This is a genomic window from Paenibacillus sp. MAHUQ-45 (assembly GCF_058133325.1).
Genome location: NZ_JBYUPV010000008.1, coordinates 265,910 through 323,580, shown reverse-complemented (window position 1 = coordinate 323,580; position 57,671 = coordinate 265,910). Strand labels below are relative to the sequence as shown.

Annotated in this window: 53 protein-coding genes (1 of these 53 cut by a window edge); 11 read left to right on the top strand and 42 right to left on the bottom strand. The window is 49.9% G+C overall.

Features of this window, described 5'->3' with window-relative positions; all coding sequences use genetic code 11:
* Window positions 1-161: 161 nt before the first annotated feature.
* The gene (locus AC3Y23_RS19105; RefSeq protein WP_379201840.1) at window positions 162-359 is read left to right on the top strand and encodes a hypothetical protein; all 198 of its coding nucleotides are present in this window, start codon (window positions 162-164) and stop codon (window positions 357-359) included.
* Window positions 360-362: 3 nt separating this feature from the next.
* Here AC3Y23_RS19105 and AC3Y23_RS19100 read toward each other — a convergent pair whose 3' ends face one another.
* Window positions 363-854: a GNAT family N-acetyltransferase gene (locus AC3Y23_RS19100; RefSeq protein WP_379201838.1), complete on the bottom strand. Its 492-nt coding sequence runs from the start codon at window positions 852-854 to the stop codon at window positions 363-365.
* Between the two features lie 72 nt (window positions 855-926).
* Window positions 927-1,376, bottom strand: a complete 450-nt coding sequence (locus AC3Y23_RS19095; protein WP_379201836.1) for a hypothetical protein — start codon at window positions 1,374-1,376, stop codon at window positions 927-929.
* A gap of 270 nt (window positions 1,377-1,646) precedes the next feature.
* Between AC3Y23_RS19095 and fsa the strand changes: the two genes are divergently transcribed.
* Entirely contained in the window at window positions 1,647-2,294 is a 648-nt protein-coding gene (gene fsa / locus AC3Y23_RS19090) for a fructose-6-phosphate aldolase (RefSeq protein ID WP_379201834.1), read from the top strand.
* 146 nt (window positions 2,295-2,440) lie between these two features.
* Here the strand turns inward: fsa and bcbE are convergent, their stop codons facing one another.
* The 3 genes from bcbE to AC3Y23_RS19075 form a co-directional block, all read right to left on the bottom strand.
* Entirely contained in the window at window positions 2,441-3,721 is a 1,281-nt protein-coding gene (gene bcbE, locus AC3Y23_RS19085) for a bacillibactin exporter BcbE (RefSeq protein WP_379201899.1), read from the bottom strand.
* Between the two features lie 174 nt (window positions 3,722-3,895).
* Complete coding sequence (helD, locus tag AC3Y23_RS19080) at window positions 3,896-6,244, bottom strand: RNA polymerase recycling motor HelD (RefSeq protein WP_379201832.1); 2,349 nt, start codon at window positions 6,242-6,244, stop codon at window positions 3,896-3,898.
* A gap of 890 nt (window positions 6,245-7,134) precedes the next feature.
* The gene (locus AC3Y23_RS19075) at window positions 7,135-8,163 is read right to left on the bottom strand and encodes an FUSC family protein (protein WP_379201830.1); all 1,029 of its coding nucleotides are present in this window, start codon (window positions 8,161-8,163) and stop codon (window positions 7,135-7,137) included.
* Window positions 8,164-8,795: 632 nt separating this feature from the next.
* On the opposite strand from AC3Y23_RS19075, the gene AC3Y23_RS19070 reads away from it, so the two are divergent.
* Window positions 8,796-9,287, top strand: a complete 492-nt coding sequence (locus AC3Y23_RS19070) for a hypothetical protein (protein ID WP_379201828.1) — start codon at window positions 8,796-8,798, stop codon at window positions 9,285-9,287.
* A 51-nt stretch (window positions 9,288-9,338) separates the two neighbouring features.
* Here the strand turns inward: AC3Y23_RS19070 and AC3Y23_RS19065 are convergent, their stop codons facing one another.
* Window positions 9,339-9,926, bottom strand: a complete 588-nt coding sequence (locus AC3Y23_RS19065; protein WP_379201825.1) for a phosphatase PAP2 family protein — start codon at window positions 9,924-9,926, stop codon at window positions 9,339-9,341.
* Between the two features lie 171 nt (window positions 9,927-10,097).
* Between AC3Y23_RS19065 and hfq the strand changes: the two genes are divergently transcribed.
* Window positions 10,098-10,319: an RNA chaperone Hfq gene (gene hfq / locus AC3Y23_RS19060; protein WP_217492827.1), complete on the top strand. Its 222-nt coding sequence runs from the start codon at window positions 10,098-10,100 to the stop codon at window positions 10,317-10,319.
* A gap of 117 nt (window positions 10,320-10,436) precedes the next feature.
* Here hfq and AC3Y23_RS19055 read toward each other — a convergent pair whose 3' ends face one another.
* Window positions 10,437-11,558: a lactonase family protein gene (locus tag AC3Y23_RS19055; protein ID WP_379201822.1), complete on the bottom strand. Its 1,122-nt coding sequence runs from the start codon at window positions 11,556-11,558 to the stop codon at window positions 10,437-10,439.
* 218 nt (window positions 11,559-11,776) lie between these two features.
* Here AC3Y23_RS19055 and AC3Y23_RS19050 point away from each other — a divergent pair, with 218 nt between their 5' ends.
* Complete coding sequence (locus tag AC3Y23_RS19050) at window positions 11,777-12,115, top strand: LytTR family transcriptional regulator DNA-binding domain-containing protein (RefSeq protein WP_379201820.1); 339 nt, start codon at window positions 11,777-11,779, stop codon at window positions 12,113-12,115.
* Between the two features lie 196 nt (window positions 12,116-12,311).
* Window positions 12,312-13,469: a peptidylprolyl isomerase gene (locus AC3Y23_RS19045; RefSeq protein ID WP_379201818.1), complete on the top strand. Its 1,158-nt coding sequence runs from the start codon at window positions 12,312-12,314 to the stop codon at window positions 13,467-13,469.
* Window positions 13,470-13,598: 129 nt separating this feature from the next.
* Here AC3Y23_RS19045 and AC3Y23_RS19040 read toward each other — a convergent pair whose 3' ends face one another.
* From AC3Y23_RS19040 to AC3Y23_RS19000, 9 genes are all read right to left on the bottom strand, one after another.
* On the bottom strand, window positions 13,599-14,198 hold the full coding sequence (locus AC3Y23_RS19040) for a nitroreductase family protein (protein WP_379201816.1): 600 nt from the start codon (window positions 14,196-14,198) through the stop codon (window positions 13,599-13,601).
* Between the two features lie 271 nt (window positions 14,199-14,469).
* Window positions 14,470-15,987: a copper amine oxidase N-terminal domain-containing protein gene (locus tag AC3Y23_RS19035; RefSeq protein WP_379201814.1), complete on the bottom strand. Its 1,518-nt coding sequence runs from the start codon at window positions 15,985-15,987 to the stop codon at window positions 14,470-14,472.
* A gap of 91 nt (window positions 15,988-16,078) precedes the next feature.
* Window positions 16,079-16,747 carry a TraX family protein gene (locus AC3Y23_RS19030; protein ID WP_379201812.1) on the bottom strand — a complete coding sequence of 223 codons (669 nt, stop codon included), beginning with the start codon at window positions 16,745-16,747 and terminating at the stop codon, window positions 16,079-16,081.
* A 337-nt stretch (window positions 16,748-17,084) separates the two neighbouring features.
* Complete coding sequence (locus tag AC3Y23_RS19025) at window positions 17,085-18,074, bottom strand: aldose 1-epimerase (RefSeq protein WP_379201810.1); 990 nt, start codon at window positions 18,072-18,074, stop codon at window positions 17,085-17,087.
* Between the two features lie 86 nt (window positions 18,075-18,160).
* Window positions 18,161-18,877, bottom strand: coding sequence for an MgtC/SapB family protein (locus AC3Y23_RS19020; protein WP_379201808.1), 717 nt, complete (start codon window positions 18,875-18,877; stop codon window positions 18,161-18,163).
* A 200-nt stretch (window positions 18,878-19,077) separates the two neighbouring features.
* Window positions 19,078-19,869, bottom strand: coding sequence for an SDR family oxidoreductase (locus AC3Y23_RS19015; RefSeq protein ID WP_379201806.1), 792 nt, complete (start codon window positions 19,867-19,869; stop codon window positions 19,078-19,080).
* A 199-nt stretch (window positions 19,870-20,068) separates the two neighbouring features.
* Window positions 20,069-20,863, bottom strand: coding sequence for an ABC transporter ATP-binding protein (locus AC3Y23_RS19010; RefSeq protein WP_379201804.1), 795 nt, complete (start codon window positions 20,861-20,863; stop codon window positions 20,069-20,071).
* Window positions 20,856-21,779: an ABC transporter permease gene (locus tag AC3Y23_RS19005; RefSeq protein WP_379201802.1), complete on the bottom strand. Its 924-nt coding sequence runs from the start codon at window positions 21,777-21,779 to the stop codon at window positions 20,856-20,858. The genes AC3Y23_RS19010 and AC3Y23_RS19005 overlap by 8 nt, the downstream gene beginning before the upstream one ends.
* A 58-nt stretch (window positions 21,780-21,837) precedes the next feature.
* On the bottom strand, window positions 21,838-22,914 hold the full coding sequence (locus AC3Y23_RS19000) for an ABC transporter substrate-binding protein (RefSeq protein WP_379201800.1): 1,077 nt from the start codon (window positions 22,912-22,914) through the stop codon (window positions 21,838-21,840).
* 330 nt (window positions 22,915-23,244) lie between these two features.
* On the opposite strand from AC3Y23_RS19000, the gene AC3Y23_RS18995 reads away from it, so the two are divergent.
* Window positions 23,245-24,171 carry a C40 family peptidase gene (locus AC3Y23_RS18995; RefSeq protein WP_379201798.1) on the top strand — a complete coding sequence of 309 codons (927 nt, stop codon included), beginning with the start codon at window positions 23,245-23,247 and terminating at the stop codon, window positions 24,169-24,171.
* Between the two features lie 101 nt (window positions 24,172-24,272).
* On the opposite strand, the gene AC3Y23_RS18990 is transcribed toward AC3Y23_RS18995, so the two are convergent.
* Window positions 24,273-24,692, bottom strand: a complete 420-nt coding sequence (locus tag AC3Y23_RS18990) for a DUF2500 domain-containing protein (RefSeq protein ID WP_379201796.1) — start codon at window positions 24,690-24,692, stop codon at window positions 24,273-24,275.
* A gap of 177 nt (window positions 24,693-24,869) precedes the next feature.
* On the opposite strand from AC3Y23_RS18990, the gene AC3Y23_RS18985 reads away from it, so the two are divergent.
* Window positions 24,870-25,247 carry a hypothetical protein gene (locus tag AC3Y23_RS18985; RefSeq protein ID WP_379201794.1) on the top strand — a complete coding sequence of 126 codons (378 nt, stop codon included), beginning with the start codon at window positions 24,870-24,872 and terminating at the stop codon, window positions 25,245-25,247.
* 46 nt (window positions 25,248-25,293) lie between these two features.
* Window positions 25,294-26,166, top strand: a complete 873-nt coding sequence (locus tag AC3Y23_RS18980) for a YitT family protein (protein WP_379201792.1) — start codon at window positions 25,294-25,296, stop codon at window positions 26,164-26,166.
* A gap of 129 nt (window positions 26,167-26,295) precedes the next feature.
* Here the strand turns inward: AC3Y23_RS18980 and AC3Y23_RS18975 are convergent, their stop codons facing one another.
* From AC3Y23_RS18975 to AC3Y23_RS18960, 4 genes are all read right to left on the bottom strand, one after another.
* Window positions 26,296-26,583, bottom strand: coding sequence for a stage VI sporulation protein F (locus tag AC3Y23_RS18975; protein WP_379201790.1), 288 nt, complete (start codon window positions 26,581-26,583; stop codon window positions 26,296-26,298).
* A 67-nt stretch (window positions 26,584-26,650) separates the two neighbouring features.
* Window positions 26,651-28,702, bottom strand: coding sequence for an ATP-dependent DNA helicase RecG (gene recG, locus AC3Y23_RS18970; RefSeq protein ID WP_379201788.1), 2,052 nt, complete (start codon window positions 28,700-28,702; stop codon window positions 26,651-26,653).
* A gap of 12 nt (window positions 28,703-28,714) precedes the next feature.
* The gene (locus AC3Y23_RS18965; RefSeq protein WP_379201786.1) at window positions 28,715-29,575 is read right to left on the bottom strand and encodes a DegV family protein; all 861 of its coding nucleotides are present in this window, start codon (window positions 29,573-29,575) and stop codon (window positions 28,715-28,717) included.
* Between the two features lie 89 nt (window positions 29,576-29,664).
* Window positions 29,665-31,440, bottom strand: coding sequence for a DAK2 domain-containing protein (locus AC3Y23_RS18960; RefSeq protein ID WP_379201784.1), 1,776 nt, complete (start codon window positions 31,438-31,440; stop codon window positions 29,665-29,667).
* A 190-nt stretch (window positions 31,441-31,630) separates the two neighbouring features.
* Between AC3Y23_RS18960 and rpmB the strand changes: the two genes are divergently transcribed.
* Complete coding sequence (rpmB, locus tag AC3Y23_RS18955) at window positions 31,631-31,819, top strand: 50S ribosomal protein L28 (RefSeq protein WP_066370676.1); 189 nt, start codon at window positions 31,631-31,633, stop codon at window positions 31,817-31,819.
* Between the two features lie 99 nt (window positions 31,820-31,918).
* On the opposite strand, the gene spoVM is transcribed toward rpmB, so the two are convergent.
* The 16 genes from spoVM to AC3Y23_RS18875 all read right to left on the bottom strand — a co-directional run bounded on the left by spoVM (window position 31,919) and on the right by AC3Y23_RS18875 (window position 50,446).
* Entirely contained in the window at window positions 31,919-31,999 is an 81-nt protein-coding gene (gene spoVM / locus AC3Y23_RS18950) for a stage V sporulation protein SpoVM (RefSeq protein ID WP_006675261.1), read from the bottom strand.
* A 242-nt stretch (window positions 32,000-32,241) separates the two neighbouring features.
* Entirely contained in the window at window positions 32,242-32,907 is a 666-nt protein-coding gene (gene rpe / locus AC3Y23_RS18945) for a ribulose-phosphate 3-epimerase (RefSeq protein WP_379201782.1), read from the bottom strand.
* A gap of 2 nt (window positions 32,908-32,909) precedes the next feature.
* On the bottom strand, window positions 32,910-33,815 hold the full coding sequence (gene rsgA / locus AC3Y23_RS18940; protein ID WP_379201779.1) for a ribosome small subunit-dependent GTPase A: 906 nt from the start codon (window positions 33,813-33,815) through the stop codon (window positions 32,910-32,912).
* A 100-nt stretch (window positions 33,816-33,915) separates the two neighbouring features.
* The gene (pknB, locus tag AC3Y23_RS18935) at window positions 33,916-36,195 is read right to left on the bottom strand and encodes a Stk1 family PASTA domain-containing Ser/Thr kinase (protein WP_379201777.1); all 2,280 of its coding nucleotides are present in this window, start codon (window positions 36,193-36,195) and stop codon (window positions 33,916-33,918) included.
* Window positions 36,192-36,968, bottom strand: coding sequence for a Stp1/IreP family PP2C-type Ser/Thr phosphatase (locus AC3Y23_RS18930; protein WP_379201775.1), 777 nt, complete (start codon window positions 36,966-36,968; stop codon window positions 36,192-36,194). Before AC3Y23_RS18930 ends, pknB begins: the two co-directional genes overlap by 4 nt.
* A 6-nt stretch (window positions 36,969-36,974) precedes the next feature.
* The gene (gene rlmN, locus AC3Y23_RS18925) at window positions 36,975-38,015 is read right to left on the bottom strand and encodes a dual-specificity RNA methyltransferase RlmN (protein ID WP_379201773.1); all 1,041 of its coding nucleotides are present in this window, start codon (window positions 38,013-38,015) and stop codon (window positions 36,975-36,977) included.
* A 181-nt stretch (window positions 38,016-38,196) separates the two neighbouring features.
* Window positions 38,197-39,726 (bottom strand): 16S rRNA (cytosine(967)-C(5))-methyltransferase RsmB, encoded by a 1,530-nt coding sequence (rsmB, locus tag AC3Y23_RS18920; protein ID WP_379201771.1) that lies wholly within the window; start codon window positions 39,724-39,726, stop codon window positions 38,197-38,199.
* Window positions 39,723-40,667: a methionyl-tRNA formyltransferase gene (gene fmt / locus AC3Y23_RS18915; protein WP_379201769.1), complete on the bottom strand. Its 945-nt coding sequence runs from the start codon at window positions 40,665-40,667 to the stop codon at window positions 39,723-39,725. Before fmt ends, rsmB begins: the two co-directional genes overlap by 4 nt.
* Window positions 40,668-40,671: 4 nt before the next feature.
* Complete coding sequence (def, locus tag AC3Y23_RS18910; protein ID WP_379201767.1) at window positions 40,672-41,157, bottom strand: peptide deformylase; 486 nt, start codon at window positions 41,155-41,157, stop codon at window positions 40,672-40,674.
* Between the two features lie 1,239 nt (window positions 41,158-42,396).
* Window positions 42,397-44,952: a primosomal protein N' gene (priA, locus tag AC3Y23_RS18905; protein WP_379201765.1), complete on the bottom strand. Its 2,556-nt coding sequence runs from the start codon at window positions 44,950-44,952 to the stop codon at window positions 42,397-42,399.
* Window positions 44,952-46,202, bottom strand: a complete 1,251-nt coding sequence (gene coaBC, locus AC3Y23_RS18900) for a bifunctional phosphopantothenoylcysteine decarboxylase/phosphopantothenate--cysteine ligase CoaBC (RefSeq protein WP_379201762.1) — start codon at window positions 46,200-46,202, stop codon at window positions 44,952-44,954. The genes priA and coaBC overlap by 1 nt, the downstream gene beginning before the upstream one ends.
* Window positions 46,203-46,485: 283 nt before the next feature.
* Complete coding sequence (gene rpoZ, locus AC3Y23_RS18895; RefSeq protein ID WP_379201760.1) at window positions 46,486-46,689, bottom strand: DNA-directed RNA polymerase subunit omega; 204 nt, start codon at window positions 46,687-46,689, stop codon at window positions 46,486-46,488.
* 39 nt (window positions 46,690-46,728) lie between these two features.
* Window positions 46,729-47,304, bottom strand: a complete 576-nt coding sequence (gene gmk, locus AC3Y23_RS18890) for a guanylate kinase (RefSeq protein WP_379201758.1) — start codon at window positions 47,302-47,304, stop codon at window positions 46,729-46,731.
* A 19-nt stretch (window positions 47,305-47,323) separates the two neighbouring features.
* The gene (gene remA / locus AC3Y23_RS18885) at window positions 47,324-47,584 is read right to left on the bottom strand and encodes an extracellular matrix/biofilm regulator RemA (RefSeq protein ID WP_006209218.1); all 261 of its coding nucleotides are present in this window, start codon (window positions 47,582-47,584) and stop codon (window positions 47,324-47,326) included.
* 55 nt (window positions 47,585-47,639) lie between these two features.
* Window positions 47,640-48,536 (bottom strand): YicC/YloC family endoribonuclease, encoded by an 897-nt coding sequence (locus tag AC3Y23_RS18880; RefSeq protein ID WP_379201896.1) that lies wholly within the window; start codon window positions 48,534-48,536, stop codon window positions 47,640-47,642.
* A gap of 38 nt (window positions 48,537-48,574) precedes the next feature.
* Window positions 48,575-50,446 carry a bifunctional homocysteine S-methyltransferase/methylenetetrahydrofolate reductase gene (locus AC3Y23_RS18875; protein ID WP_379201755.1) on the bottom strand — a complete coding sequence of 624 codons (1,872 nt, stop codon included), beginning with the start codon at window positions 50,444-50,446 and terminating at the stop codon, window positions 48,575-48,577.
* A gap of 163 nt (window positions 50,447-50,609) precedes the next feature.
* Between AC3Y23_RS18875 and AC3Y23_RS18870 the strand changes: the two genes are divergently transcribed.
* On the top strand, window positions 50,610-50,867 hold the full coding sequence (locus AC3Y23_RS18870; protein ID WP_379201753.1) for a hypothetical protein: 258 nt from the start codon (window positions 50,610-50,612) through the stop codon (window positions 50,865-50,867).
* Here the strand turns inward: AC3Y23_RS18870 and AC3Y23_RS18865 are convergent.
* From AC3Y23_RS18865 to AC3Y23_RS18845, 5 genes are all read right to left on the bottom strand, one after another.
* Window positions 50,840-51,946 carry a GerAB/ArcD/ProY family transporter gene (locus AC3Y23_RS18865; protein WP_379201751.1) on the bottom strand — a complete coding sequence of 369 codons (1,107 nt, stop codon included), beginning with the start codon at window positions 51,944-51,946 and terminating at the stop codon, window positions 50,840-50,842. The two genes, AC3Y23_RS18870 and AC3Y23_RS18865, sit on opposite strands and share 28 nt — an antisense overlap.
* A gap of 21 nt (window positions 51,947-51,967) precedes the next feature.
* Window positions 51,968-53,173 (bottom strand): Ger(x)C family spore germination protein, encoded by a 1,206-nt coding sequence (locus tag AC3Y23_RS18860; RefSeq protein WP_379201749.1) that lies wholly within the window; start codon window positions 53,171-53,173, stop codon window positions 51,968-51,970.
* Entirely contained in the window at window positions 53,166-54,827 is a 1,662-nt protein-coding gene (locus AC3Y23_RS18855) for a spore germination protein (protein WP_379201747.1), read from the bottom strand. Before AC3Y23_RS18855 ends, AC3Y23_RS18860 begins: the two co-directional genes overlap by 8 nt.
* Before the next feature lie 151 nt (window positions 54,828-54,978).
* On the bottom strand, window positions 54,979-55,815 hold the full coding sequence (gene dapF, locus AC3Y23_RS18850; protein WP_379201745.1) for a diaminopimelate epimerase: 837 nt from the start codon (window positions 55,813-55,815) through the stop codon (window positions 54,979-54,981).
* Window positions 55,816-55,946: 131 nt separating this feature from the next.
* Window positions 55,947-57,671, bottom strand: partial view of a calcium-translocating P-type ATPase, SERCA-type gene (locus tag AC3Y23_RS18845; RefSeq protein WP_379201894.1) — the 3' portion only. The gene runs 1,095 nt beyond the window's last position; only the last 1,725 of its 2,820 coding nucleotides appear in the window; its start codon lies beyond the right edge, outside the window; its stop codon occupies window positions 55,947-55,949.

The window sequence follows — 57,671 nt, the reverse complement described above, 5'->3', positions numbered from 1 at the left end:
AGCATAAGCTGTGTCCAGATTTCAACCGCTAGAAGCGGTTTATAAAAAGAAATCTGGACACAACAGCGACCGGAAGTCCAAACATTCCACCGTAGTGACGACCAAGCCTTATGTTAGGATCTTAAGTTCATCTTATATAACCAAACTCCAGGAGGAGCAAGATGAGAACAGAGAACCAAATCCAATCCAAAATCAATGAACTGACCCTGCAACGCAGATCGCTGGAATCACGCCTTGCGCCTTTGGCAGCGGATGATACCCAGCGGATTTCATTGCAGGCCCAGCTTGTACGACTCGAAGATATGATTCTAATGCTGGAATGGGTCCTTAACGCGCCAGTTGGCAAATATCACGCCTGACGCTTATTCTTCTATCAACGTTTTGCCGTAGCAAAGACTGTCGGGATCACCGACATAAGGGCCGAACAGGTCTATTGGCCGGTAGCCGTGCTTGACATACAGCCCAATGGCTTCCGGCTGCTTAATCCCGGTCTCCAGCAGGATTTCCCTGTACCCGGCGGCCAAGGCTTTACTTTCGAGGAACAACAGCATTCGCGTCGCAACCCCCATCTTGCGGCAGTTGGAATCTACATAGAATCTTTTCAATTCCATTGCCCTTCTCCCCGGATCCAGATAATCCAGCGGACGCAACCCGCCGCACCCCACCGGCTGCCCGTTCACATACGCCACAACGAAAGTCATCTCCTGAACCTTGGGATCGCTAAAATCCACGACATAAATCGTCTCGTGCGGATACCGCTCCAGCAGCTCCTCATCCAGGGAGACAATAAGCTCCCGCAATTCTTTGTTATCCGGAGCTACAACTACAAATTCCAATTCTGTACCAGGTAGCATACGTCACTTCCCCATCCCGCTTCTACAATTCTTCATGATCACCTGTATGCTATCTTAACGCTGATTTGCAAGCTAGGTTGCTCCTTTTACCGCCTGCTCCAAATTCAGGATCAGCTCCTGCTCAAGGTCACTGACTCCCTCTTCCATAAAGGCAACATATTCGATCGGCTGCCCCTGACTAGCCAACTGCCTGATCCTGTTCAGCATATAACCCTCTGCATCCGGCAATAGCATTTCTCCTTGCCCTGAATCATCCCTGCATAATGTAATCCAGACATATTCCTGCTCCTCAGTCACTGATGCGGAGGATTTCAGAGGAAACCTCAAGCTGAATAATGCTCCTCCCCCAGAGTTCCCCATCTGGGCCGGTGCAGCTTGGCTAAACACAGAATAACGCCGGGACGGTGTATGCACTGCTGCTCCGTTCACCTTGCGTCCGGCAATCAGCCGGCTGTTCTGATAAGCAAGCCATCCCGAAGCCAGCAGCAACAGAAGTGCAGCAGCCAATACCGCCAGGATCATCCATCCTCACCGTCCATCCCTGAATAACAACACTGCCTTTATCTTATCACGGCAGCAAGAGAGACGGGAATGGGGATTTTACAAACATATGATTTTGTAAGCCTCTCCTGCTGTATGTCTTACCTTTCAGTGAACCATAATAACAGAGACTACGGGAGAAATCCTATAAAGTCATTTTAAAATATTCAAAATAACAGTTGAAACTTTTCCGGTCATGTTTCATAATAAAACATGAAAGCGGCTAGCCAAAATCAAGGGAGGATATCAGCAATGAAATTTTTCTTGGACACAGGGAATATTGAAGAGATCAAACGTATCACCCGCCTCGGTTTGGTGGATGGCGTAACAACAAATCCTTCACTGATCGCCAAAGAAGGCCGACTGTTCAAAGACGTTATCAAAGAAATCGTCGAGATCGTACCAGGGCCTGTCAGCGCTGAGGTAATCGGCCTGAAGGCAGACGAAATGCTGAAGGAAGCTTATGAAATCGCTGAGTGGGCACCGAACGTTGTAATCAAGCTGCCTATGACCGAGGATGGTCTGGAAGCTTGTTATGAGCTCACGAAAAAAGGCATTAAAACCAATGTGACGCTCATCTTCTCCGCTGCCCAAGGACTGATGGCCGCTAAAGCCGGCGCCACCTACATCAGCCCATTCGTAGGACGTCTGGATGATATCGGCGTGGACGGATTGAAGCTGATCCGAGATCTCAAGACTATCCTGACCAACTACGGCCTGACTTCCGAAATTATCGCAGCCAGCATCCGTAACATTGCCCATGTGGAGCAAGCCGCCTTGGCAGGTGCGCATATCGCTACAATTCCTGGTTCACTCCTGCCTTCTCTCTGGAAGCACCCGCTGACCGATAACGGTATCGAGCGTTTCTTAAAGGACTGGGAGACGGTCCCAAAAGCTTAAAATAGTTTCACTTGACGGTAAACATCAAGCCCTTGTCGGAATGTCCGGACAAGGGCTTTTTTAGTATCATTATTGATTAGCATTCTTTCATAGGGCGCACAGCTAAGAGAACTACGTGAGGCGTATCCCAGTCTCCTTCTCATAGCTTAACGTGCCCGTGCCCGCTGAGTCCTGATCGATAAAGACTTCGTTGTCTTCTTGACTTCATCCTGTCCACCATCTTCTTTACTTGGCGTTACGGCGAATAATGTCAGTAATCCCCCTACAGCGCCCAGCGCGGCCATGGTACCGAATAACACCCAGTGTCCCTGTGGCATCAGCAGCGAAACCACCGGCGGCCCCAGCGCCACCCCGATAAACCGCATACTGCTATATAGTGAGGTGATCGTCCCCCGGTTCTCCTTTTCGAAAGCCTCGGTAATCAAGGCATCCATGCAAGGCAGTACTACGCCGATGCCGATGCCGCTCACCGTCAGGAACCCTACCATCATGTATATCCCCTTGTTGAAGCCAGTAACAATCATGGCCCCCGTCAAGAGTACCATCCCGCTAAAACCCAGCCATTTCATCAAGGTCTTGTTCTGTCCAATGATCTTACCGCTGCCATAGGAAGCAAGACAAAGCATACCTAGCGGGATCGCCAGCACCAGCCCTTTCATTGCTCCATGCATTGAATGTTTGGACTCCAGGATCTCTGACAGATAGAAAAGCACCCCGAAGGTCGCGAACATACAAATACAGCCAATGGCAAATATCGCATAGAGCCATCGCCCTCTTGTCTGCAGAATCTGCTTGATCCCGGACAGAAACTTACGAAGGGTCGGCTTCTCCTCTGCGGCCTGTTGTTCCCGTTTGGGCGGCTTGACCAGAAACAGCACCAGCACAAATGAAAGCAGGCAGAGAAACGGAATCGCAATAAAGGGCGCGTACCACAGCAGTACTCCCAGATATGCGCCCAGGATCGGGCTAAGCACTTTCCCTAAAGTATTGGAGGTTTCGATCAACCCCAGACTTTTGCTGACCTCCTTCTCATCCTTGAACAAATCCCCCACGAACGGCAGCACGATTGGAAAAGCACCAGCCGCACCGATTCCCTGCAATAATCGCCCTGAAAGGATCACCCAATACGCACTCTGCCCTTTCATAAACCAGGCTGCGATCACACACACAACCCCGCCTACGGCAGCTATCATAAGACTTGGCAGTATCACAACTTTCCGTCCATAGCGGTCGGATAAGAAACCTGCAACTGGAATCATTAAAATCGCAATCAGACCATAAACCGTGATGATCATGCTGACCTGAAAAGAACTGATCTTCAGCGCACGTTCAATCTGCGGTAAAATTGGCAGCAGCATGGAGTTGCCTAGCGTCATTATCAGCGGAATGGAAGCCAGTGCAACCAGATCCCATTTTTTCTCCTTCATGGACTGACCACCTTTTATCTTAGTTGGCATTAGTCTTTATTGTGGTTTGTTCCTCTCCCTTTATACACTATGATCCAAATAAACAGCCATTTATAGACTGTAAAAAAAAGCAAAACCGCACTTCGCTGAGAGAAGGCGGTTTTTTAAGTGTTTTAACATTTGGATTCCGATATTTTACGGGGTACCAGCCGTGATCGCTTCTGTCTTCGATGTCGGCATGAAGCGGCTGGGACGTCCTAGACAATAAATATGCAGCAAATGCATCGCCCGGGTACAAGCCGTATAGAACAGCTTGCGTTCATTCTCCCGATTGTACTGCTGGTCCGATCCATCATAAATAATGACGGCATCGAATTCCACACCTTTTGCCAAGTAAGCCGGCAGCACCAGCGTACCCTTCTGGAAGTTCGGTGTATCCTTCGTCACCAGTCTTACCGGCAGTCTGTCCTGAAGTGCAGCATGAACACGCTCGCACTCCTCAGCTGTTTTGCAGATAACTGCCACATAATGATATCCCTGAGCATGCAGCTGCAAAATATCCTGTTCCACCGCGCTCAGCAGCTCCACACCGGTTGACACCACTTGAATCTGCGGTTCTTCGCCCCGCCGGTTGAACGGCACGATCCGCTCTCCACCAGGAATCATCGACCTTGTGAACTCGACAATCTCATACGTCGAGCGGTAGCTGCGCGTCAACGAGATGACTTCCGTATTCTCTTCCCCATAAATGCTCACGAGATTGCCCAGCTCACCAAGCACCTCACCTTGGGCATAAATCGCCTGGTTGAGATCACCAAGCACCGTCATTTTCGCCCGCGGGAATAGTCGCCGCAAAAATTCCAGCTGGAACGGTGAATAATCCTGCACTTCATCAACAATCACATGCCGAATCAAGGTATTGGTCCGGAAGCCCTGACTCAGCTCCTTCAGATAAAGGAATGGCGTGGCATCCTCATAATAAAGATGATTCTCTGCAAGCGCAGATAAGGTTTGACGACTAATCTCGTCCCACTCAGCAGGCAGCGGGCTATCGTTCAAGCTTTCCATCAACTCACGGTCGCTAAACAGCTTGCTGTACAGGGCTTTAACATCCACAAAGCGCCCGCGCTTGATCCAGCCGCGAAGTGGCTTCAGCCGCTGACTGACCACATAGCGGGCAAGGACCTCTTTTTCCGTGTCAAAATCGTCAAAGCTGTTCTCTGTCGCCCGCTTCTTGCGCCGCATCATCTGGTAAGCCCGGTGATAATCGCTGGAATCCAGCAGCTCAATCTGATTTTCTACCCATTCCGAGTTTCGTTCCTCGTGGCTGTACGCCGCCAGTTTCTTGAGCAGCCATCCAATCATTAGCTCCACGCGATTGGCCAGTGTAATCGCTGAATCGTAGCTGTAGAACTGAGCCGCCATCTCTTCCTTGGTGACCACGATGCGCCCCATGAATACGACCGGCTTGAACTGAATCCCCTTCTGCTCCAGCATGGAGGCATAACGGCGAATAGCATTCAGGAAGTCTACCGAGGACTTATACTGAATACCTTCCCTGCGGATACGAGCTTCAGGGCCATCGGGTGCGTTCAGCAGACTCTCCGTCTGGCTAAAGACATCCTCCAGTTGAAACTCTTGGGCTAATCGATGTGCCAAATACATCTGGAACGTGGTTTGCTGCATGTTCTCCTCGCCCAGCTCAGGCAGGACGGTGGAGACGTAGCTGTTGAAAAGCGGGTTGGGCGAGAACAATAGCATTTGGTCAGCCTGTAGTACCGCTCTGTATTTGTAGAGCAAGTAAGCCACCCGTTGAAGCGCTGCCGATGTCTTACCGCTGCCGGCCGCTCCCTGAACCACCAGCATGCGGCTTTTATCATTACGGATGATGGCATTTTGCTCCTTCTGGATCGTAGCGACAATACTCTTCATCTTGTCATCCGCACTGTGGCTGAGCACTTGCTGCAGCAGTTCATCCCCAATGGTCATCCCAGTATCAAACATAACCTCAATAGTCCCGTTATCAATTACAAACTGGCGTTTCAGCTCCATATTACCCGAAATGATCCCGCCCGGGGTATCATAGGAAGTTGGTCCTGGTGCTCCGTCATAGTAAAGACTTGAGATCGGGGCGCGCCAGTCATAGATCAGGAAATGGCCGTCATCTTCCATAAGTGATCCAATACCTAGATAAATCTGCTCTGCTGCACCGCTTGGCGCCTCTGAGAAATCTATACGACCAAAGTAAGGGGAGACCACCAGCTTTTTATATTTTTTTAGAGCTTTGCTGGACTGCAGATGATGGCGTTCCCGTTCGTTAAGAATCTGCGCTTGCTGTCGCAAGCTGGTTGAGGTCTCACCCAAATCATCGGGACTGCTGAAGTTGACGGTTACCTCTTCCCAGAATTCTTTACGCATATCCACCACATCGGTCCGGTGCAATCCCAGCTCCTCAGATAACTGCCGAATATGCCCCGACAAAATCTGAGTTACCTGGGTTACCCGCTCCTGTTCTTCTTTCCATTCTTCTTGCTGGTTTTCCACTTCATTTCATCCCCTTTTGAAGGTTGACATTTCAAATTCTTCATGGTAAAATCATATTGAATAATTGTGTTTTTCCACAAATTCTTCTCATCTGGCGTTTTTATATTGTATCAATTCCATCTTGTTTTTTCAAGTTGAATAGTAACTTTATTCTCTTACAGAGTAACATTATAGAATATGTATATCGTCAATCCAGTCCCTTGGGACTGGATTTTTTGTTGAATGCACTCAATTCGGAAGATAGCAGAAAGCGGTTGTCCCAGAAGTGAACGGTTCCCTTCATAAAGAAAGATATAACCATAAAACCTGCTACGATCAGGAGAGCTATATCATACCAATTCAAAAATTTTCTGCCATAGAGCAAGCCCAGTTCAAACCCATACCTGAAGCTCAGGAGCTGGGACTGTAGCTAAAGCGCAGTAACGATAAACAAAATGGGACATCGCATCGCTGCGCTCATGTCACTCTGTAAAATCCATCATTAGATTTATGGATCTAGCTCGAAGCCAGTACTTACTCCTAATTCCGTATGGTAACGGACCCTAGAGACCGTATTTCCTAACCACCGACCGTTCCAGAAAATAGCGGACTCCAGAGACGTTATGAGCAGAAATCCTGTGTGAAATCCACGGTTTGGGAGGAAATAGCGTCCCCTGAGTCCGTTACATGTTCTAGAAGCTGCTTCATGGGCAAATAACGACGATAGGGTCCGTTAGCCCTCAGGCATGAGCTTCAATCTGCTGAAGCAATTGTTTTTGGCAAGCACTGATGATGAAGGGGATGTCCCAAAAGCTATGAAATAGCTGTTTAGGACACCCCCTTGGTGTTGAATAAACTGTATGTTTTAGCTTGGCTGGAAGCTCCGCGAACGAAAAATTTCCCCGGAAAAGCTATTCCTTCTCCTCCGACATCCGGTGGATCTGATCCGCTACTTTATCAAGACGCTCCAGTTGATATCCGTAATCGTAGATAGCTCCGGCCACGACAGAAAGACGCAGTTGACCGAACTTCTCGCTGTTGTACCCCTCGATGGCCGCCTCCAGGAACTTGTCGTTCTCTTCCACAAGCGTCTTGCATTCGGTAGCTCCTGGCTTCAGCTTGTCTTCGAATTTCAACAGAATATGCTCATGATATTTGATTAGCAGCTCCAGATGATGGTCAAACAACCGATCCGTCTCCTCTGTACGCTCCGCCTGAAAATAATGACGATCCACCGCCTCCAGTACCGCGTATCCCTTCAGTAGTGAAGCCAGCAGGTTCTTGTAAACGACCATTTGCCTGGTCTGGCTGTACTTGGCCCGCCTGAGCTGCTTCTGCTCCTCTTCGAACAGGCTGTATTTGTCCGACAGTGATTTGATCGAGCTTTCCAGTGCATGCTTCTCATCACGGAACACACTTTCCTTCATCTCATGCGACACACAAGTCCTTAACAATAGCGACAGACTCGCGAAGACACTCTCAATCTGCTGGATATACTGCTTGCGAGGCTTCGGTGGAAATACAGTTATATTAATTAAGAAGGCCGAGATGATCCCCGTCAGCGTAAGCAAAAAACGGGTTAGGGCGAATTCCCATTGCCCCGATGCTTCCATAACGGAAATTACAGTAACTAGCGTCAGGCCAATGGTGTCGGCCCGTTTCATTTTCATACTAATCATTATGACCAGAATACATACAAGTCCTACCGCAATCGGTTCATTCGACAGCAGCATACCGCCCAGCAAGGCCAGCACCGCCCCCATTGTACTCGTCTGAATCTGGTCCAGGAAATAGCGCCAAGATCGGTAAATGGAAGGCTGCATGGCGAAAATAGCAGCGATCGCCGCGCCGACTGGAGATGAAAATTGCAGCAGCACAGACAGATACAAGGACAGGGTAACTGCCATCCCTGTTTTAAGAATGCGGGCTCCAAAAGCCAAATCCATCCCTCCTTCATTTTGACAATCATAAGATCTGAACGTGAAGCTCGGTCGTCACTCCGTTGAATGTTTGGACTTCCGGTCGCTCTTGTCCCCAGATTTCTTCTTATAACCGCTTCTAAATCAGTTGAACTTAATATCCTAACGTAAGGCTCGGTCGTCACTACGGTGGAATGTTTGGACTTCCGGTCGCTGTTGTCGCCAGATTTCTTCTTTTATAAACCGCTTTTAGCGGTTGAAATCTGACGACAGCTTAGGCTTACGGTGCGAGCTTTCCTGCGGAAAGCTTTCAGGCAAGCGCTTCGCTCCTACAGTTCCAAACTTCCCCCTTCGCTCCTTCTCGCTTTTCGTTACTTTCTTTTGTTCATCTTATATAGCGGTTGAAATCCGGTGACAAATGCGATCGCTACGCTCTTGCTGTTCCAAACTTTCCCCTTTGTTCCTTCTCACTTTTCGTTACTTTCTTATGTTCGTCTCTTATACTTCATTCTCATTATAGTACAAACATCATTATCCCTGGAGCAAGCTGACGAAATTTAGACTCTTTTAAGCCTCTATTCAGGATCATTTCAGCTTTTGGGGGATACTAGTTCAAGAGCCTGACAATTTAAAAATCTACAAGAGGTGATTCCATGAACAAATCTGTCTCAAAAATAGCAGTGTGCGCAGCTGCACTACTGTTCACTGCAGCCTCCACACTGACGCTTCCAAGCAGCGTCCAAGCAGAGAATGCTACACCATCCCATGCCCCACAAATTCACCGTGAACCTCATCACCACCAAAGCAAGGACGGGAAATTCCGCACAGGCGGCGGCCATTTCATCATTACCGAAACAGCAAAGCTGCTGGAGATGGACCGGTCAGAGCTTGTCAAGAATCTGAAGTCGGGTAAGACACTATATGCTCTCGCTCAGGAAAAAAAGGGCTGGAACGAAGCGCAATATGTGCAAAAGCTAAGTGAAGCCGCCAGCCAGAGGCTATACAAAGCTCTTGCGGAGGGCCGGATCACCGATACCGAAGCCCAGAAGCTAAAAGTCGGCTTGCCGGCTATTCTCAAACAGCGAATCGGGCAGGCCGGACAATATCAGGACCGTTCGGTTGATCCTCACCGCAACAACATCTAACAATATCTACAGGCGGGTACCCTGTTCTCGGGGTCTCCCGCCTGTTGTCTGTCAAGCTGCAATTGTGCGCTTTCTTCTGGAACGATAGGATTCAAACCACCCGATAGACAACATCAGCCAAGCCCCGCTTGCTGCATAACCGCCAATGACATCACTGGGATAATGTACTCCGAGATAAATGCGGCTCCATCCAATACCGCCCGTCATCAATACGGCAAGAATAACCAGTATAGCCCGTTCTCGGCGTCTATTCAAGTGCCTCCACAGCAAATAGGCAATTACACCATACAAAGAGAATGCTGCCATAGAGTGTCCGCTTGGAAAGCTGTACCCTACTTCCTGAATAATTCGGTGGATGTTGGGTCGTTCTCTGTGAAACCATTGCTTCATTAACGAGTTAAGCAGCTGCGAGCCCAGGCCAACCCATATGAACAAAAGCAGCTCCATCCGATGCTTGAGCAGGAAATAGAGCAGAATTATAGTCAATACAGATATGCCAATTGCAAGTTTGGAGGAACCCACCAGAGACAGCATTTTAGCCAGCGCTGTTAATGTTGGTGATTCCACAGACTGCACGGCATGAATGATAGGATTGTCAAAATAAGAGACATCACCGAGTGTCACCCATGCGGCGATCAACCCGAAAACTAGTGCAAACCATATAAAAAAACGATACCCTCTGGGCCATTGTTGGTAATTCAGTGTGAATCCCCCTCTGTACATGAAGCAGCAAACCACATTTCCTTGGAGGTCTTCCCGTGGTATACTTGCTAGAGAAATTGAATCTAAAGAAGATGGAGTGCTGCCAAAGTGGAAAGTCTAAAACTGCAGGAACGTTTGTTGAACCAGGTGATCTCAACAAAAGTGCCGGTAACGATTTTTACAACTAACGGGGTCAAAATGCAGGGTCTTGTTACCGCATATGACGCCTACACCATTTCCTTGCAAGGCCAGGGTGATGGAAGGCAGAATATCCTCTTCAAATCGGCGATCTCCACCATTGTTCCGCTCAAGCCTGTCTCTCTTAAATAAGGTCTCCATTAAAAGTAATCTCCATCCAATGTTTCACCTTTTCAATTCAAAGGGAACACCGGTATTGTCCGGTGTTCCCTTTGTTTTTCCCTGGGATGTGAAGGGTTCAATCAAGTATTACACCCCAGCCGTCTGAGATGGAAGAAAGGCTGGCTTCACACAGACGGGCTTGGACAACTCCGCTGTGTTCCCTGTGAAGGACAACTTGCCACTGCCACTATCCACGGAGAAAACAACAAGATTGCTCGCGTCCCGGTTAGCAACAATCAGATATGCGCCGTTCGGGGTCAACGTGAAATGGCGAGGATGACCGCCTTGCGTAGAGACATGCTCTACCAGTGTCAGACCAGCTGTTGCAGCATCAACCGCAAATACTACGAGGCTATCGTGTCCACGGTTAGAACCGTACAAATAACGGCCATCCGGCGTCAGGGCGATTTCCGCGCAAGTGTTCTCTTCCGTGAAATCTGCGGGCAGCGTAGGGACTGTAACAGCCGCCTGCAGCGTGCCTGTTTCACTGTCGTATGTAAATGAAGTAATGGTAGAATCCACTTCGTTAATCACATAAGCGGATTTACCGTCTGGATGAAAGGCCAGATGACGTGGACCCGATCCAGGATGAAGCACGGTATCGCCTTGCGCTTCCAGAGTCTTCTTATCACGGTTGATGACATAGGTACGGATAAGATCAAGTCCGAGATCCGATACGAACAAGAACCGGCCATCGGGACTGAAAATAGCCGAATGCGGGTGTGGACGGTCCTGACGCTCCGGATGGGCGCCATGTCCGCTATGTACGGCTGTGTCCGTCAAGGCAACCGGAAGGCCTTGAGCATCCAGTGATACCAGTCCAACAGTTCCTCCATGGTAACTGCACACCACTAAGAATTCGTTCTGCGGCTCACGGCTAATATGGCAGGTTGTCGCCTGTTTCCCACCTGCTGCTGGCATAGTGGCGATGACGCCCAAACGAGTTAGCTCACCGGTCTGTGGATCAATCGCGAAAGTCACGATCTCCCCTTCTTTACTGCCTTTTCCGTCCGGCTGCTCGCCGATAGCGTAGAGCCGTGACCTTACCGGGTCTACATTGACAAACGTTGGGTTTGTGATACCTTGAGCCGCATCCAGCAGTTTAATAGTACCTCCAGCCCCGCCGTCAAACTCAAACACCTGAACACCGTTCTCCTCTGCACTGGCATAGGCACCTGTATACAATAAAAGTCTGTTATGTTCACTCATTTCATGTTCCTCCTCCATAGTAGTTCTCTTTAAGGCTTTTGCCCGCTGATGAACAAGCAGCTATCCTTATTAATTTACAGTTTTTCAGCGTCTATGACAAATACAACGTTAAAAATGTCGTAAATTATTTTAAAAATAAGGCTTTTCACCGGTTGTTTGTTATGATATAATGAAAGCGCTAACATCTATTTTTTAATCCTTATAAAGGGGGAACATGAATGAGTAGCATCCTGCTGGAAGCCAGAAACGTATATGAGGACTTCGAGGTGGAGACGGACATTCTGTTCTTTAAGGTCGGAGACCATGATTTGGTCATCTTTCACGGCAGAAACTACAACATTAAAAAAAGAATGACTGCCGAGCAACTTAAACGCTTGTTATCCAATCCGAATTATTACCAGGTCTATGGAGGCTGTTACGTCAATCTTAACAAGATTAGCTCCATCACTGATGATTGTATCTACTTCGGAGAAATGGGTGCATACGCCAAAAATGTCCGTGTACCTAGACGTAAACAGGAAAGCATTCGCCATTTGCTCAACAAACGGCGCGCTTAGGGAGACAACGAACCCTCTTTTCCCAAAAAGCCGGAAGCTCATGATCCCATGAGTCTTCCGGCTTTTTTCCGTATCTTAATGAAAACTTAAAAAGAAATTGTGCATTTTTATACTTTCTTAAGGTTTGGAAGCACGATTTCTGGTAAAGTTGTAGAAAGACAGGCATCACCTATATTGAAGGGAGTCATTAATTCTAATGGACAAAAAAGATTTGAATGAAAATGAACACCTGGAAAACAACGGTAAGGCGGAAGAACTGGATTCTCCCGAAGCTGTAAACGAGACAGTTATCGAGGGCAGCACCCCTTCTGAGACCGTTCAAGAGGACAAGCTTGCTGAACCGGTCATACTGGAAAATGAAGAAAGCGTTCCCGTGATGAACAAAATCGGCGAGACTGTTCCGCCAGCACCTGCAGCCCCTAAAAACGGAAAAGGCTGGATGATCGCCTCTATCGTATTGGCTGCCGCGCTCATTATTGTTCTGATCAAGCCCCCCTTCCAAAAGGGAGACGACAATACAGCAGTAGCAACGGTTAACGGTGAGAATATTACAAAGTCCCAGCTTTACGACAAGATGGTAGAAGCCGGCGGGCCATCTACTCTGCAATCCCTGATCACCACAACATTGGTCTCACAGGAAGCCAAGAAAGCCAATATCACTGTAACCGATGCTGACATTGCTGAAGAACTTTCAGACCTGAAGGCCCAATTCGGGGGCGAAGAAGCTTTCAATAGCGCGTTGGCCCAAAGCGGAATGACTCTGGATGATCTTAAGAAGCAAATGCCGCTCCAGGTAGAGCTGCGGAAAATCCTTGAGCCACAAGTGAAGATTACGGACGATGAAATTAAGAAATACTATGATGAAAATAAAGCGCACTTCGATACTGAAGAAGAAGTACGTGCCTCCCATATTCTGGTGAAAACCAAAGAAGAAGCGGATGAAGTCCTCAAAGAGTTGAAGGATGGCAAAGACTTTGCCACAGTTGCCAAGGAAAAGTCCACGGACACTGGCTCCAAGGATAACGGTGGAGATCTGAACTTCTTCAAACGCGGCGACATGGTGCCTGAGTTCTCTGATGTAGCATTTAAGCTGAAAGTCGGGGAAACGAGCGGTGCGGTGAAATCCCAATACGGATATCACATCATCAAGGTAACCGACCGCAAGGAAGCCAAGAAATATACACTGGACGAGAAAAAGGATGAGATTCGCAAAACTCTCACTTCCCAGAAGATCTCTGAACTGTCCTCTACATGGTTGAAGGATATCACAGAGAAAGCTAAAATCACCAACACATTGACTGATGCCAAGAAGGACGCTACTCCGGAAGCAACAGAAGCACCTGCGAAGCAGTAAAAATAACTGTGGGCACGTTTCTACATCGTGTCTGCACTTACAAGAAGCCTCCATCCCCTAGTATTGGGAATGGAGGCTTTTTGTTGTTAATCTTATGGACAAGAATTAGCGATTGCAACCGCCTTATTCTTATTTAACAAATTTCACGCGTTCTTCAATCGGTTGGAATTCTTTTGCTCCTGGTTCAGCTACTTTCTTGCCGAACGGCAATTGAGCAATCAACTTCCATTCTTGCGGAATGCCCCATTCTTTCTTCACTTCATCATCGATCAGCGGGTTGTAGTGCTGCAAGGATGCACCCAAACCTTCTTCCGCCAATGCAGTCCATACTACGAATTGCAGAATACCGGAAGATTGGTTAGACCAAAGCGGGAAGTTATCAGCATAGGTTGCAAATTTTTCTTGAAGTTGTTTAATAACGTTTTGATCTTCAAAGAACAACACGGAGCCGTAACCGGCTTTGAAAGCACCCAGTCTTTGTGCAGTCGCTTCGAACTGATCAGCCGGAACGATTTTGCGAAGAGCATCTTCCGCAATATTCCAAAGTTTATCATGATTTTCACCGAGCAGAACTACAGCTCTAGCGCTTTGGGAGTTGAAAGAAGATGGGCTATGTAGTACAGCCTCTTCAACAATTTCCTTGATTCTCTCGTCGGAAATCGGGGATTCTTTGCTGATGGCATATACGGAACGTCTACCTTTAACGGCTTCAAAAAAGTTCTTAGACATAAAATAACTACCTCCATTAATTTTAGTTGCTTACTTTTTTACATCATAGCACTTTTTTTCGAGGTTTGCAACAGTAATACTCTACTTTTTTTGTCGGATATGAATGCTTTTCATTGCTTATTTTCGCTGTACCCGCACTTTATTATTCACCATTAGGAAAATGGGATATAAACCGCAGCGTCAAGGTCCTCTTGAACACACAAAAAGCCGTCCTCTCCGCAAGTTCTTTGCAGTGAAGACGGCTTTTCTTACCTATACTTCATTATGTGTACTAATCGCGATTAATGTAAATCCAGCCCTCTTTGTCTCTGGTTACCTTGCCATGCAGAGCTTCGGCCAGAACACGGAGTGGCACATTGGCATCGCCGTACTCATCAATAAATACAGCCTTACCAAGATTAATCTTGAGTCCATTCAGCGTAGCTTGGGCAGAACCGACTTTAAATACCAACTGGTCACCTTGCAGATCGTCAGTAACGGTAATCGTTCTGGTTGCTCCATCCCACTTAATGGTTGCATCCAAGTCCTGTGCCAAGTAGCGCAGCGGAACATAAGTAGTGTTGTCAATCACAACCGGATAGTAATAATCATCATCCGGAGCAATCACGAGTGTCTTTTTGGTGATGCCGATTTCGTCCTTGAGCAAGCGATAAACATCTGACTCTGGTTCAAAGCTTCTCAGCGTCTCCCCTGGTGTCAAGCTTACCTTAGTAATATCCAGGGCACCATCCTTGCTGAGGTGATCAGCCGTTACTTTGCCCCCAATATTCCAGGCTTGTGACTCGGCCTTCAAAGAAATACTCTTCAACGGAATGCCATCCACTTGCGGAAGCGCGATCTTCAGATCGACGTTCTGCTTACGGATATGAAGGCTGCTGTCGACATAGAGGTCAACTTGAAGCTTAGTATCCTTACTCAGCACCGTTTTCAATTCAGGTTCGTATTCATACAGATTATCAAGCTGCTTGTCATAGACAAGTAGCAAGGAATCTACAGCTAACTTCGCCGCATCATGCAGAACGGTTACAACACCCTCTTTATCATCCAGCGGAAGATCGCCGAGACCAAGATTGAGGTAGTCATCTGCGTTAACACCCGAGGCCTTAACAATCGGATACAGGTAGTCATAGAGACCGCTGATCAAATTAGTGAAGCCCTCAGTATCCTTGGATATCGATTTCAGGAACGTTTTTAGAAGCGCAGGCAATTCTTGGCCTGTCACCTCTGCATGTAGCTTAGTCAGATTAAGCTGCTCGCCATAGACTGCCTCACTAACGTTCGAGACGTTAATTACACCCGGATTCGGGAGATTCTTAACTACAAATTCTGTAATCAGCTTGGACAGATCCTGTGCTTTGGCTGGGTCCAGACCCTCTACACCAAATTCCTTCTCATAAGAAGTAACTGGGAAGTAGAACGGCTGCTTGGCCCCCTCTACGTTGAGCACAATCGCTTCTTTATCCAAGAAGAATGCGAACGGCAAGTTCAGCTTCTTGTAGCCCACAGTTCCTTTGGCAGAGATATCACCATTATCCTGCACCTTCAGGTTGCTTACATTCAAAGATAATGAATTAATAAGATCTACAATCTGTTGATCCTCTGGGCTAATTCCGTCAGACGGTACAGCAGCCAAGGACAGCTTCGTGCTGAATTCGGACGACTTCACATCCAAATCTCCAAGCAGCGCCTTGTTAACGTCGAATCCGCCGACAGGTTGACAACCTGCCAGAACCAGTAGCAGCGCAATGAATGGTACAAACCATTTGGCTCTTGATTTGATTTTTCTCATAGCATGTCTCCTCTTCTGAATTTTGTGAAATCAATTCATTATCTCAACTGAGCCAAGATTTGTAAACGCTATTCTTGTCGATGATATACCACTACAGCTTAAGTAGTTGCGTCCAGTCTATAGGCATCCACTGACCGTTCACCAGCCCTCTCACCACAGCCAACACCGCTAGATGTACCGGATAAAAAGACCACCATACCCAGCGGGGCACACGACGATGCTGCAGTGTTGTCCATATGGCTGGTGCATATACAATAGCCAAGGTCGGAACAAGACTCGCCATTTGTATCAGCCAGCCGTAGTAGAATAGATAGAATATATTGAGTGCCAGATGTGCCAGCACCAGTCCATGCGATCTCGTATAGCGAAAAATCAGGACCAGCAACAAGCCGTAAGCGTTATAATCCAGCGGGAAATATTCCATCAACAGTACAGCAGCAGCAACAACCGGTGCAGCCAGCCAGGGACTGGGCAGCTTGTCCAGTACGATCAGCACAAGCACCGATAGCAATAATGTAAATACGACATTCCATCCACCCGGATTCAAGGCCAGATTGTATGGAATCTGGGCAAGCAGGGCGATGAGGAGCAGCCGCAGCACATATCTGGATCGGGATGAGGTATGGATGTGTCCCTGCACAAGAGCATAGCAATAGATTGGAAAAGCAATTCTACCTATATATCTCCAAGTCATTTCGCTCGGAAAAAAAATGGCGCCGATATGGTCTATCAACATGGTCACCATTGCAAGAATCTGCATCCCACTCCTCCTTCGGCTCGGTAAGGGACGGATTGATTTTCACCCTATTATCCAATGGTTTATCATCAACCGCAAGCCTGTCCCCTCTACTAATATGTAAAATTCATACTAACTAAATCTTACGTAAAGACGCAAATCTCACACGCACAATAACAGTTTAAAGCAGTGAAATATAAACGCGGCGAAGAACCCAGTATGTGTGGGAGATACAAACGTAAGAAACCGCTCTCCAAATGACACAGGGTCTCTGTGCCCATTTTCAAAAGAGCGGTTTCTATTTCACCCTAGGCCCTTAAGACCTATCTGCCAAATACTATTTATGAAGAAACACTCTACTTTATTTTACATATAAACGGCTAGTCTCTTCCCAATATTCGCCCGGCTTCAAGCTGAACAAGCCGATCTCTTCCGCCGGAAGATCCACATTCGGAGCATTAACAAGATTAATCTGCGGTTCAGGGCAGAAGAAGCCCTCTGTCGCGCCATTGTTCCAAATCATCCATTGCTTGTAGGAGGTACCCACATCATAGACAAGCGTAACGCCAGCTTGACTGTCTGTCAGTTCCATCCGGTTACGTCCATTCTGTGCTACGGCTGTGTAATGATTATCCATTGAAGCATAGAACGGATTTACCCCTTCATCACGCAATTGAATCTCTTCGGGCTGCAGCTCCTGGAATGATCCGGTAGGCAGCATCCGTTCATTCAGCTCCCAGCGTTGTCCCAGCGTGAGCTTCACCCGGTAGTCCTGTGGCGTGCTACCCGGTGCGAACGGTGCATTGATCGCTGTATGGAATGCCAACAGGCAAGGCATTTCCTCTGTGCCGTCATTATGTACCAGCAGCTGCTGGGACAAACCGCCTTCTCCGAGGCTGTAGCGCAGCTTGATTGTATAATTGAAAGGTAGATATTCATAGGAGGGATGATTCTCATCCACTTTTATTTTGACGATAACAAAACTTTCTGTCTTGCTGCTACCGAACTCCTCTACCTCCCAGGCTGCTGTATGAAGAAACCCGTGCAAGTGATTACCGGTTGCCGCTTCATTCACAGGGAACTGATACGTTTGTCCCTTCCATGGAAATTTACCATCCTCGTAGCGGTTAGGTGGAAATAGTACCGGAATACCATGAATGCCTGGACTCGCTTTGAACGCTTCCATTTCTTCCGCTCCTGGCTCATGCAGGAAACGGTAACCGTTTTCGGTATCACGGAAGCAAATCAAATTGCCACCGATCCCCGGTAGTAGAGCCGCTTCATAACGCCCGGCTTTAAGCCAAATGGCGGCTTCGCCTTCATAATGCCCTTCAAATGCTGTAATCGACATGATTGTGTACAGTCTCCCTTCAGTACCTTCAGAAATACTCTCCACTTGTTAGATTACCACAACTTCGCAAGCGTTAACATGACCTTTTATAACTGCTCCACTTCCACACTCATAACATGTTCAATCTTCTTGATATCATAATAGATTTCCGTGGCATAATCTCGATCCGGCGTAGACAGAACCATGTCAATCAGCTGTCTGCCATCATCCAAATCCTTGATTTTTATGCGACGAATGGTTCTGACATAGCCTTTCGGCCGCTTCTGTGATACAGCTTCTGGCTTCTCAATTTTCAGGATGACATCTGTCAAAACGTAATTGGGCTCCATAATGATTTTGACGGAAACCTCATGCTTGTTAAGCACCTGTGGCCCGATCGCTTTAATCAGGTGGGGAACGGCATTCACAGCAAACATCAGCAGTGCAACCGCATAAGCCGCTTCCTCGTAGAATCCTGCGCCTACTGCAATCCCGATTCCAGAAGCAGTCCAGATCAACGCCGCTGAGGTCAGTCCGGAGATCGCATCGCCTCCTCTGCGCAGAATCACGCCTGCCCCCAGAAAACCGATCCCGCTCACAATTTGCGCAGCCAGCCGCATCGGGTCCATATTAGGATGATCGGGTCCAGCGAACTTGTCGAACGCATGAATAGAAACGAGCGTAACCAAGCAGCTCGCAATGCTGATGACCATACTGGTCCGAATTCCCAGCGGTTTCTGCTTAATCTGTCTGTCGATACCGATGAACAGCCCGAACAGCATGGCCACGCAGAGTTTAATAATCGATTCATAATGTAATTCCATCCTGTCTCCTCCTCTCCTCACAGATAATCCATTATAACTGAAACCCCTCCCCCTTTCTATAAGCAAAAACGGTATTTCAACCCCTGACAGGCACGGCCTGGTACACCGTTAATCTGCGGCGGGGCGGAAATCCGTTCTAGTTCCAGGAAGGAAAATACATTCGGTTCATCATATGCAAGGATAGGTCGAATTAGTCGGAACTAGCCATGAAGCAGTGACTCTGCCCCGTCACAGTAAATTTCTGTACCCGTGATATGATCCGAGTGGTCGGAGGCCAGAAACAGTGCGAGCTTGGCGACTTGCTCTGAACTTCCCGGTCCCTCTTCCAGCGGCTGATCCCCTTCGGGAAACTCCACAGGAATTTGCACCTCACCTAAATCATCTGCAGGAAAGGTATTTTTATCAATGTTGGTTTTGATCGCTCCCGGGCATATTGCATTAACACGGATCTTGAATTGGGCCAGCTCCAGCGCTGCCATCTTCATAAAGGCCACCTGCCCGGCTTTAGTTGTGCTATATGCAGAAAATCCAATATTGGAGAAGACCCTGTTACCGTTGATCGAACTGGTAATGATGATGCTGCCACCCTTTGCTTTCAAATAGGGAATCGCATACTTCACGGTAGCGAACGTTCCGCGAAGGTTAATTTGAATCGTCTGATCCCAGCTCTCGATATCCATTGTCTCAATCGGTGCCAAGGCGCCATTAATACCCGCATTGGCGAAGACAATATCCAGTTGTCCCCAAGCCTCAGCCGCTTGCTTGACTGCTGCCTCCACCTGCTTGGGATCGCCAATGTCGCATCCGATGACTAGAACTTGGCCACCCTCCTGTTCCACCTGCTTTTTAACGTGCTCCGCCTTATCCACTGTCCGGTCCAATAGAGCAACCTTCGCCCCTTGTCTGGCGAACTCAATCACTGCCGCTCGGCCTATACCCGAGCCCCCACCTGTCACTATCGCTACTTTACCTTTCAACTGGTTCTCTGCCATGGTTATTCATCCTCCTTATCGTATTGCAAGCTTCAAGTTCAGTTCTTTCCCTAACCTTTACCTCGCATACGAGTTCATGAATCGACAGATTATCTTTTGTACAAGCAAAGAGGCAGGAATATAAGCTCCTTAACGGACCTTGCATCCCTACCTCTTTGTCTACTATTAATTGCCTATGGCTCGCGGCTTTGATTCACCATTAGCCGAGCACGATCCGGTCATCTGCCAGCTTATGCCCGCTGATTGCCTCGAACTCTCCCAGCAGGCGCTCCACGGTCAAATCCTGCTTCCGGCTAGCATCGATATCGAGAATAATCGATCCCTTATCCATCATAATCAGCCGGTTCCCAAGGCGAATCGCCTGCTCCATGTTATGGGTGACCATCAAGGTGGTCAGCTTCATTTCACGAACAATGGATTCCGTCAGCTTCGTAATCAGCTCCGCACGGGCAGGATCAAGCGCTGCCGTATGCTCGTCCAGCAGCAGAATCTGCGGCTGCGTGAACGTCGCCATCAGCAGGCTGAGCGCCTGCCGCTCCCCGCCTGACAGCAGCCCAACCTTGGCCCGCAGCCGATTCTCCAGGCCAATGCCCAGACGCTCTAGCTGCTCGCGGAACATTGTCCGTCTCGCCGCATTAACTCCAAAGCTCAGACCTCTGCTCTTGCCTCGTTTATAGGCCATCGCCAAATTCTCTTCAATCGTCATATGCGGAGCCGTGCCTGCCATCGGGTCCTGGAAGACCCGCCCAACCCAGCGGCTGCGCTGAAACTCAGGCAGGCCACTGATTGAGCTGCCCTCAATCAGCACTTCGCCAAGATCAGGCTTCATTACCCCGGAAATAATATTCATCAGCGTTGACTTTCCAGCCCCATTACTGCCGATAATGGTCACAAAATCACCTGGATGAAGCTCCAGATCAATACCAAGCAGCGCAATCTTCTCATCAGATGTTCCAGGGTTAAACAGCTTCGATACATTGTCCAGTTTAAGCATCGAGAGCACCCCCTTTCTTGCTGCGGAGCGCCTGCTCAGCCAATTCTTCCGTCCGCTTACGTCCAACATTCTTCTGCTTCAAGTAACGCTGAATCGAAGGGAATACCAGCGCAACAATGACGATAACAGCTGTAATGAGCTTAAGATCCGAAGCATTGAGCCACGGCACTCGCAAAGCCAGTGCGACCACGATCCGGTAGACGATAGACCCCAGAACAACCGCCAGTGTTGCCCGGAATACACTCCCCGAACCGAAGATTGCTTCACCAATAATAACTGAAGCCAGACCGATGACGATCATCCCAATCCCCATAGAGGAGTCAGCAAACGTGGAGTATTGAGCGATCAGAGCACCTGACAGTGCCACCATCCCGTTCGACAGACTAATACCTAGAATTGTTGTGTTGTCTGTATTCACACCAAAGCTGCGAATCATTCGCGCATTATCTCCCGTAGCCCGCAGGGCCAAGCCGAGATCGGTACGCAGGAATAAGTCCATTAACAGCTTTACGGCAAGAACCACGAACGGCATGACGTACAACAGATTCTTCAAGGAGCCAAATATCAGATCCTCACCCATTAACGACACGTTGGGTTTGCCCATAATACGCAGGTTAATCGAATACAGGGCAATCATCATCAGGATACCCGATAAGAGACCGTTAATCTTGCCCTTGGTATGCAGCAGTCCCGTACATATGCCTGCCGCCATTCCTCCAGCCAATGCAGCCAGCGTTGCCAACCAAGGCGAATACCCGTGCGAGATCATAACAGCGGCTATTGCGCCACCGGTAGTATAACTACCATCCACCGTAAGGTCTGGAAAATCCAATATGCGAAAAGTAATGTATACCCCTAAAGCCATAAAAGCATAAAGTAAGCCCAGTTCCGTAGCACCAAGCATTGAATTCATCATCGCTGACTTCCTCCCTAAGCGGCAAGGGCGTTCCTCAGAACCGCCCCCATGTCATGTCTTATTGAATAATGCTGTTAGCCGGGTCTTTGACTGCGCTCTTCATCGCGTCGGTAACGTCAATGCCCTGTGCTGCTGCCGCTTTCAGGTTCAAAATAACATCAAGCTTCTCTTGCATGCTGACCTTCATGTCCCCCGGTTTTTTGCCGTCTTTCAACACTTCAGCAGCCATCTGGCCAACCTGGTAGCCATGGTCAAAGTATTTGAAGCCTACTGTGGCAAAAGCACCCTTCTCGACCGTATCCCGATCACTGGAGAAGAAAGGAAGCTTATTGGCATTTGCCGTTTGGATGATCGGTTCAATCCCTGCTACCACGGTGTTATCCAGTGTGACATACAACGCGTCGACACGGCCAACGAGCGATTCAGCAGCCTGCTTCACCTCAGAAGTATTTGTAATCGCCGCTTTAACCAGTTCAATGCCATGCTGGTCGAGCGCTTTCTTGGCTATTCCCGCCATCGTTACTGCGTTAGGCTCGCCTTCATTAATAACGAGACCCAGCTTCTTCACATTCGGGAATTGTGCGGCAATGAAATCCATTAGCTCAGTAATTGCTGCCGGATTCGTATCGGATGCCCCGGAGACATTTCCGCCCGGATGATCGAGATCCTTAACAATTTTCGCATCCAGCGGGTCCGTAACAGCTGCGAACAGAATCGGTGTATCGTTCTTGATGGACTGTACTACCGCCTGTGCAGAAGGTGTGGCAATCGCCAATACAAGATCATTGTTTTCCCCTGCGATCTTTTGGGCAATGGACAAGTTATTCGCCTGGTCAGCCTGAGCATTTTCAAAATCCACTTTCAGATTCTTGCCTTCAACAATTCCGGCATCCTTAAGTGCAGCCAGAATACCTTCACGTGTAGCATCAAGCGATGGATGCTCAACATACTGCGAGATGGCAATTTTGTAGCTCTTGGCGTCCCCACTGCCCGTATTTTCTGTAGCTGCAGCACTTCCCGCCGAATTGCCACCAGTTCCCGAATTGACGGCCGCATTGTTGTTGCCAGAACCACAGCCTGCTGCCACAAGCAGCATACTCAGGCTCAAGCTTAGCCAAATATTCTTTTTCTTCATTAGATAACCCCTTTTCTTGTACAGTATCAGCGCGTGCATCAGAAGTAGTGGTAAAGCATTATCGCTTTTATAGATGAATGCACTAAAGCGAAAGCTTACACGAATCTCACAGCGACACATGCGAATCTATTAAACCTATATTATATGGAGGTTGTATATCCGTCAATCACTTATAACACGCTCACATTTAACAATATTCTAACAAAGTTCCATTAAAAATGGAGAATATCTGACACAACCTGCAGGTTGCAATGTATTACCTTGGACTTACATAAAAAAGAGCTCCCTGCGCAAACTTAAAACTAAAGCTTACGATAGGGAGCGTGTAATATGATGAAACATCCCCATAAATATAGGGCTGTAGCGGCCCTTATATTGTGCACTGTCATGGTTTGTACAGCCTGCGGTTATTATAAGGCCAAAGACACCGCAAAAGTAAGATCGCTGACTCCCGACGGATCACCTGCAACCAGCTATTATGAGAAAGCCAAAATCACCGATGCCAACGGCAAGTTCTGGATTCCGCTCTCCCCTGCTGTGGCCTCCATTGGCTACCAAATGAAGGAGGCAAATAAGCCGGGTGGATATACCAGCATAGGTTACACTGACGTGATGTACAAGCTTCGCCCAGGTTCAACTGAAGTTCTGTCATTGGGTGAAAAGGTTTCTTTGAGCGATGCCCCTCAGCTCCGCAACGGCCAGATCTATGTGACGCCCAAGGCGCTTTCCAAACTACTCCAGACCAAAGTGGCCTGGAACCCATACAGCGGGGAGATCAATATCGCAACGCCAACGGTAAAAGATTCCAAGGTTGAAGCAGGTCAGAACCAGCTATCCAGGCCGTTAAAAATCCAAAGTCTCTCACCTTCACAGAGCAGTGAGCTTGTGTCATACGCCAAAACCTTTTTGGGTGTCCCTTATGAGTTCGGTGCTGCCCCTTACGAAGAAAGTAAAAAGTTCGATTGTTCTTCCTTTACACAGCATGTTTTCAAAAAATTCGGTTTGAATCTGCCCCGTCTGGCCAAGGATCAGGATAATCTAGGGTCACGTGTAAATCGGAACGAACTGCAGACTGGCGATCTGGTCTTCTTCACCGTTCCCGGACGGTTTGAAAGTAATGCCATTCCAGGTCATGTCGGCATCTACATTGGCGACGGCAAGTTCATCCATACTTGGGGAGATCCTGGTGTTCAGATCAGTGAGCTGGATACCGGCTATTGGAGCCATGTCATTTTGCATATGCAGCGGGTGTTGTAGCGCGTATGTTAAAACACAAAAAGGGGAGACTTGGGAGATTGAACCCAGGCCTTCCCTTTTCCACATTAATCGGATGAAATGCTATATCTTTAGATGAAAAGCTATATCCGTGAACCTGATCTGCTTCCTTGCCGCTGGAAATCCTTTAATCTTGTACCCTGATAGATTAACTCTCCAGTATCGCCTTCAATAATATATCCGTAAGCCGAATTTGGAACCTGCAGTTCTACACGGTTGCCTCCCTCATCCTCAAAGGTCACATAGTAACTAGTCTTTGCGCTATGCTGCCCAGATCCTCCCCAGACTTCGCTGCGTTTGGCAACGGCTTGATAATATCCTGTGGTTACTGGGCTGGTTTTGTATGCTAACCAATTCTGTATCGTTTTGAATATTATAAAAATAAAAACAAGTAAAAAGACCAGCAGAAAAATCTTGAAGAATGGAGGGGCATCTCCAAGAAATCCATCAAAGAAACTTCGCTTATTAAAATCATTAAAACCGTCCCATCCGTTCAAATTCATCCCTCCTGCGCAAAAAATTATTATTAAAGCGGTCATTACTACAGCTTACGCGTTTTTTACAGCCCGGTTTCGTTTTCCCATCGTTCGAAAGACCTGTTTTTTTTTGCAATCCGATTTGGTTCAACTCCAGAACGTATGTTATGCTTTTAGTAATAACTGCAGAAAGGAGGTGTTCCCTTGGTACGCTCTGCAAGCCGTTTTGTATTGGTTTGGCTGTTGAATATTACGCTTAGTGTGGTGCTTTCACTGTCACTTCCGCCTGTCTGGTCTTCTGAAGCATTCAATAACGAAGGACAGGAAGCAGAAAATTATGAATCCAAACGTTATGAACGCAAAAGCATGCCTCCTGCTCGTCTGAAGACCTATAACGACATGAATACTCCTGTGTTAAAAGCAAGGCTATCAGGGAACACCGTCCCGGCGCGGGAAAATGTTATACTGCCTGTGCTCTGCTTACTTTTCTGTCCGCTGATCTATAAATGGTTGCTGCGACAGTGGCTCAATCCGCTAAAATTCACTTCAAATTTTGTGGAACTGGAAACTGAACTTACATGATGAACTATTCTATATAAAATGTTCCCTGCTGAAGGGAGGAATGTTTATGAAGACCGATTTCGCCGGTATTCGGAGACGCCCTGGCAGCCAAAGCAAAGGCTTCCGCATTCTCGCTGTCATTGCAGGCGCGCTTCTGGCCGCAGTTGGCCTTGAATTGTTTCTGATGCCCCACGGCCTGGTCGTTGGTGGGATCACTGGGCTGTCTGCCCTGTTTGCCCATACTACAGAAATGCGGCTTGGACTGTTTCTGTTTCTGTTTAACCTGCCCTTTATCTTTATGTCTCGCAAACAAATCAATTTACGGTTTGCCCTCTATACAGTAGTGGGGTTGGCCGCCCTTACGATAGGTTCTCTGGCGTTGCACCAGTTTCCGGCCATCATCGGCGACCCACTGCCTGCCGCCATCGCTGGAGGCATCTGTCTTGGCCTCGGGGTCGGCATCTCCGTTCGATTTGGCGGAATGAATCAGGTGACCAGCGCCAGCGATCAGGGTTACTCACTGCTGAGCGGCGGGCCGCCCCGATCTTCTGAGATCGTAATCATGCTGCTGAATTGCGCCATCCTGTTTGCAGCAGGGGCCCTCTTTGGTTGGGATCAAGCCATGTATTCCATCATCGCCTACCTGCTGGCCTTTGAAGGCGTGCGCCTCTCTCTTCGCGGGCTCTCGCCATCCCGGTCCGCCTGGATTACCAGCAACCGCTGTGAAGACATTCAGCGGGTCCTTAAGGAGGAGCTTAACCGGGAGGCCGCGCTGATTGGCGATGTCGGGGATGACAACCAGCCAGGCACCTTGTTCTGCCACACGGAAAGAAATGAGGAACAAGTGTTAACCGAACTAATTCAAAAGGCTGATCCGGATTCACGGATTGTTTTCAAATCCGCCGAGAGCGCCCGCAGGCGCAGAATTATTTTCAAATAACAAGAAAGAATTCTGGGTTCGAAGGCTACAAGCATTTTGAATCTTGCAAATCAAAAAAGCGTTCCCCGTCAGCCAGACAGGGAGCGCTTTTTTTTGCTGTGAAGAAGATCTAACCAGACTCAAGATGCTTTAACGGAACATCCCCCAAAGCCGAATCAGGTGAAACGTATTGTTCGGGTCTATTTTCTGCGCAATCACAAATTTTACAATCTGCTCTTCCTGCGCAGACGTCAGTTTCTCATTAAGCACAGCGGATGAACTCCGAACCAACTTGCGGACCGTGGCCGTTTCCTGTAGCTCTTTCTTTGAAACACCGGTAATCATAGTTTTGATGCGTTCCTTGACCGCCTTATTCTTCATCTTGACCTTGATGCGATCAACGAGTTGGGGACTGATTCCATATTGCTGGTAACCCAAGTGCAGCACCTCCCGTCATATCCAGTCTTTCAAAGTATATGAGGGAGCCTTTGTCCCATGTGCCTATTTAGTCAATTAATTCACCCTGGAAAATTTGCTCATTCTGCAAATAATTCCGCAGCGGCGCATAGTCAGGAGAAGTCCAGAAGGAAGCATCCCGCAGCAAGCCGGCGGCATCATCACGAGCCTGCTCCAGCACTTCAAAATCAGCCGTCATATCCGCCAAGCGGAATTCCGGCAGTCCACTTTGCTTGGTGCCGAAGAAATCCCCCGGACCGCGCAGCTCCAGATCGCGACGCGATACCTCAAAGCCGTCATCCGTATCCGTCATAGCCGTCATCCGCTCACGTCCAATCTCCGACTTGGGATCAGCGACCAACACACAGTACGAAGCATGCTGGCCCCGGCCCACGCGGCCCCGCAGCTGGTGCAGCTGGGAGAGACCGAAGCGGTCCGCATCCATAATAACCATCAGGGTTGCATTCGGCACATCGACGCCGACCTCCACGACGGTGGTAGAGACGAGCAACTGCAGTTCATTGCTGTAGAACGCGCGCATCACCTCGTCCTTTTCCCCGGGTGTCATCCGCCCATGCAGCAATCCGACCTTATAGTTTGGGAAAGCTTGGGACATCTGGATATGAAGATCTATCGCATTCTGCACATCCAGCTTCTCTGACTCCTCAATCAACGGACAGATCAGATAGGCTTGCCGGCCTTGATCGATTTCACGGCGAATCAAATTCAGGACCCGGTCCATCAGATCATGCTTGACCCAGTAAGTCGTAATCGGTACACGCCCCTTCGGCCGCTCAGATAACGTGGACACATCCATATCGCCAAAAACGGTGATGGCCAGTGTACGCGGTATGGGAGTAGCCGTCATAGTAAGCACATCCGGGTTATAACCCTTGCGGCGCAGGACGCTGCGCTGGTTGACCCCGAAGCGGTGCTGCTCATCCGTGACTACCATTCCGAGGTTTTTGAAGAAAACATCCTCCTGGATCAGGGCATGGGTTCCAACCACCACATCAATCATGCCCATTTGCAAGGAAGCCAACAGGTCTTTGCGCTTGCGTCCGTTCACACTTCCTGTCAGCAGTGCTACAGTAAGGCCGAATGGCTCGAACATTCTCGTAAGCGATCGCATATGCTGCTCCGCGAGAATCTCGGTAGGCACCATTAGCGCACCCTGAAAACCGGATTTTACCGTAGCGTAGAGCGCAATAGCTGCAAGTACTGTTTTACCGGAACCTACATCTCCTTGCAGAAGTCGGTTCATACAATAAGGAGACCGCATATCATGCAAAATCTCCAGCTCCACATGCTTCTGGGCGTCCGTCAGCTCAAACGGCAGGCTGCGGACAAATTGCCGAACCGTTGCGTTGTCCACCGTATGCACTACCCCGTCCATTCTACCGCGGTTCAACACACGGAAGGCTTGTACCTTCAACTGGAACAGGAAAAGCTCCTCATAGACCATCCGGCGGCGTCCTTGCTGCCCTTCCCGGCTATCTTCCGGCTGATGAATGGTCGCAATAGCCCGCTTACGTGGCATAAAGTCATATTTTTGTAAGATCACCCGCGGCAAAATTTCAGGGATCAGCTCCCCGAATTGCTGCAGCCCCTGACTAATCGACTTCCGTATCCAGGATTGTGTAATTTTGCCCCCGACAGAATAGACTGGCTGCAAGGTTCCCGTTTTGCCTTCTCCGCGGTCCGGAAATTCATAATCTGTCACGGTAATTTGGCTGCGCTTCTGATCCCATTTGCCAGAGATCACGATACCGCGGCCTGCGGTGAGCTGTTCGCGGATATAATGCTGGTTAAACCAGGTTGCTGTGAACATAAACGGTTCAGCGACCATTTTACAGCTAAGTCTGGACTTCCCACCAAAGCGCTGAAGCACCGGAATACCCATCACCTTGGCTTCCACTGTGACCTTGTCCCCATGCTTGACCTCGCTAAGCGAGCGTGGACGGTAGTCCTCATAACGGAATGGATAGTACTCCAATAGATCCTTCACTGTAAAGATGCCAAAGGCGTGAAGCTCGCCTTGCTTTTGAGCACTCACGCCAGTTACTTTTTTCACTTCAATTTCATTCAAAGAAAGTGTCATGTTCATCCCTCATTATGCGGGCCAAATAAATACAGCCAGCGTTCCGTTCCCAACATGACTGCCTACCACAGGGCCAATGTTGGTCAGCACTTTCTCTTCAAGCGTAAAGTGCCTGTCGAGTTCACTCAGGAACTCTTCACCAGAAGCCGGTTCTGCCGTATGTCCCACGGCCACATTGATTTTGTCCACGCCCGGCAGATCGTTCTTGAACAACTCGATCATGCGGGCAACGGCCTTCTTGCGGCCCCTTACTTTCTCCACTGCGTAGATAATGCCTTCAGCATCAATGGACAGAATCGGCTTAATGTTGAGTAACGTGCCCAAAATGGCCGATGCTTTGCCGATTCTGCCTCCTTTTTGCAGATACTCCAGCGTATCGACAAGGAAATACAGCTTGCGGGACTGGCGCAGTGTTTCTACCGCCTCAAGAATTTCCTGCGGCCCTTTTCCCTCTGCCGCCAGTCTGGCAGCATGTACCACCATTACTCCGAATCCATAGGAGGCAGACAGGGAATCCACAACTGTGATCCGCTCCCCCTCCTCCTCCAGCATGGATTTAGCTAGCATAGCCGATTGAAAGGTACCGCTGAGACCAGAGGAAATATGAAATGACAGAATAGGGCTATCCGGGTATTGGTCCAAAATAGTGCGGTAAACATCCATATATTCAACCGGCGACGGCTGCGAAGTAGTCGGCAGCTTCTGTGAGCTAGGAAGACGCTCATAAAACTGCTCTGGTGTCATATCCACATTGTCCCGGTAAGATTGATCACCGAACATTAATGTCAATGGCACAACCTCAATGCCATATTTCTCGGCCATAGCCGGTGGAATATCGGATGTGCTATCAGTGACGATTATGGTACGGTTCATGAATTTCCTCCCCAAACTATAGTTGGTCAGCCCACAAAGCAATAAATCAGAACACCTTACTTCGCTCTAACCATCAGAACCTTTTAACCCTAAGGCTCCACGGAGAACAGGTAATAGTATAGCGGCTGTCCACCTTCATGCATTTCTACTTCTGCATTAGGGTACACAGAGCTGATCCATTCGCTAAGCGCTTCTGTGACTTCCTCCTGCGCATCTTCTCCGCTCAAGATCGTTATGATCTCGTCACCGTTCTCCAGCATATTAGTCAGGAGCGCTTGACTCGCTGCCAGCAAATCATCCGCTGCGGCCACAATTTTGGAATTGGATATCCCTATAAACTGACCGGACTTGATCTCCAGCTCCTCATAGAGCGTATCTCGAACCGCATGTGTAACCTGACCGGACTTCACTTGTGCAATAGCTTCAAGCATATTGCTTGTGTTGCTATCCACCGCGTCATCCTCCTGGAATGCGAACGCTGCAGAAATCCCCTGTGGAATACTCTTGCTCGGGATCACAGTAACCTCTCGTTCATCTTCCAACAGTTCTTTGGCCTGTTGCGCGGCCAGCACAATGTTGGAGTTGTTAGGCAATATATATACATGCTTTGCAGAAATCGAAGAAATAGCATTTACGAAATCCTCGGTGCTTGGATTCATCGTCTGTCCGCCTTCCAGCACAACATCGACGCCAAGGCTTTTGAAAATATCAGCAATTCCCGCACCTGAAGAGACGGCGATGAATCCATATGGAGCCAGATCATCAGCTGGTGGCACGGCCGGAGCCTGTGCGCTGACCTCTTCCTTCGGAATATCGGCGAACACATCTGGCATCGGGGCAATGTCCATACCCGCTGTCAGCAAATCCCGGTGCTGCTCACGCATGTTAAGAATGTGAATCTGGGTGATCTCCCCATAGAGTAGCGCAAGGTTCAACACCTCGCCAGGAGCTTTGGAATGAACGTGTACCTTGATCGTCTCGTCATCCGAAATAACGATGATGGAATCTCCATTTACTGATAGCGCTTTCCTAAATGCATCCTCATCGAAAATCGCTCGCGCGGAACCGCCCAACTGACGGTTTATAAAAAATTCCATATCATATAAGAATTCAATATCTTCCGTGGAAAGCTGAGATTGTGCGGATGTCTGTACCGAGGCCAAATTAGGCTCTGGTTTATTCAGACCTGCTGTCACAGCAATTGGTGCAGGAATCGCAGCCTGTTCTTGGGCAGCTATACCTGTGATTCCACTGGTTAGGTGCTGATGAAAACCTTCGTAGATATAGACAAGACCCTGTCCGCCGGAGTCGACTACTCCTACTTGCTTGAGCACAGGCAAGAGTTCAGGCGTATTCGCCAGCGCTTCCTTGGCCTTGGACAGTACCTCTGTCATCAGCTCTGTCACATCATTAGTGCGACGTGCAAAGTAAACCGCATGCCGCGCCGCTTCCTTGGCAACCGTAAGTATTGTTCCCTCTACAGGTTTTACAACTGCCTTGTATGCTGTATCCACTCCGGTCTGCAGCGCTGCTGCAAACTGCTGTGTGTTCAGCTCATCATGCTGCGCCGCATAGCGACTGAACCCCCTGAACAACTGGGAGAGAATAACGCCTGAGTTCCCTCTGGCCCCCATTAACAAGCCCTTCGAGAGTACTCCTGCACATTGGCCAAGAGAGGCCGTATTATTCCTTTTCAATTCATTCGCGCCTGCGGTCATCGTCAAATTCATGTTTGTTCCCGTATCTCCATCCGGGACCGGAAAAACATTCAACGAATTGACGTGCTCTGCATGCTGCTGCAGCTTCTCCGCTCCGGTGAGTACCATTGCGGTAAAATCTGTTCCGTTGATAGAACGCTTACTCAATGAGAATTCCCCTTCCTAACTTCATGCCTAATCAACACTAGGATTAACTGGACATAATACACTAATTTATATTGTACTATAAGAGACTAAAGAAATAAATGTTTTTGAGCGGTTGACGAAGCATTTTTTCCTGTGATATTATATTAAAGTATTGTTTTATGCAGGTGTAAGTAACAAGGAGGTGTAATCTGTGTCCCGTAAATGTATCGTAACAGGCAAGAAGCCGGGAAGTGGTAACCACGTGTCTCACGCGAACAACCACAACCGTCGCACTTGGGGAGTTAACGTTCAAAAGGTCCGTATCCTCGTGAACGGCAAGCCGAAACGCGTCTATGTCAGCACCCGTGCTTTGAAGTCCGGTAAAGTTGAGCGCGTCTAGTCTTTAGCAATTTAGAACGAGCGATATCTCATATCAAGCAAAAAGCACCCTTTACATATGTAAGGTGCTTTTTTTCATGTCTTTTTTTCTTTTACGGCCTCAACTCTTCTGAAAAGTATTCAAAATCGCCTTAACGAAACCTCCTAAAAACTTTGGCAGCTTGAACGTGTAAAATTTCATGGTTTACCCTCCCATCAATTCATGCCGTACGGTAGGAGACTTTATGTTCTCTTTCGCTGACGGTTACATCTTGCAGACCTCTCCCAATCGCCAGAATATCTCCGCTAGCCCGGGACCCTCCTTCGACTTGCTTCAGGTCCCCCCGCAGACGACGAAAAAAAAGGCTACATGAGATTTCTGCTCATGTAACCATATTTATGCGCTGCAGACTTGGCCTATACCAGCAGTCTAAGCAGTGTATTTTATAGCTTGGCCTGTGTTGCAGCGCTTCGGATCGACTCAATAGCGGCAGCACGGTCGCTTCGACCGAAGACCGCATTACCTGCGACCAGCACATTAGCACCAGCTTCAACAACCAGTGGGGCTGTCGCTTCGGCAATGCCTCCATCCACTTCAATCAGCAGGTCTGGATTGACTTCATTAGCCCACTCACGAATTTGACGGATTTTACGCACTGTGCTCGGTATAAAAGCCTGTCCGCCAAAACCTGGATTCACAGTCATCACAAGTACCAGATCCACATCCTCTAACACTTCACGCACGGCGGCTGCCGGTGTACCCGGGTTAATGGCTACGCCCGCTTTAAGACCTAGCTCCTTGATCTGGTGAATCACACGGTGAAGATGCACACAAGCCTCAGCATGCACTGTGATGACAGCAGCTCCGGCTTTGGCAAAATCCCCGATATAACGTTCAGGATTCTCAATCATAAGATGGACATCAAGCGGCAATGAAGTATGCTTGGAGACGGCAGCGACAATTGGCGGTCCCAAGGTGATATTCGGTACAAAACGTCCGTCCATCACGTCTACGTGAAGCCAGTCAGCACCGCTGGCCTGCACTTCCTTCACTTCTGTTCCAAGTGCGGCAAAATCCGCGGATAACAACGATGGGGCTAAAATAATCATGATCAGTACCTCCGCTTTTTATCTTTCATTTCGTTAAAGAACAGCTTGTAATGCTCATAGCGACTCGGGGCAATCTCCCCTTGATCCACAGCTTCAACAACCTTGCAGCCCGGTTCATGCAAATGACTGCAGCCGCGGAACTTGCAGGCTTCCGCATATGGAGCAAACTCTCGGAAGCAGGTGGACAACTCCTCTACACCAAGCTCAAGGAAATCGAGTTGACTGAAGCCAGGAGTATCCGCCACAAAGCCTCCGTCCCCAATGTCCATCAGCTCGACATGACGAGTGGTGTGACGGCCACGGCCCAGCCGCAGGCTGATCTCTCCGGTCTCCAGAAGGAGACCAGGAACGATCCGGTTGAGCAGTGTAGACTTACCCACACCTGATTGTCCAGCGAATACGCTGATCCCACCTGCGAGCCGTCTGTGAACGTCCTCGCTGCCTGTACCTGTAAGCGAACTCGTCACCAGTACTTCATAGCCGATTTTTTCATACAAGGCCTTCACCGTGGCTGTCGCTTCATCGTCGCCTACCGCCAGATCCTGCTTAGTCAGTACAATCAATGTATCTAATCCAGAATGCTCTATGTGCACCAGGAACTTGTCGAGCAGATTCAGGTTCATATCCGGCTCACGCAGGGAGAATAATAGCACGGCTAGCTTGACATTGGCCACAGGCGGCCGGATCAGCTCTGAATCCCGAGGAAGAATCTGATCCACCATGCCCTCGCCATTCTCCGTCAAGCTATAAATTACACGATCGCCTACCAGAGGAGATACTCCTTTTTTCTTAAAAATACCTCTGGCCCTACATTGCACCGCTGCCTCTTCAGACACGATGAGTCCATCACAATGTGGTTTTACATAATAATAACCACTTAAAGCCTTAACAATTATACCTTCAGGCATACATAGTGAGCCTTCCTCTCCTGAATTTACGAAGATGACCCAAGTTGTTATCCCCGGGTCATCTCGCTCTGCCACTGGACACTGACCCCTCGGTCAGCTATTAGTGGCTTTTATTATCTTTATGTTTCAAAGACTTATCTTTGTTCTTGCCGTTGTTGCTGGCAACATGCTTTGCACCGTCTTCCTGCTGACCAATGCCGGGCACGAAGCCCGTCTGATCGACATTCCCGGTTCCATTCGCACCGTTATCACCACCGTTGTTTCCGGTGCCGGTGCCGGTACTGTTACCTCCCGGATCAGGAGCCATAGCTGGATCGCTAGTCGGCTGCTCGGATGGCGGTGCTTCCGTAGGCGCTTGGGTCGGATCTGGTGTTCTCGTCGGCTCCGGCAGCGTCGGAACAGGAACAGTTCCATTCTTAGCATCTACATAGGACACTGGATACGTATCATAAAGCTCACCGTCGCGATAAATCAAGACTACACCATCTTTGTTCGGAGCGAGTAACATGTTGATGGAGAGCACTTGATTCTTGGTAATCGTCCGGGTACCCCACTCCTGCTTCTCACCATTGTTGCGGGCATCCGCATATTCAATACGGATCTTGGTCTTCTTCCCTTCCTGGGTCGGCGCAACCGGAAGATTATACGTGTAATTCAAGGCTTCCGGCGGGTATCCTGAACTCAAGGTAATGGTGATCTTCGTACCTGGAGGTGTCGGAACTCCCTTATCATAAGGCCACTGCTTAACGACCTTGCCTTTATCAACAGAGAAGCTCCCCTCTTCCTTGACTTCCTCCAGCACAAGCTTCACAGCCTCAAGCTTCGCTCTGGCTTCCTTCTCTGTCAGGTTGATAAGATCCGGCATCGTGACGCTTTCTTCACCTTTACTGAGAATCAGTGTGACCTGAACCGTCTCCGGATCAAAATCAGTTGTAGGCAACGGATCTTGGGTAATCACCCTGCCAGCCGCCACATCAGAGCTTGTACGCGTATCCTGAGATATGCGATTCTGTGCCACACCCAGATTAATCAACGCTTTAACAGCCTCATCAAATGTTTGGTTCGATAAGTCCGGCATTCTGGTTAACGGCTTGGCCGTGCTGACCGTGAGCTGAATCGATGTATTCTTCTTGACCGTCGTATTCTCCGGCTTGCTCTGCTTGTAGACAATACCTGCTCCGTAGTTAGGGCTATAAATCTCGGTGACCGGTTCCTCGACCTCGATTCCCACCTCAGACAGTTTCTTCTTCGCATCATCCAGAGACAGGTTAATGACGTTTGGTACCGTTACCTCCGGGATAACCAGCTTGGCATTCACATACCACACTACACTCGCCATTGCCAGTAGAATCAGGAGTGTTAATCCGATCCAGAGTGCCGGACGGCCCAACTTCTTCTTGCCGCTAGCTACCGGAACCTCCGGCTCGTCGGAATGACGTACTCTCTCTGCATGCCCACCCCGATTCCCCTGTGTTCTCTGAATCGGCTTGATGGCAGGAATGATCCGCGTCTTGTCCTCATCGTCGTCATCCTGAAACTCGGCCTTCGGCTCACTCCGCCGTTCAGGCAACAGACAGCTCTCCAGATCCTTCAGCATTTGTTTGGCTGACTGGTATCGCTCCTCCGGATTCTTGCGCATAGACCGCAGGATCACGTTCTCCACACTTTGCGGAATTAGCGGGTTAAGTAGCCTCGGTTCCTCGAATTCCTCCTGAAGATGCTTCAGAGCTACGCTGATCGGGCTTTCTCCCAGAAACGGCAGACTGCCTGTCAACATTTGATAGAGCACAATACCCAGAGAGTACAGATCCGACTTTTCCCCTGTGGCTACTCCCTTGGCATGTTCTGGTGAGAAATAATGCACCGAGCCTACCACAGAGCCCGTCTGAGTTATTGTTGTAGATGTAACCGCACGCGCAATACCAAAATCCGTAACCTTAACACGCCCGTTACGTCCAATAAGAATATTATGAGGTTTGATGTCCCTGTGTATGATCTGATTCTGATGAGCGTGGTCAAGGGCATCGCAGATCTGGGAGGCAATACGAACGGCCTCGTCCACCTGCAGCGGAGCCCGCTCCTTAATAATCTCATTCAGGTTCTTGCCTTCAACATACTCCATAACAATATAATGAATTTCATCTTCCTGCCCGACATCATAAATGCTGACCACATTCGGATGAGACAGCGATGCGGCAGATTGCGCCTCCCGCCTGAATCGGCGGATAAATTCCTCATCATGCACAAACTGGCTGCGCAGCACTTTGATGGCGACGTTACGGTTCAATAAAATATCATGGGCCCTGTATACAAGCGCCATGCCGCCTCCACCGATTCGTTCGATGACTTGGTAACGGCCTCCCAACTCGTGACCGATCATCTATCCCACTCCTTTGTTTCGGGCACTGCGGCCTCTCCTTGATGTTCTAACATAGCGACGCTTATATTATCGCCGCCACCGGCAAGCAGGGCCAACTGCAGCAGGCGATCCGCCCGTTCTTCCAGCGAGATTTCTTCGATTCCCGCTACCTTCGCCAAATGCTCCTTGCTGACGAAATTACTCAGACCGTCACTGCACAGCAGCAGCACTTCCCCTACCTCCAGCTTGATCGGGGCCAAATCGACGGAGGTCTCCGCATCCGTACCTAGCGCTCTGGTCAGCACATTCTTCCGCGGATGATTGTCTAGCTCCTCCAGGCTGATCTGGCCGTTCTTGAACAGCTCATTGACCAGCGTGTGATCCTCGGTTAGTTGGATTGCGTTACTGTCTTTTATCAAATAGGCCCTGCTGTCCCCAATATGGCCAATAACACCGCTTGACCCATTCAGCAAGACAGAAACGACTGTAGTCCCCATGTTGTGGTACTTCTCGTCACTGGATGCCTCTTTGAAAACAGTATCATTAGCTTTCAGAATGGCAGAAGAGAGCGCCGCACTCAGTTCTTCGCCGGAAACATCAGGCCCCAGGTTATTCAGGGTATCCTTAATTGAATCCAAAGCAAGTCTGCTTGCTGTGTCGCCCGCCAAATGCCCCCCCATTCCGTCTGCAATGATGCCAAGTGTATAACCGTAACGCGTAACGCCGATCCAGACTGAATCCTCATTGACAGAGCGAACCCGGCCAATGTCGCTGATATGAACTGTCCTGATCAAATATCCTCACCTCAGATCCATATGTTTGGCGCGCAATTGTCCACATGCGGCCGCAATATCATGGCCCTGTTCACGACGGATAGTAACATTCACACCATGATCGGACAATACACGTTGAAACTCAAAGATATCTTTACGGGATGTACGTACATACTTGCGCTCAGGCACATGGTTGATCGGGATCAAATTGACATGGCACAGCATGTTCTTCAGCACGCCCGCCAATTCTGCAGCATGTTCAGGCTGGTCATTCACTCCACCGATCAGGGCGTATTCAAAACTAATACGACGTCCTGTCTTGGCCTGGTAGTAACGTAGAGATTCGATCACATCATCAAAGGGGAAGCGGCGGTTAACCGGCATCAGCTTGGAGCGGAGCGCATCGTTCGGTGCATGGATGGAAATCGCCAGGTTGATCTGCGTATCCTCATCGGCAAACTTATAGATGTTTGGTACAATACCGCTTGTAGAAACCGTGATGTGACGCTGGCCGATGTTCAGACCCTTCTCATGAATCATCAGGCGCAGGAATCTCATGGTAGCGTCATAATTCTCGAAAGGTTCACCTGTGCCCATAATCACAATACTGCTTACCCGTTCGCCCCGGGTGTCAAGAATCTGCTGAGAGCGAACCACTTGTGCTACAATCTCACCCGCCGTCAAGTCCCGCTTCAATCCGCCAAGTGTCGAGGCGCAGAAAGTACAGCCAACTCGGCAGCCAACTTGTGTAGTCACACAGACACTGTTACCGTAGTTGTGCTTCATAATAACAGTCTCGATCGCATGATCATCATGGAGACCGAACAGGAACTTCACAGTACCATCTTTCGATTCCAGCTTCGTAATTTCAGTTAAGACGTCAATCGAGAACTGCTCACTGAGCTTGGTCCGCAACGCCTTGGACAAGTTACTCATGGATTCAAAATCATTCACACGCTTCACATACAGCCAATCAAAAATCTGTCCACCGCGAAAAGCCGGCTCTCCGTTGTCTTTCGCCCATTGTTGCAACTCTTCCAAAGAAAAATCATATATTAAAGGTTTCATTCGTATTAGCACCTGTTCTTTCATAAGGATATGCTTATTATTTCTCATTCTTTCTAGTTTAACACAAATATAAGGATGATTTATAGCGTAAAACATATTCATTCTTATATTTTAAAAGAAAACCCGCCACACCGAGCCCGGTGGGCGGGGTAGTAAAGGTTTTACCTTCGCCTTTACTATATTACAAGATTCGCTGCAGTCGGGCAATATAGAACCCGTCACTGCCATAATGATGGGGCAGTAGCTGGATGCCTTCCCCTGCGGCCAGCGCCGTCCCCTCCAGGCGGTTCCAGACCTCCGTGGAGAAGGTTAACGGCGCAAAATCAGGGTTTTGCTCCAGGAAGGAGGCCACGACTTCCCCGTTCTCGGCTTTCTCTGTCGTGCAGGTGCTGTACACCAGCACGCCTCCCGGTTTCAGCAGTCGGGAGACCGATTGCAGTAGCTGCCGCTGAAGCGCAGCTACGCTCTCGATATCCTCCGGCTGCTTGCGCCATTTCAAATCCGGCTTGCGGCGAATCACGCCAAGGCCGGAGCAAGGGGCATCGAGCAGGATTCTGTCGAAGGAGCCTGGCTCGAACTTCTGCTCCAGGTCAAGCGCGTCGGCACTTCCTGTCACAACACATTCCAGTCCAAGCCGCTGGGCCTGATCCGCAATCAATGCAGCTTTATGCGGATGCAGATCATTGGCTTGAATTGTCCCTTCGTCTTTCATCAACTCGCCCATATGCGAGGTTTTACCGCCTGGAGCGGCACAGCAGTCCAGCACCTTCATACCGGGTTCCGGGGCCACAACCTCGGCCACCAGCATGGAGCTTTCATCCTGAACGGACAGATAGCCGTCCCGGTACCATGAGGTTAGTGCCGGATTGCCGCCACCCTTGATGACAATCCCGTAAGGACTGACCTTCGAAGGCGAGACCTCCAGCCCCTCTGCCGCCATCTTCTCCAGCAGACGTTCACGGCTGATCATCGTTGTGTTGACACGAACGCTGATGGCAGGAGGCTCATTATTGGAGGCACACATCGCCTCTGCCGTCTCCACACCATATTCTGCAATCCAGCGCTGTACCAACCATAGTGGATGCGAGTGTCGAATAGAAATACGCTTCGCCGGACCAAGGTTCTCCGGCAGCACCGGGAGGTCACCAGCGCGCAGCACACTGCGCAGGACACCGTTGACCATTCCGGAAATGCCCTGATGCCCACGCTTCTTCGCGATATTCACAGCTTCGTTCACGGCTGCATGTGATGGAACGCGATCAAGATACATGATCTGATATAGGCTCAGACGAAGCAGATTCCGTACCCAGGGCTGCAGCTTGGCGATTCCCTTGCTGACGAACCCTTCCAGCACTTCATCCAGCGTGTTCATTCTGGAGATGGTTCCGTAGACTAGCTCGGTAGCCAGTCCCGTATCTTCCCGGCTCAGTGAAGATTTCTGCAAGCTGCTATTGAGCAGCAGATTGCTGTAAGCGCCCTGCTGCTCGACTCTTACCAGCACATCCAGGGCGACTTCACGGGCCGTCGCCGGTTTACCGCCGCCACCTTTTCCGCTACCTGCACCGCTAGCCTTGCCAGCAGCGGCGTTTACTGCAGCAGCCGCTTTCCCTGCGGTGGCTGCTTTTCCTGCGCCCGGCGGACGGCTTCCGCCCTGGCGAGGTGAATGTCCGCGCTGGCCATGCCGGCCTGCGCCATTATTACCGGCGCTCATCCTAGCACCGTGCCGGGCTTCATCACTGCTCCGCGGCTGAAGTCAGCGGCGCTCATGGCCTTTTTGCCTGCCGGCTGCACCGTCGTCAATAGCAGGCTGCCGTCGCCGGTCTTCACCTCGACGCCTTGTGCTTCCACCGCCAGCACCGTACCTGGTGCGGCTTGACCGCCGTTCCCGGTAGAAGCCAGCGCAGGATTGCTAGCTGCCCATACCTTGAACGTCTCCCCGTTCCAGAGGGTAAATGCGCCGGAGAACGGCACGAGTCCGCGGATGCGGTTATAAATGTCACGCGAAGACGCGTTCCAGTCTATACGCTCATCCTCACGGCTGAGGTTCGGCGCATAGGTAGCTTCGCTCTCCTCTTGCACCACCGCGTCCACACGACCGGCAGCAAGGCGAGGCATTTCAGCTTTTAGCAGATCACGTCCTGCCAGGCTCAGCTTCTCGAACATATCACCAGAGGTATCTCCGTCTTCGATCGGCACCTCCACACGAGAGATCATATCACCGGTATCCAGTCCTTCTGCCATGTACATCAGGGTCACACCTGTGACTTTTTCACCATTGATAATCGAGCGCTGGATCGGAGCACCACCACGATACTTCGGCAAAAGTGAACCGTGAACGTTCACACAACCGTTTTGTGGTAGATCCAGAACCGACTTGGGCAGAATCTGCCCATAAGCCGCGGTAACAATCAAATCCGGCGCATAAGTCGCCAGTTCTGCCACCGCTTCCGGACGACGCAAGCGTTCCGGCTGAAGCACTGGAAGACCCAGTGCCAGTGCCGCTTCTTTGACCGGCGAAGGAGTCAGCGTTTTTTTCCGGCCCTGCGGACGGTCCGGTTGGGTGAGAACAGCTACGACCTCGTAGCCCTCCTCCACCAGCATTTGTAGACTGGGCACGGCAAAAGCCGGGGTTCCCATGAATACTATCTTCATCAGATCACTCCTCGGATTCGCTGCGTTCAGCCGTATATTCATATACCTTCTCGGCAATGTCCGTGAACAATACGCCGTTCAGATGGTCAATCTCATGTTGAAAGGCCCGTGCAAGCAAGCCGCTACCTGTAATCGTAATTTCTTTACCTTCACGGTCAAGACCGCGCACAGTAACTGTCTCCGCACGGCGGACATCACCATTAAGACCAGGGATACTGAGGCATCCTTCCGGTCCGAGCTGCTCACCCTCGGTCGAAACAATTTCCGGATTGATCATTTTGATCAGACCATGCTCTTCATCTGCATCCACCACAATTAGGCGTTTCAGAATGCCGACCTGCGGCGCAGCAAGACCTACGCCCTCTGCGTCATACATCGTGTCTGCCATATCATCCAGCAGTTTTTGTACATTTGGAGTTACAGCCTTTACTTCTTTTGCTATCTTGTGCAACACTTCATCTGGTTCTTTTACAATCAAACGTATTGCCATCTCAACAACACCATCCCTATTCTGATACATGTTTGTATTTTTAATATTATAAAGATATATAACGCATTTAAAAACACAACGTCATCTCGAAAATGACGCCGACGTCTAACTAATGGCCTTCTTGTAGCCTACGGGCCATTTTATATCCTACGAGCCTTCTTGATCTTACGAGCCACTTTATTGCTGGAAGGCTATTTTGTAGCCTAAGGGACAAAATGAATCCTTGGCTCACAAGGATTGCACTCATTCAGATGACGAATGCTCCGAAAAGCTCAACTTCACTCGATTGGGCGTTGGAATAATAAGAATAACGGGAATAACTCCTGTTATTTTGATCTCATTCTCTTCTTTTCTAAAAATAACTGGAAAAATTCCCGTTAATCACCTCATAACTAGACAATTACGGTAATAAAAAAGTTTTTAACGGGAGAAATTCCCGTTATTCGCAACAAATAAGGAGAAAGAGGAGAAATAACGGTATATTTTCCTGTTATCCAGACCCTTCTTAAGCTCGAACGTTGGCTCAGGTGACTATTCCCGTGAAGTGTGGACCACAGTGGCTTTGGCTCCCCGAATTCTTCAAGGTTAAACCCACTCTATTCTCTAGGCCTAAGAATGATCGGCTACGGATGTGCTAAACAAGATAACGAGATACTCAGTTACACAAGATGTCTAAGAACCTAGGATACCTAAGGACCTGAGTGACCTAAGATACCTGAGACACCTGAGACACCTAAGTTACCTGTGACATCTGAGTTACCTGAGATACCCGAGATACCTGAGTTACCTGTGACACCTAAGTTAGTTGGGATACCTGAATTACCTAAGTTTCCTGAGACACCTAAGTTACCCGTGACATCTGAGTTACCTGAGACACCTAAGTTGCCTGTGATACCTAAGTTACCTGAGATACCCGAGATACCTGAGTTACCTGTGACACCTAAGTTAGTTGGGATACCTGAATTACCTAAGTTTCCTGAGACACCTAAGTTACCCGTGACATCTGAGTTACCTGAGACACCTAAGTTGCTTGTGATACCTGAGATACCTGTGACACCTGTGACACCGGAGTTACCTGTGATACCGAAGTGACCTGATTTATCTCAAGTCGCACCCTCGTATACCAAGGATTCCACCCATCACCCGTCCCGGACGTTAGATGTTTTCACATTAGATAGCTATATAAACATTCTTCCACCTATTGCAACATGATCCCGCTGTACATTAACGTTTGCGGGTCTACATTAACATTTGTGGGTCTACATCAATACTGATTTGCAATCCTGTATCGCGCGCGGAATCTTCCAGCTCCGCTGCTACCTGTCGTGCTAGACCTACCGCATCAATACTCCCGCGCCATTTGATCATACATTGGAACCGGTATCTGCCCTTCAGACGCGGCAGCGGCGAAGCCACCGGACCCAACAGATCGAGCGCATCCGCAGACAGCTTGTCCAGGCTTCCGTACCATCGCAGCTGCTTGGCTTTGCCCTGTATATTCAGCGCATAATTCTCGGCCAGCCGCAGCAGTAGCGGAAGCTGCTCATGCGACAACGTCACAAGAATAAGCCGACAATATGGCGGATAATGCAGGCCTTTGCGATGCTTCAGCTCATCGCGGACGAAGGCATGATAATCATGCCCGCTAGCATGAATAATGGAATAATGCTCCGGTGTGTACGACTGCACGACCACTTCTCCGGGGAGTTGGTGACGCCCTGCCCGACCAGCCACCTGGGTGAGTAGCTGGAACGTTTTCTCGGCTGCACGGAAATCTGGCAGATTCAGCGCCGAGTCCGCCGTGATGACACCAACAAGCGTCACATCCGGAAAATCAAGACCTTTGGCCACCATCTGCGTTCCCAGCAGCACATCGGCTTTTTTATCCCGGAATTGACCTAGAAGCTTCTCATGCGAACCCTTTTCCGTGGTGGTATCCACGTCCATCCGAATCACCCGGATACCCGGAAAAAGCTTGCCCAGCTCTTCCTCAACACGCTGCGTGCCAGTCCCGAAGAAGCGAATATGCTCACTTCCGCATTCCGGGCAGAGCTGCGGCGCCGGCTCGGCGTGACCGCAGTAATGACAGCGCAGGTTGTTGCTGCGACTGTGGAAGGTCAGCGAGATATCGCATTCCGGACAAGTAGCTACATACCCGCAGCTCCGGCACATGACGAAGGTGGAAAAGCCCCGGCGGTTCAGTAGCAGCACCGTCTGCTCTCCCCGCTCCAAGCGCTCAGCCAGAGCAGCATGGAGCCTGCGGCTGAACATCGAGCGGTTGCCTTCCTTCAGCTCCTCGCGCATGTCCACGACCTGCACTTTCGGCAACGGGTTGCCAAGTGCACGACTTGGCATTTCCAGCAGCACTGGCGAGAAGTGAATGTCACTTCGCGACCGCGCGGCATGATAGCTCTCCAGCGACGGTGTCGCCGAGCCTAGAATAACTGCAGCCCCGCATTGCTCCGCCCTGCGTACCGCAACATCACGGGCATGGTACTTCGGATTCTCTTCCTGCTTGTAGGAGGTCTCATGCTCCTCGTCCATGATAATCAAGCCCAGGTTAGCAAACGGTGCAAACACCGCCGAACGCGCTCCAACAGCAACCGTAGCTTTTCCCTCGCGAATCTTGCGCCATTCATCGTACCGCTCCCCGGCCGACAAGCGGCTGTGCATCACAGCTACACCGCTGCCAAAGCGACCCTTGAATCGTTCCACCATCTGTGGTGTCAAGGAAATTTCCGGCACCAGCACCACGGCCTGACGACCTTGATCGAGGCAACGTTGTATGCATTGGAGGTAGATTTCCGTCTTACCACTGCCGGTTACACCGTGCAGTAGGAATACCTCATGCTGCTGTTCATCCACTGTGGCTGCAATGCGGGAGTACACGTTTTGCTGCTCCATGGTAAGTGGTAGAGGCGCAGTTGGCTTGAAGTCACGGCCCCGGTAAGGGTCGCGGTACACCTCAATCTCGCCGATCTCGATGTAGCCCTTTTCCTCCAGCCCCTTCACTGTACCTGCTGTCACCTGCAGGACCGCTAACACTTCCTTGAGTGGCAATGGCAGCATAGCAGCCATCTCAATCAGGAAGGTCAACACTTCCTTCTGTCGTGCAGACCTTGCCGGGAAGCTAGCCAGCGCCTCACGAGCCGAATCGACATCCATAATCAGGTCTACAACCTTTATCTTCTTCTTGCCCATTTTGTCCTTGATGCTTTGACTCTCCGACAGGACACCCCGGCGCAGCATGAACTTCACCGTCTCCGCAGCATCCGGGAAGGAGCGAGTCAACTGCTTCATAGACACTTCCCCGGCCCGCCGCACAAATTCGGTAATCTCCCGCTCTTCGCTCCCTGAATCGTCAAACATCGAGAACAGCTCATCTTCAGGAAAGATGCCGTCAGACCCATCACCCGAGGACAGGTCACCAGCAGACTCGCCCAACGAGATCAGTCGTTCGGCTTTGCCCTTCAATGCGGTGGGTAGCATCGCCTGCAGAGAGGATATTCTCCTGCATGCATACTTCCGACTCATCCAATCTGCCAGTTCGACCAGCTCCGGCGACAGCGGAGGGATAAGATCCAGCACCTCCTGAATCGGCTTCAATCCTGACATTGAACCCGTTTCTCCGGATTCCAGCGATACAACGAACCCCTGTACTGTACGATGCCCGAAAGGAACAGCAACACGGCTGCCGATTTCAATCCAGAGCTTCAGCGATTCCGGGATACTATAGTCAAAAGGCCGGTCAGTGCTGCGTACGGGTACATCGACAATGACCTTGGCTATATCCATTATAAAGAGACTCCGGAAATTCGTTCTGCCGCCAGGATGAGCAGTTGCTTCGCAACCTCGTCCTTGGACAACAGCGGCAGCTCTTTTACCAGTCCGTCCCGGTCATAAATAGATACGATATTCGTATCCGTCCCAAATCCGGCACCCGGTACGGCTACATCATTAGCGACAATCAGATCACAGTTCTTGCGAACCAGCTTGTCCTTAGCATACATCTCCGCATTGCCCGTCTCGGCCGCAAAACCGATCAGGAACTGATTTTCCTTTTTCTTGCCCAGTGTTTCCAAAATATCCGTTGTTTTTACAAGCTCAAGCGTCATCGTCTCTCCGCTTTTCTTGATTTTGGTATCCGCACTGAACTTTGGACGATAGTCTGAGACAGCCGCAGCTTTGATCAGAATATGACAGTCCTCCCAATGCGCGATGACAGCATTGTACATATCCTCGGCCGATTGCACTCGCACCACATGAATGCCAGCCTCCTGCGGCAACGCTTCATCCGTACGGGCGGCAATCAGAGTGACCTCAGCACCCATAAGTCTTGCGGCACGGGCCAGGGCAAAGCCCATTTTCCCGGACGAGTCATTAGAGATATAACGGACCGGATCAATTCGTTCCACAGTTCCGCCAGCGGTGATGACCACTTTTTTGCCGGTTAGAGGTCCTGATGTCACTGTCTCCTGCTTGGCAAAAAAACGTTCAACACATTGCACAATCGTCTCCGGCTCCTCAAGTCTTCCTTTACCGACATAGCCACAAGCCAGCATACCTTCACCCGGTTCAATGAACCCAACACCTCTACGGGCGAGAATATCGAGGTTATTCATAACGGCAGGATGCTGGTACATATGCACGTTCATGGCCGGAGCCACCATGATGGGAGCTGTTGTAGCCAGAAGTGTAGTGGACAGCATATCGTCTGCCAGGCCATGGGCCATTTTAGCGATAATATTAGCCGTGGCCGGCGCAACCAGCACCAGATCTGCACTACCCGCAAGATCTATATGGGCAAAGAGAGACGGGTCCCGCTCCTGAAACGTATCACTGTACACCAGGTTCTTGGATAATGACTGCATCGTCAGTTCGGTGATAAATTCTTTAGCCGATTTTGTCATAATCACATGTACATCGGCCCCTTTCTGGGCCAGCTTGCTAGTTAAAGACGCTGCCTTGAAAGCTGCAATCCCACCGGTTACGCCAAGTATAATCCTTTTCCCCTTCAAGCTATTCAAAATGATCCTCCTCCTCATACTCATCCTGCAATTGAGCGATCATGTGAGCAAGTAGAAACGGCTTTACCGTCCTTTAAGGGACGGTATCCGTTTCAACGAGAAATATAAGGATGATTTATAGCGTAGAACATAACATCCTTATATTTAAAAAAATAACAACCTTCCGGTTGTCAGGAACAGCCCGGTCCGGGCTATTATCGCTAAATTGTCACTTCAACCTTTAGCTAATTCACTCAGAAAAAAAACGGCAGCGCCCGCCTCTTGGGAAGGCGGCGTCCGTTTATGCTGAAGCTGCTTGGGACTAGTTTTCTTCCCCTTTTGTTACGATGATACGGTCCTCATAGACTTCTTCAAGGGCAACCCCAACGAACTTGTGGGATTTAGGAGCTTTAACTTCAGTCTTTCCGCCTTCACGCAATTGTCTGGCACGGCGGGATGCAGCGACAACGAGCGAATACTTGCTGTCCACTTTGTTCATCATTTCATCAATGGATGGATATAACACGTGAGCACCTCTTTATAATTTACTGTTAATAGAACCGACCTACAGTTCCCTGATCTTACAATGTTCGGCGATAATGATACTTTCTATTCGCTTGCAGGCCAGATCGATCTCATCGTTAACGACAGCATAGTCATAATGCTGCATCAAGTTGATCTCATCCTCTGCCACCGACATACGGTGATTGATGACATCCGGATGCTCGGTGCCGCGGCCGCGAATGCGGTCCTTAAGCTCATCCATGGACGGCGGAAGCAGGAACACAAAGATGCCTTCCGGGAATTTCTCCTTGACCTTCAAGGCGCCTTGCACCTCGATCTCCAGGATAATATCCTTTCCACTCTCCAGTGTCTGTTCCACAAAATCACGTGGAGTACCATAATAATTACCCACGTATTCTGCGTATTCGAGCAGCTGATCGGCTTCGATCATGGACAAAAACTGCTCTCTGCTTTTGAAAAAATAATTGACACCGTCTTCTTCACCTGCACGCGGGCTACGGGTTGTAGCCGATACGGAATATATTAATTCCGGCATCTTAGGCCGCAACGCAGTACAGACAGTTCCTTTACCAACACCGGATGGGCCGGATAATATGATCAGCAATCCTTTTGACATAATACACTCCATTTAATCGTTATTCGTCGTTATCGTCGTCTTTGCTGGACAAGCGGTGCGCCACAGTCTCTGGCTGAACCGCAGACAGGATGACATGATCGCTGTCCGTAATGATGACGGCACGGGTACGGCGACCGTAGGTGGCATCAATCAGCATATGCCTGTCTCTGGCCTCCTGGATGATACGTTTGATCGGCGCCGATTCCGGGCTGACAATGGAAATGATACGGTTTGCCGACACGATATTTCCAAAGCCGATGTTGATAAGTTTAATGGCCATGTTCCGTTTGTTCCCCCCAATAAGTTACATCTTCGCTTGTGGATCAAGGCTACGGTTACTCTAAGTTCGCCGCCTGTTCCCGAATTTTCTCCAGCTCCGCTTTCATTTCCAGCGCACAGCCAGCCAATGTCAAGTGATTACATTTGGAACCGATAGTATTCGTCTCCCGATTCATCTCCTGAATGAGAAAATCCAATTTACGCCCTACCGGTTCGTTCCCTCTCAACAGGCTTCTGCATTGTTCGAAATGACTGTGGAGCCGGGTCAGCTCTTCATCAATATTGCAGCGGTCAGCAAAAATGGCGATTTCCATTCCAAACTTATGTTCATCAAAAGGGAAGGATCCGTCATTCAGTTCGCCAAGCCGCTGGCGCAGCTTGTCCCGATATTCACTTACAACCGTTGGAGCTAGTCCCACCATATCAGCATGAAGCTGCTCCAGATGGCTCAGCCGCTGTTCAAGATCTGCACCCAGATAGCCTCCCTCACGAACACGCATCTCCATAAGGGACTGCAGACTATGATCCAGGCCTTGCTCAAGCATTTCAGACAGAGCTTCGGGGGATACCGAGTCAAGACCCGCAGTTTCCTCCCTGCTTTCCATTACGCCAGGCAATGAGAGCAGGTCGCGCAGACCGAGTTCGCCAACAATCCCGAAAGATTCTTTCAGCGTATCCGCGGCTTGAAGATAGGACTGCACAGCGGCCTGGTTCAATACCAGGCCGGCAGTAGCTTCCTCATCGCGCTCCCTGTTAATAACTACATCCACCCGTCCCCGTTTGATGTGCTGCTGCACCTTACGCTTCAGTACATCCTCATAGACCATCCAATCCCGGGGCATCCGCAGTACAACTTCGCAGTACCGGTGATTCACCGATTTGACTTCGAACGTAATCTTGTAACCGCCGAATTGCAGGGACGACTGACCGTATCCGGTCATGCTAAATGACAACGGAATCACATCCATTACACTATTGTAATTGATTATACTTAACGAAACAAGGGGGACAATTTGCGCCCGGACTTCTGCCATACATACTCCAGCAGCTGTACGCTCATATCGTAGAACATGAAAGGTGTCATCAGGTAAATTCCGTTAAAATGCTCTGTAGCCGCATCCAGCAGCTCCTTGGCAATCGCCACGCCTTCGGCCCGTCCTGCTTCCCCTTCCAGCCCACTCATCCGGTTGCGAACCTCTTCGGATAGCTGAATGCCCGGTACCTCGTTGTGCAAATATTCAGCATTGCGGCCGCTCGCAAGAGGCATAATGCCGAGGAATACAGGTACGCTGAGATGCGCTGTCGCTTTGGCGATATTGGCAATAAGTTCTGGATCATAGACCGGCTGGGTCATAATATAATCTGCACCAGAGGCGATTTTTTTCTCCAGACGCTGTACCGCTTTGTCCAAATGCTTGACGTTGGGGTTAAATGCAGCCCCGATCACGAAATTGGCTTTCTGCTTCAGCGGCTTACCCGAGAATGCAATACCATCATTCAATTGCTTGATCATTCTTATGATTTCAAATGAGGTCAGGTCATACACCGAGCTTGAACCGGGCAGATCACCGAAGCGGGCCGGGTCACCGGTTACAGCCAGAACGTGGTTGACACCCAGTGCATCGAAGCCCATCAGATGGGATTGTGTTCCGATCAGATTGCGGTCCCGGCAGGCAATATGCACCAGCGGGCGCAACCCTGTACGTGCCTGTACGAGATGGCCGAGCGCCATATTGCTCATACGGGTAACAGCCAGCGAGTTATCCGCGAGTGTCAGCGCATCAGCACCGGCGCGGCGCAGCGCTTCCGCGCCTTTCATGAACTTGTTAATATCCAGATCTCGCGGCGGATCAAGCTCCACTATGACAGTATGGCGTTCCTTAACGAGGTCAACCAGCGTCGGCTCTCCTCCATCGCGTCCAGTCTCGTCACTCAAATGCTCTGTAATTGTAATACGCTCAACAGGCTTCACTGTCGGCTCCGGCAGCGCCTCCGGCTCGTAGCCCGCCAGCGCCTTGGAGATTTCCGCAATATGCTGCGGAGTTGTTCCACAGCAGCCCCCGATAATTCGGCTGCCCATCTCTGCAAAAGTCATCGCCATCTGGCCAAAATACTCAGGCGACGCCCCATATTTGTACTGTCCATCCACATAATCCGCTATACCTGCATTCGGGTATATGGAGACCGGCAGCGTCAGACTTCCCTGAAGTGTGCCCAGAGCGCGCTTGATCCCCATCGGGCCAGTACGACAGTTGAAGCCAATAATATCGGCACCGTCTTGCTCCAGAATCCGGAACGCCTCCGGCAGTGTCAGCCCGTCCAGTGTACGGGCTGTATCATCCATAGCGAACTGGCAGATCACCGGCACCGAGCTGTGTTTGCGGATAGTCTTGAGCGCCAAATGCATTTCCTCGACATCGTAGAACGTCTCCAGCATAATGCCGTCTACATCCTCTTCCAACAATGCGGTAATCTGCTGTGTGAAATATTTCTTAAGCTCCGAAGAGGACAGATTGGCCCGCTTCCCGGCACGGATTGAGCCAACGGCCCCAACAACATAGCCAGCCTCTCCAGCGGCACGCCGGGCAATCCTCACACCTGTCCGGTTAATTTCTTCGACCTTGGATTCCAAGCCAAATTTAGACAGCTTATCATAGTTAGCTGAGTAGGTATTGCTCTCCAGCAGCACCGCTCCCGCCTGAATATAGCTACGATGTACTTCTTCAATAACCTCCGGTGAGGTCAAGTTCAATTCTTCATAAGAGATCCCTACAGGGAAGCCTTTCTGATATAAAAATGTACCCATCGCACCGTCACCGACAAGCACTTTATTTCCCCATGCGGAACGTAAATCCGGCTTCACCGCAAGCCCTCCCCTAACATTAGTTTCATACTAATGTAGCATAAATCGGGATGAATGATAAGCTTTCTCGCAGAAAGCAATGTCTGGCCCGCCACTGGAGATGCATGTCCCTTCCATAAATTCCTCATACTATGTTGAAGCAAAAGTAAGGGAGATGTACCTAATGAAGAACAAAACAAGAAAACTTCTGCTTCAGAAATATGCACTCCTGCTGCTCCTGTGTGGGCTGAATCTGCTATATATATATTTTGGAGACTGGATGTTCGGCTATGGCCTGGATAATATCCCATATATCCTGAACTATTTGCTGTACACGGCCTCCGAGAAATTAATAGCTGTCATTATGCTGCTGTGTCTAGTAGTTCCGGATATCAAGCAGTGGATCACCGGACGTCAGCCTGAACGGGGCGGCGAACGGTGACCCTTTATGAAGGAAAGCAGAATTAGAATCGCGGGAAACAACAGCATAAAGAAGGGATATACCGTATACAACAGCTTCCCGCCCTCTTGCAGATGCTCAGTAAAGCTGCGGGCGTCTAACATGGAGATGAACAGAACAATCAGGGAGACAGGATAAACCATTTTCCGGTAAGGTACCTTGAACAGCTCCGAGATTCCCACCAATGCTGCCGCGAAGAACACCGCCATTTTGAAAAACACACCGATAATAAGCACCATCACAACCAGGATATCGACCCGTTGGATAAAATCCGAAATGGAGATCTTGCTGATGGTAGGCATCAGCGGGAGCGGGGAACGATTCGCGATATCGGCGCCAAGCACCGAAATATTCAAAGCCATCGTAAAACTGAGCAGCAGGCCGGATAAAAACATCGTTGCACCGATGACCCTGGGGCCTTTTTTACTGTTGCTCAAGTACGGCATTAGCATGGTGAAGCTGATCATTTCCCCGAAAGGAAACATGAAATTCTGATGCAGAACCGAAGACAGGACAGGCTGAATCCCGTTATCCAGCACCGGCAGCAGGTGGTTGCTATTGATTGACCCGGACAGGAACAGAAAAATCGTACAGAAGAGCCCGATAAACAGCACGATCACCCCGAATATTAACGATGTCCGCGCCAGCACTTCCACACCCTTGTGCAGCACATAGGCACAGGACAGGATCATGAGCACTGAAATAATAAATAACGGTGTCCGGTGCATTGTCGCCATGACGAGCATTGTACTTCCATCTCGCAAGTCACGCCCCGCCAGATTCATGAACAGAATGATGTACAGCACGGAGACCACCGCGCCGATGTATTTTCCTAGCAGCTTTCGGGTGTAGCCCGTCAAGGGCAGCTTGGGGTATCGCCTGTAGAGAAAAGCATACCCCGCAAAAACAAACAGGCCGATGCAATCCCCAATCAGTATGGAGAGCCAGGCATCTTTTCCCGATTCCATACCTAGATTCACTACCAGTGCCGTCCCAAGCTCGAACAGCAGGGTCAATGTGAATATCTCAAATAACCCGATCTTAATGCTACCTTTATTCATAATCTCCCCCCTTAATCTGGACTAATCGGCCTGAAAAGAGCTGCTGCGCATATCTGTATGCCTGATTACTGAATCAATCTCATACTTGACACGGCATGTTTTGAATATCTGGTCCCAATGATTCTCGACCCGCTTCCACCCTTTCTTGTTGTCTCTCTCCACGGCTTCTCCAAAGCCCAGAAAATCGCTATTCATGCTGCGGGCCGCTGTCAGCGCCGCCGTCAGTTGCTTCTCGGTTTCTTGTTCCACCAGCTTGGAGAGATCCTTTAACACTTGGGGATTCGCAAGATCCAGATCATTTGGAGATTCCTTAAGGCTTGCCTGCTGGGTGACTTTTATATGGATCAGGGGATCTTCGGGATTGTCAGCCTCTGCCGCAATCTTGACCTGTGAGAGATAGACGTTAAACGCCATGTAGTTTCCCTTCCCGCTTTTGAGCAGCAGCGGCATCTGTGTGATTTTGTTCTTGATCAACGCTGTACCGACAGCTTCACTGCCTTCCAGCCAGCCCACTAGTTTGTCCCCTTTAAAAGCGGCTATGTCCGTCACCTTCAGTGTTGCTTTTGGCGCAATGCTTTTTAGATTGTCATTGGTATCAGACTTCTTCTCATCCCCGGAGAGCAGCACGCCATTGATCAGTGGGCCTCCACCCGGAATCTGAAGCCCCCGGACCACATCATCCACTTCCATCTTGAAGTTGTAGCCAAATTGCTTTGAGGTGGTCTCCAGCTTCTCCACCAGATCATTGGCTGGAATCTTGCCGAACACCGTCATGGTGGTCATACTATCCTTTGCCGCCTGTCCTTTGGAGATGAACATATAACTCGTCAGGCGCGTCTCACTCTCCCTTTCCAATGCATCCATAACGTCTTTGATGCCTTCTCTCCCGAATTTCTCGGAGATGACCAGCACCCGGACATGGCCTAATGACAGAAATCGAGCCGTCTGACGAGAAGCATCAGCAAGTGCTTCGAACATAGAGCGGCCCCTGCCGGTATAGACTGCAACGGGCGAGGTGCCTCGGGCGTTTTTGCCCGAAATCTCATCCGCAACGATAACCTGGAAGGAAAGCTCGTATTTCTCCTCCAATGATGGCCCCCGGTCAATTGCTACCCCGGTGACTACAGCTCTCCGGTTCAGCTCCACACTGTCCCAGCAGCCGGTCAGTCCGAGTAGAATGGAGCAACACAGCATTGCCGCTGCTACCCGCAGGAATACCCTATTCATGCTGTTCCCGCCCTTCCTTGGGACCAGCTGTTCCGGCATGTTGCTCCAGGAACTTGGGCGAGAGATTCTCCTCATGTCCGCTGGTGATTTTCTTGCCCAGTGGTACGGAGACCGCCGTTGGGTGCTGTTTGCTAGCTCCCTTCGCCCACAGCGGTAGTCTTACAATGGTATCTTTGCGGGATTTCGATGAAGGCGGAACGATGGGCGCCAGATAGGGAATGCCGAAAGAACGCAGACTGTTCATATGTGCAACCAGGACAATCATGCCCAGTGTGATTCCGAAGAAACCAAACATCCCTGCCAGAAGCAGAAAGAAGAAGCGAATTAGCCTACCCGCAATCGACATATTATAGGCGGGAATAGCGAAGCTTGCGATCCCGGTCAAGGCGACCACGATCACCATTACCGGTGTAATAATCCCGGCTTCCACCACGGCTTGGCCGAGAATCAAGGCTCCGACAACGGACACTGTCTGCCCTACTGCTCGAGGCATACGCACTCCTGCTTCCCGCAGAATTTCAATGGCTCCTTCCATCAACAGTGCCTCCACAAAAGCTGGAAAGGGAACGTTCTCACGCTGTGCCAAGAGACTAATCAGCAGAGTGGTTGGAATCATCTCATAGTGATAGGTAGTGAGGGCGATGTATACAGCTGGTCCAAGCATCAGCACGATAAAACTGATATACCGGATAATTCGCATCAACAGGGAAATATCAAACCGCTGGGCATAATCGTCTGAGGATTGAAAAAACTGGGTGAAGACTGCTGGAAGCACGAGGATAAAGGGCGTACCGTCCACGATCAGCACCACACGTCCCTCCAACAAATTCGCAACCGCGGAATCGGGGCGCTCCGTATTGTAGACGGTCGGAAATGGCGTAAAGGTCTTGTCCTGAATAAGCTCTTCGATATACCCTGATTCCAGCACTCCATCGATTCTGATCCGGTTCAAACGTAATTTGATCTCATCCAGCAGATCATTGTCCACTGTGTCCTGAATGTACATCAGAGCCACAAGAGTTTGGGTAACACTGCCGATCTTCATATACTCCAGCCTGAGCTTAGGCGATTTGATTCTCCGCCGGATGAGAGATACATTAGTAGCCACTGACTCTACAAAACTGTCTTTGGGGCCTCGAACCACAAGCTGGGAGCTGGGCTCACCGACTGCGCGCCATTCTCCACCTGTTGTCTCGCAGGTAATCACCACAGAATAGCCATCAAGCAGGATCAGTGTCTCTCCCGAGAGAAGAGCAAGCAGGACTTCGTTCCACGCCTCCAGTCTGGTTGCCTGTCCGATCTCCAAGGCCCGTTTGAGTATAAAATCCGGCAGATTACCGCAACCCTCTTCACCTTGCCTGAAAGTATCTACCGAGACCTCCAGCAGAGACCCGACTACAAACTGGTTGACACTGTCTGTATTCGCCAGTTCACTAAAATGAACAGCAGCCGCTTTGACTGGCGACGCTCCGGCGAGAAGGACATGGCGGATTTTCAGATCCGGGCTGTCGCCTAGCTCACTTTTCATATTTTCCAGTGTCTCATCTAGTACAGCGCTAAGCCCGGATGTGCCACTGACACTACCATTTTGTGTAGCTGAAGACGATTCTCTCTTGCCCTCACTGCTACGCCAGAACCTGCCGTTTCTGTTCACTCTTCTCCCTCCTTTCTCACACTGGAGCTTATTATTCGCGGCAGACTCTTCCATTATTCGCCTGATCTTGGCCTTAGCATAATAAAAAAGCCGTCACAATACGTGACGGCTTGGCTTACAACATAACTCATATTGACGATTAGCAGTTCCCTTACACTTCAACAGTACCTGTGTAGGCAACTTCAGCGGGACCTGTCATATAGACATGGTTATCTTCTTCATTCCATTCGATAAAGAGATCCCCGCCCTTGAGGCTGATCCAGGCTGCTCTGTCGGTCAGGCCATTCAGCACGGACGATACAAGGGTTGCACAGGCTCCAGTTCCACAAGCCAGCGTAGGTCCGGCACCGCGTTCCCAGACACGCATATCTACCCGGCCCCGATCGAGAACAGTTGCGAACTCTACATTAACTTTGCGCGGAAACAGGGGGTGCACTTCAAGCTTTGGCCCCCAGGTCGCCAGGTCAAAGGACACCGCATCTTCCACATAGATTACACAGTGCGGATTGCCCATGGACACCGCGGTGAATTTGAATGCCGCCCCTTCCGTTTCAATCGGCTGGTTCAGTACAGGCTCCGCATCGATTGCAACCGGAACTTGGAGGCCGGACAGCACTGGCTCGCCCATATCCACAGTTACAGTCTCGACTACGCCATCCTTCACGTTCAGCGTAACTTTCTGCTCTCCGGCGCCAATAGTCTCAATAACGATTTCCTCCGAGCTCACGAGACCGTGGTCATATACATATTTGGATACGCAGCGGATTGCGTTGCCGCACTGCTCCGCTTCCGATCCATCTGAGTTCATAATACGCATCATATAATCCCCGCGCTGGGATGGCAGAATGAACACCAGTCCGTCAGCCCCGATCCCGAAAAACCGATTGCAGAGCGTTACTGCCAGTTCAGAAGCATTGGCAGGCAGCTCCTGCTCTCCATAGACGATAATAAAGTCATTGCCGAGTCCGTGCATTTTAGTAAATTCCATATTCAGGTCACTCCTTGAGAGATAGGCTTGTCATATTGGGCCATATAAACTTGCGCTGATGTTCAGCACACTAGCATACTGGCTTTGGCTGCAACAAGCATACCGTAAGGAATGAGCTTATGCTATTGACTTTATGCCGAAATTTTTGTACTTTTTATCATCGGCCGACCGCCTCTGTTCATACTGTGACGGTTGCGTCTGCCGCCCCACACGCTGCCCGCTCCCATGAGGAAGGTAGGGATGCCGGAGGCTACCAGCACCAGGCACCATTCGCGGAAATTCAGCGGCACCGTCTTGAAGACCGGTTGCAGAACTGGCAAGTACATCACAGCCAGCATTAGAACAACGGAAGACAATACAGCCAGCACAAGGTACTTGTTCTGGAACGGATTGCGATGGAACACCGAGCGGGAGCTACGGCAGTCGAACACGTGAATGAGTTGGGCCATAACCAATGTGGCAAAAGCAACCGACTGTGCCCGAATCAGTTGATCCGGATTCTGCGGCGCGATGCGCAGTGTCAGCCAGAAGGCCCCTAGCGTGCACAGGCCGATCAGTAAGCCACGGCTGATAATCTTCCAGCCGAGGCGGCGGGCAAAGATATTCTCTTTGGCACCGCGTGGCTTGTGCTCCATGAGGTCCTTCTCCGGCTGATCAACACCCAGTGCCATAGCCGGCAAGCCGTCTGTGACGAGATTGACCCACAGGATTTGAATCGGCACGAGCGGAAGTGGCAGTCCCAGCATCATGGCGAAGAACATTGTCAGAATCTCCCCGACATTGGAAGCCAGCAGATAGCGAATGAACTTGCGGATGTTCTCATAGATGTTTCGGCCTTCTTCAATAGCTGCCACAATCGTGGAGAAGTTATCATCGCCGAGAATTAGCGATGAAGCCTCCTTGGTCACATCCGTTCCGGTAATCCCCATTGAAATCCCAATATCCGCCGCCTTGATGGCCGGGGCATCGTTGACTCCGTCACCAGTCATGGCTACGACATGTCCACGACGCTGAAGTGATTTGACGATCCGCAGCTTATGTTCCGGGGATACACGGGCGTATACATACACGTTGTCTGACACCTTATCCAACTCGTCGTCATCCATTCGGCTAAGCTGGTTACCGGTTAGTACCGTGCCGCCCCGCTGCAGAATACCAAGCTGATGAGCAATAGCTTCCGCCGTTGTCCCGTGATCTCCGGTGATCATAACCGTCTTGATTCCTGCCCGGCGGGTAATACTGATCGCGTCCCGAACCTCACGGCGCGGCGGATCAATCATACCTGCAAGGCCGATGAAGATCAGCTGAGACTCCGCATCCTTATCCTCACCTACGCCTTCATTCTTCCGCAGATCACGATACGCCATGGCCAGCACTCGCAGCGCGCCTGAGGCCATGGCCTCATTAGCATCCATCACTTTCTGGCGCAATGTCGGTGTGAGAGGTACCACTGCGCCCTCCCAGAGCAAGTAAGAGCAGCGGCTAAGCAGAATATCGGGTGCCCCTTTGGTGCAGACCATTCGACCGCCGGGATGTTCTACAACAACGGACATCAGTTTGCGCTCCGAATCGAATGGAAACTCCTTCTCGCGGGTATATGTCCCCGCCAGAGACTGCGGGGTCAACCCCATTTTCGAGGATAGTGTAACCAACGCCCCTTCTGTCGGATCGCCCTTCAACTCCCATACGGCCTGGCCCTGCTGTTCCTTGCCTCCATCACTGTCCTTACCTTTTTTGCGCTTACCCTGGTCCTCGGGGAAGGTTTCTACGATTTCCGCGTTATTGCACAGTGCGCCTACCTGAAGCAGTCGCCGCAGACTCTGATCGTTCTTCAGCTCCACAGCACGGCCCTTCAG

Bases quoted from the DNA above. Each gene is read 5' to 3' on its own strand.
- AC3Y23_RS19035 (WP_379201814.1), bottom strand. From the start codon at position 15,987: ATGAGAAAAATCAAATCAAGAGCCAAATGGTTTGTACCATTCATTGCG.
- AC3Y23_RS19040 (WP_379201816.1), bottom strand. From the start codon at position 14,198: ATGTCTAAGAACTTTTTTGAAGCCGTTAAAGGTAGACGTTCCGTATAT.
- AC3Y23_RS19015 (WP_379201806.1), bottom strand. From the start codon at position 19,869: ATGGCAGAGAACCAGTTGAAAGGTAAAGTAGCGATAGTGACAGGTGGG.
- AC3Y23_RS19070 (WP_379201828.1), top strand. From the start codon at position 8,796: ATGAACAAATCTGTCTCAAAAATAGCAGTGTGCGCAGCTGCACTACTG.
- def (WP_379201767.1), bottom strand. From the start codon at position 41,157: ATGGCAATACGTTTGATTGTAAAAGAACCAGATGAAGTGTTGCACAAG.
- AC3Y23_RS19000 (WP_379201800.1), bottom strand. From the start codon at position 22,914: ATGAAGAAAAAGAATATTTGGCTAAGCTTGAGCCTGAGTATGCTGCTT.
- AC3Y23_RS19030 (WP_379201812.1), bottom strand. From the start codon at position 16,747: ATGCAGATTCTTGCAATGGTGACCATGTTGATAGACCATATCGGCGCC.
- fmt (WP_379201769.1), bottom strand. From the start codon at position 40,667: ATGAAGATAGTATTCATGGGAACCCCGGCTTTTGCCGTGCCCAGTCTA.
- AC3Y23_RS19055 (WP_379201822.1), bottom strand. From the start codon at position 11,558: ATGAGTGAACATAACAGACTTTTATTGTATACAGGTGCCTATGCCAGT.
- AC3Y23_RS19010 (WP_379201804.1), bottom strand. From the start codon at position 20,863: ATGCTTAAACTGGACAATGTATCGAAGCTGTTTAACCCTGGAACATCT.
- fsa (WP_379201834.1), top strand. From the start codon at position 1,647: ATGAAATTTTTCTTGGACACAGGGAATATTGAAGAGATCAAACGTATC.
- AC3Y23_RS18990 (WP_379201796.1), bottom strand. From the start codon at position 24,692: ATGAATTTGAACGGATGGGACGGTTTTAATGATTTTAATAAGCGAAGT.
- priA (WP_379201765.1), bottom strand. From the start codon at position 44,952: ATGGATATAGCCAAGGTCATTGTCGATGTACCCGTACGCAGCACTGAC.
- AC3Y23_RS19105 (WP_379201840.1), top strand. From the start codon at position 162: ATGAGAACAGAGAACCAAATCCAATCCAAAATCAATGAACTGACCCTG.
- AC3Y23_RS19050 (WP_379201820.1), top strand. From the start codon at position 11,777: ATGAGTAGCATCCTGCTGGAAGCCAGAAACGTATATGAGGACTTCGAG.
- AC3Y23_RS18860 (WP_379201749.1), bottom strand. From the start codon at position 53,173: ATGAATAGGGTATTCCTGCGGGTAGCAGCGGCAATGCTGTGTTGCTCC.
- rsmB (WP_379201771.1), bottom strand. From the start codon at position 39,726: ATGAGCGCCGGTAATAATGGCGCAGGCCGGCATGGCCAGCGCGGACAT.
- remA (WP_006209218.1), bottom strand. From the start codon at position 47,584: ATGGCCATTAAACTTATCAACATCGGCTTTGGAAATATCGTGTCGGCA.
- bcbE (WP_379201899.1), bottom strand. From the start codon at position 3,721: ATGAAGGAGAAAAAATGGGATCTGGTTGCACTGGCTTCCATTCCGCTG.
- rsgA (WP_379201779.1), bottom strand. From the start codon at position 33,815: ATGCCTGAAGGTATAATTGTTAAGGCTTTAAGTGGTTATTATTATGTA.
- rlmN (WP_379201773.1), bottom strand. From the start codon at position 38,015: ATGAAACCTTTAATATATGATTTTTCTTTGGAAGAGTTGCAACAATGG.
- recG (WP_379201788.1), bottom strand. From the start codon at position 28,702: ATGACACTTTCTTTGAATGAAATTGAAGTGAAAAAAGTAACTGGCGTG.
- AC3Y23_RS19100 (WP_379201838.1), bottom strand. From the start codon at position 854: ATGCTACCTGGTACAGAATTGGAATTTGTAGTTGTAGCTCCGGATAAC.
- AC3Y23_RS19005 (WP_379201802.1), bottom strand. From the start codon at position 21,779: ATGATGAATTCAATGCTTGGTGCTACGGAACTGGGCTTACTTTATGCT.
- gmk (WP_379201758.1), bottom strand. From the start codon at position 47,304: ATGTCAAAAGGATTGCTGATCATATTATCCGGCCCATCCGGTGTTGGT.
- AC3Y23_RS18995 (WP_379201798.1), top strand. From the start codon at position 23,245: ATGATGAAACATCCCCATAAATATAGGGCTGTAGCGGCCCTTATATTG.
- AC3Y23_RS19020 (WP_379201808.1), bottom strand. From the start codon at position 18,877: ATGGAATTACATTATGAATCGATTATTAAACTCTGCGTGGCCATGCTG.
- AC3Y23_RS19095 (WP_379201836.1), bottom strand. From the start codon at position 1,376: ATGATCCTGGCGGTATTGGCTGCTGCACTTCTGTTGCTGCTGGCTTCG.
- AC3Y23_RS18965 (WP_379201786.1), bottom strand. From the start codon at position 29,575: ATGAACCGTACCATAATCGTCACTGATAGCACATCCGATATTCCACCG.
- AC3Y23_RS18865 (WP_379201751.1), bottom strand. From the start codon at position 51,946: ATGAATAAAGGTAGCATTAAGATCGGGTTATTTGAGATATTCACATTG.
- coaBC (WP_379201762.1), bottom strand. From the start codon at position 46,202: ATGAGGAGGAGGATCATTTTGAATAGCTTGAAGGGGAAAAGGATTATA.
- AC3Y23_RS19025 (WP_379201810.1), bottom strand. From the start codon at position 18,074: ATGTCGATTACAGCATTTGAAGGGCATTATGAAGGCGAAGCCGCCATT.
- dapF (WP_379201745.1), bottom strand. From the start codon at position 55,815: ATGGAATTTACTAAAATGCACGGACTCGGCAATGACTTTATTATCGTC.
- rpe (WP_379201782.1), bottom strand. From the start codon at position 32,907: ATGATTATTTTAGCCCCATCGTTGTTATCCGCGGATTTTGCCGCACTT.
- spoVM (WP_006675261.1), bottom strand. From the start codon at position 31,999: ATGAAATTTTACACGTTCAAGCTGCCAAAGTTTTTAGGAGGTTTCGTT.
- AC3Y23_RS18980 (WP_379201792.1), top strand. From the start codon at position 25,294: ATGAAGACCGATTTCGCCGGTATTCGGAGACGCCCTGGCAGCCAAAGC.
- AC3Y23_RS19045 (WP_379201818.1), top strand. From the start codon at position 12,312: ATGGACAAAAAAGATTTGAATGAAAATGAACACCTGGAAAACAACGGT.
- AC3Y23_RS18870 (WP_379201753.1), top strand. From the start codon at position 50,610: ATGAAGAACAAAACAAGAAAACTTCTGCTTCAGAAATATGCACTCCTG.
- pknB (WP_379201777.1), bottom strand. From the start codon at position 36,195: ATGATCGGTCACGAGTTGGGAGGCCGTTACCAAGTCATCGAACGAATC.